Source organism: Streptomyces sp. NPDC026500 (genome assembly GCF_055567635.1).
In genome coordinates, this window is the sequence record NZ_JBVHQB010000019.1 from 111,956 (window position 1) to 169,626 (window position 57,671).

The following is a 57,671-nucleotide window of genomic DNA, read 5'->3' on the forward strand; positions in this document are numbered from 1 at the left end:
CGAGGGGTTGGCCGGTGATGGTTTCCAGGAGGCGGAAGACGTCGGTGTTCTCCAGGTCGGCGCCGAGCAGGGCGGTGCCGACGTCGAGGGGATGTAGGTCAGGTCGAGAGAGAGGGGCAGGCCGTTCAGGCGGCGCAGGCGTTCGACGTAGAGGACGTCCGTGCCGGGCGGGACGTGGAGGCGTTCGGCGACCGGGGCGGGCGCGGGGGCGGGGCCCACCGTGCGGACCTCGTTGGTGACCCGGCCGTGTTCATGGAGGGTCTCGGCGAGACCCATCAGGCGGTCGAGGCCGTGGGGATACTTCTGGGCGACGACCACGGTGCCGACGCCGGGCTGGCGTTCGACGAGGCCTTCGGCGCGCAGGAGGTCGAGGGCCTGGCGGACGGTGTTGCGGGAGGCCCGGTAGTCGCCGGCGAGGATCGACTCGTGAGGCAACGTGCCCGTGGGGAAGCCGCCGGTGAGGAGTTGGTGGCGGAGGAGATCGGCGAGCTGCCGGGCCCGGTCGGTGCGCAGCCGGCGCCGCGCGCGGTGGGCGGCGACGGTGGTCGCGCCCTGGCCGGCGTGGTCTCGGATGCGGTCGGTGGGAGGCATGGGTCGAACCCTATCGATCCGATAGGGATAGTCGTGTTACTGGAATATTGCGCCACCTGATGCCTGACCGAATGCGTCGCTGACCTGGGGTTTCCGGCCGCCGACGGGGAGTTGTGCCAGCCGCTGCCGGTTCGGTGGAGGGGTGCCGGACGCTGCGGAGCGCGATCTGCTGCGCAGTCGGTCCCGACGTCGCCACGCCGGATCGGGGGTCCGGCCGCCGTGTGGCACCGTCCGTGGCTCCGCTCTCCAGGGAGGGGCGGATTCGATGTTTCCGCAATGTGAGACCTGCCCGGAACTTGTTGACCGACGGCGTGGACGTCTGCTCAACTCACGTTCCATGACACCGCGCGTGGAATTGACCCGGAGGCGCCACATCGACCTGGCGCACGTCTCCAGCGCGTTCTGTTGTCGTTGATCCCCAACGTGTGTCGCTGATCCGCGAAGCGGTCCTCGGCAGCGTCCGGTGTGCGCCGAAGGCGTAACTCCGGCAGGTGCGGTGCGTAGCCGCCTCGGCGGTGTCTCCCGAAGGAATGCGGTTCCGCCCGCATGACTGCCTTCTTCTCTCGGTCCTCTCCGCGCTCCTGTTCTCCCTCTGGGGGGAAGCGGGTGCGGCACAACGCGAGGGCGGCGAGGGGATGCGCCCTCGGCTGTGGGCCAAGGGCACGCCCTGCAAGTGACGTGGGCCCGGGGGGACTTCAGCACGCCACCCCGGACGGTGTGCGCCGGGCGGCGTGGCGGCACGACCTCCACCACACAGCCTGACCTTCGTGCGGTACCTCCTGCCCAGTCGTCGAGGCCCTCGCACCGCGAGCGGGGACCACATACGGGTTTCGTAGCCGTTCGTCGCCGCCATCACCCACTCCGACTCTCAGCGCCCGACAGTGCGCCAATCCTCGAGAGGGACCCCCTCATGCCTCCATCCATCCGCAAACTCACGGGCCGCATCGGCGCGGTCGTCGAGGGCGTCGACCTCACGGCGCCCCCCGATCGCTCGACGATCACGACGCTCCGACACGCCCTCGACGAGCACAAGGCGATCGTGTTCGACCAGGTGCACCTCGACAACGCCGGCCAGGAGCGCGTTGCCGGGTGGTTCGGCGAGCTCACCACCGCGCACCCGAACGTGCCGGCCGCCGACGGCACCACGAACGTGCTCGCCGTCGACAGCGAGACGTCCAAGGCCAACGAATGGCACACGGACGTCACCTTCGTGGTCAACCCGCCGCAGCTCACCACGCTCCGGTCGATCGTGACCACGCCGTACGGCGGTGAGACGCTCATCGCGAACGCGGCCGCCGCCTATCGCGACCTGCCCGAACCACTCCGCGCCCTCGCGGACTCGCTGCGCGTCGTACACACCAACCAGTACGACTACGCGCGCCCTTCGGCCGCGTCGGAGCTGCGCGAGGAGTACGACCGGGTCTTCGTCGCGACGCCGTACGAGACCGAGCACCCTGTCGTGCGGGTGCATCCGCTGACGGGCGAACGCGGCCTGTTCATCGGCGGGTTCGCCAAGCGGATCGTCGGCCTGTCGGGAGCCGAGTCGGCCGATCTGCTGCGCATCCTCCAGTCGTACGTGACCCGCCCTGAGAACATCCTGCGCTGGACCTGGGCCCCCGACCAACTGCTGATCTTCGACAACAGGATCACCCAGCACTACGGGGTGGACAACTACGACGACCACCCGCGTCGCCTCAACCGTGTGACGGTCGCGGGGGACGTGCCGGTCGGTGTCGACGGGCGGCGCAGCGAGCAACTCCTCGGTGACGCCTCGCACTACAGCAAAGTGCTGGAGGTGGCTGTCCGATGACCGAGCTCAGCCTCGAGAGGCCGGCCGTCGTCCCGGCGGCTGCCGAGCCGACGAGCGCCCGGGGACGCGAGGTCTTCCTGCCGCGTGACGCCCGCCGCCAGACCCCGCTCCGCACACTCCGCGAGCGGCTGCGCTGGCCACTGGGGATCTACACGACCCCGGTCGTGATCATCATCGCCTGGGAAATCCTGGCCAGGGCCGGAGTGCTGAAGAAGACCTATGCTCCGGCACCGACCTCTATCGTCAATTCGGCCGTCGACCTGTGGCAACAGGGCCTCCTCGGACCGGACTTGGCCATCTCGCTGCAACGGGCCGGCATCGGACTCACGATCGGTCTGACGGTGGGCATCGTCAGCGGGGTGCTCGGCGGGCTGCTGCGCAGCGGCGAGTATCTGTTCAACGGTGTCGTGCAGGTGCTGAACACTATCCCGCTGCTGGCGGTGCTGCCGCTGATGATCGTGTGGTTCGGCATCGACGAGCTCACGAAGGTGCTGTTGATCTCGTTCGGTGCGGGCGTCCCGATGTATCTCAACCTGTTCGCCGCGATCCGGGGTGTCGACCAGCGGCTGATCGAGATGGCGCGGACGACGGGCGCGGGCACCTGGCGCCTGGTGACGCGGGTCCTGGTGCCGGGTGCCCTGCCGGGGTTCCTGGTCGGCCTCCGCTTCTCCCTCGCGTACAGCGTTCTGGGACTCGTCGCCGCCGAGACGGTCAACGCAGACAAAGGGCTCGGCTTCCTCATCACTCAAGGGCAGACCTACCTGCAGACCGGCCAGGTCTTCGTGGGGCTGGTCATCTACTCGCTCCTCGGTCTGCTCGCCGACCAGTTCGTCCGGGTTCTCGAGCGGGTGCTGCTGCGGTGGCGCCCCAGTTATGAGGCGGCATGAGCACCACGGTTTCTCCCCACGGCACACGGCCCCGTCGGCAGACCGGCGCCGTCGTCGAGAATGTCGTCCGCCGGTTCGGGGACCGGGTCGTCCTCGACCGACTGGACCTCACCATCGCCGATGAGGAGCTGGTGGTCCTGCTGGGCCCCTCCGGCTGCGGCAAGAGCACCCTCCTCAGGTTGCTGGCCGGTCTCGACCGGCCCGACGGCGGGCGGGTGGAGGTCCCGGCGAAGCGCGCGGTCGTGTTCCAGGCCGACCGTCTGCTGCCGTGGCAGCGGGTGCTGCGCAATGTCACCCTCGGTCTGCACGGACCGGACGCCGATCAGCGGGCCCTCGACGTGCTCGACGAGGTCGGACTCTCGGGCCGCGAGAGGGCATGGCCCAAGGAGCTCTCCGGCGGCGAGGCCCAACGGGTGTCACTGGCGCGGGCACTGGTCTCGGAGCCCGAACTCGTGCTGCTCGACGAACCGTTCGCCGCGCTCGACGCGATCACGCGGCTGCGCATGCACGACCTCGTCCGGGCTCTGCGCAGCAAGCACTACGCGGCCATGCTGCTCGTCACCCACGACGTCGACGAGGCGATCGCGCTGGCCGACCGCGTCGTCGTCATGAGCGACGGACGCATCGGCACCTCGCACCGTGTCGAGCTCTCGGCCGCGGACCGCGAGGCGAGCATCGCTCGCGAGGAGCTGCGTTCCGCGCTCCTGGAAGACCTCGGCCTGGCCAACCAGCACTGAACTCTTCCGACACCTACTGACTTCCCTCTCCACCCCCCGACTTCTTCCAGCACACCCACCGACTTCTCCCGCCCCAGCACAGAAAGCACGTGAGAGACCATGTCCAGAAGAAGCTCCCGAATCGTCGCAGCCGTCGGCCTGCTCGCCCTGGGGGGCACCCTCGTCGCCTGCGCATCGACGTCGGAGGCCGCCGCGCCCCTGAGCAGTTCCAGCGGATCGGGCGCCGGCAGCCACCCCGAGTGGGCGAAGTACACCTTCACCATCGGTGACAACGGCGGTGACGGCAGCCAGGAACTGGCGAAGATCACCGGCGTGTTCGACAACGCGTCGTACAAGGTGAAGTTCGCCCGCTTCACCTACGGCCCGCCGCTCGTGCAGGCGGCCGCGTCGGGTGACATCGACCTGGGCAGCGTCGGTGACGTGCCTCCGATCACCGGCGCCGCGAAGGAGTACGGCTTCAAGGTCGTCGCCGTCAACCGTTCCCTCAGGCCCACCCAGGCGAACGAGAACATCATCGTGCCGAAGGGCTCGACGCTGAAGACGCTCGCGGACCTCAAGGGCAAGAAGATAGCTGTGCCGCAGGGCAGTTCGGCTCACGGTCTGGCCCTGAACGCGCTGAACAGCGTGGGCCTCACCCCCAAGGACGTGAACCTGGCCTTCCTCGACCCGGCGGCCGGCGCCACGGCGTTCAACACCGGCAAGGTGGACGCCTGGTCGATCTGGAACCCGCAGTCGGCGATCGCCGTCAAGAACGGTGCGCGGATCCTGGCGAAGGGTCTCCCGCCGATCGACCAGACGAGCAGCTACTACGTCGCGAGCGAGAGTTCGCTGAGCGACAGGACCAAGCGAGCGGCTCTCACCGATGTCCTGCAGCGCCTCGCCCACGAGTTCGCGTGGGCGATCAAGCACGAGGACAAGTACGCGGAGGCGATCTCCAAGGAGGAGGGCATCCCCCTGGAGGACGCCAAGGTGTCCCTGAAGGCCTTCGAGACGCGGGTGACCCCGGTCGCGAAGCCGGACATCGCGGCGGAGCAGAAGCTCGCCGACGCCTTCCTGCAGGCGGGCCAGATCACCAAGAAGGTCGACGTCTCGTCGATCACCGACAACCTCCTGCCGGCCGGATACGACAGCTCGAAGCTGTCGGTCGGCTGATTCAGCGCACCACGAACGGACTGGAGAGCAGTTGTGAGCGACCAGAAAAGACGCCGGATCCACCTCAACGCCTTCCTCATGGAGGCGGGACACCACGAGGCGGCATGGCGACTCCCGCACAGCAACCCGCGAGCGGACTTCGACCTGCGGCACTGGATCGAACTGGCTCAACTGGCGGAGAGCGCCAAGTTCGACTCGCTGTTCCTCGCGGACGGCCCGGCGATCACCGGCACGGGCGAGTTCCGGCCGCCGGGCCAGCTCGAGCCGCTCACCCTGCTGACCGCGCTGTCGCAGGCGACCAGCAGGATCGGACTCATCGCGACCGTGTCGTCGACGTACAACGAGCCCTACAACCTCGCCCGTCGCCTCGCGTCGGTCGACCACGTCAGCGGCGGCCGGGCCGGCTGGAACATCGTCACCTCGGCAGGCGCCGACGAGGCGGCCAACTTCGGCCTCGTCGACCGTCCGGACCACGCCGAGCGGTACGCCAGGGCCGACGAGTTCCTGCACATCGCCAAGGCACTGTGGGACAGCTGGGAGTCCGAGGCCGTCGTCGCCGACAAGACCACCGGGCGCTACGCCGACCCCGCCCGGTTCCACAGGCTCGACCACCGGGGCAAGCACTTCTCGGTGGCCGGCCCGCTCAACGTCGAGCGACCGCCGCAGGGTCACCCCCTGCTCGTGCAGGCCGGCTCCTCCGAGGACGGCAAGGACTTCGCGGCACATCACGCCGAGGCGATCTTCACCGCCCACCAGACGTACGAGCGCGCGGCCGACTTCTACGCAGACATCAAGGCCAGGACCAGGGCCGCGGGGCGTGACCCGGACGGCGTGATCGTGCTGCCGGGAATCGTCCCCTACATCGGGTCGACCGAGGCGGAGGCCCGGGCGCTGGCGAAGGAGTTCGACGACCTGCGCGTCCCGGACTACGGGCTGCGTCAGCTGGCCGCCGTCTTCGAGACCGAGCCGTCGGTGTTCGAACTCGACGAGCCGCTGCCGGACTTCATTCTCGCGCGACCGAAGCTGGAGGGCTCGCAGAGCCGCTCCGACCTGATCATCGAGCTCGCCGTGCGTGAGAAGCTGACGGTCCGCCAGGTCATCTCGCGGCTCGGCGGCGGCCGTGGCCACTTCGAGTTCGTCGGCACGCCCGAACAGGTGGCGGACGCGATCATCACGTGGTTCGAGGGCGGTGCCGCGGACGGGTTCAACATCATGGCGCCGGCCCTGCCGTCCGGCCTGGAAAGCTTCATCGACCACGTCCTGCCGATCCTTCGCGGCAAGGGCCTGTTCCGTGAGGAGTACGAAGGCACCACGCTTCGTGAGCACTACGGGCTGGCGGTGCCGGCCAACCGGTTCCATCCGGAAGAGCTCGCTCTGTGAGGTCGGCTGTGGGCGCGCAGTGTCAGGGGTTGGCCCAGGCGTCCGGGGTGGTGGTCAACGCGGAGACCTCGGGAGGCAGTTGGGCCGATGCGACGTCGGCGAGCGAGACGCCCTCGAGGATCTCGCGCACGTTGGACCGCAGCGCGATCCACAGGGGGAGCAGGGACTGGGCCGGGCCGGTGTAGGAAAGGTCCGGGGGACGGACCCCGCGGACCGAGACGAGTGGTCCGTCCACGGTGCGTATGACGTCGGCGATGCTGATGGACTCGGCGGGCTTGGCCAGGCGGTAGCCGCCGTTGCCGCCGCGCTGGCTGAGCACGAGTCCGCCACGGCGCATGTCGTTCAGGATGCCTTCGAGGAATTTGTGCGGGATGTCCTGGGCGTCGGCGATGGCCTCGGCCTTCAATGGCACGTCATCCCGTGACGCGGCGAGCTGCAGCGCGGCGCGTACCGCATAGTCCGCCCTGGCTGAGATCCGCATGGGTGCATTATCCCGTACGGCTTCGGTCGGTTTCCATCGCGGGCGGTCCGTCGGGCAGGAGGGCACGGGTCCCTGTCTCGGGCCCGACGGCCCAGGTGCCGAGGTGCCCGGGCGGCCGCAGGCGTGCAGCGGTCGGGGTCGCCGCCATCGATGACGGGGGTGCGTGAAGGGTCGGTACCGCCGGGGCGATGGGTCGCCGACCGCGACCGTCTCTGCGGCTCCACCTCGGTGCCGGCGCATGGGCGACGGCACGGCTCGCGCGGCCGCGAGTTGCCGTCCTCGCCCGCGCGGTCCCCTGTGGAGCATGCGCGCGCCCTTTCTCTGATCCGGCGCTCCACGGCCTCCCGGTCAGACAGGCAGGACGAACGGAGGATGCGCACCATTGAGGAAGTAGTCCCCGACGTCCCGGAGCCGGTGGGCGACGGGGTCGTACAGGGCGAGGGTTCGCGCATTGCGCCAGAAGCGGTCGAAGCCCAGCCGCGAGGACGCGGAGCGGACACCGAGGATGTCGAGGGCACGTGTGGTGGACTCCTGCGCAGCCCTGGAAGCGGCGGCTTCGGCCATGGCCACGAGGACGGAGATCTCCGCGTACTCGTCGTAGGTCAGGTCTTCGCCGCGTGCCAGCCCGCCGTGCACGGCTTGCACCGCCTGCTCACTGAGTGCGGAGGCGGAGCGGGCGAGGACGGTGAGTTCTCCGTAGAGGGTCAGCATCCGCGGGTCCTGGGGAGAGCCGACCGGCCAGGCGGGATGCCAGAGCGAGTGGCCCGACCTGCTGCATTCGCGGACTTCGGCGAGCACTCCCTCGGCGATGCCGAGAAGGAGCTGCACGGAGAGGAGGCGCCCGACCGGCGAGGCGAAGGCAGTCAGGGGTGACAGGACATCCTCGTCCGCTGACAGGGAGCCGAGAACGTTGTCGGCGGAGACCGGTACGGCGTCGAACTCCACGCTGCCGCCGGCCGCGAGCCGCTGGCCGAAGGTGTCGGCGTCGCCGTCGATCCTCACGCGGGGATGGGCGGGATCGACGACGACGGCGAATGGTTCGCCGGTGTCGGCCCGCTCGGCCCGCACGGCGATGCGGTCGGCGACCAGGACCCCGGTGGCGTAGCTCTGCCGCCCGTCCAGCACGAAGCCGCCGCCTTTCCTGGCCAGCCTCAGGGGCGGTTCCTGGCGTGCGAAACCACCACCCCAGGCCAACTGCTCGGCCGCGGACCGCCGTTCGACCCGAACGGCGCGGGCGGGCTCGGTGAAGAACTGGGCGCTCCACGACAGGAAGTAGTGACAGCCCAGCAGTTGACCGATCGCACCGTCCGCGGCGGCGATCTCCCGGACGACGGCGTAGGCCGTGGGCCAGTCCGCGCCGCCTCCCCCGGCCCCGGCCGGTACGAGGAGCGTCAGCAGTCCGGCCTCACGCAGTCGGGACACCTCGTCGAAGGGGGTCTTGCCCGCCTGTTCCCTGGCTACCGCGTCCGTGGCCAGGTCGTCCGCCGTTTCGCGGGCCGCGCGCAGCCAGTGTGCACGGTCGGGTCGGGTCCGGTCCGACTCCGAGGTCGTTCCGGACGGAGCGGTGGCAACGCCCATGGTGGTGGTCTCCTCAAGGTGGTGGCAAGGCGCGGTGTTGGAGCCCGCCGGCTGGTCGGGCATGTACTCGGAGCCCACGCGCCCGCGGTGACGACCCGGTGCGGACGGCACCGTCTCGCGTGTGCCGCACGGGAGGTGAGTCCGTGCAGGCGACCGGTCGGATCTCCGGCCGTGTCGACGTCCTTGGCGAAGAGCCGGGTGGGATCGGCGCCTTCGGGGACGAGCACGAGGTAGCCGGCGAGAGGTGCGGAGCTCTGTTCAGCGGTGCCACCACGAGCGGAGGTGGCGGGTGCCGGGGAGTGCGACGTGGGTGCCGCGTGCCCTACACGCGACAGCAGGCGGCGCTGGCGACGTGACCAAAGTCGACATGCCGACGACGAACGAGTCGTTGCTGCGTATGGGCCATGTACATCATCCTGCGCATCGGCTGGACGGGCGGTCAATACTTTCCTAGTAAATCGATAGGAAATATAGGGAGCGCAGCATCACGGGCGGGCTCACCGGCCGCCTCGCTCCTGGCCGAACTCCGCGCCGCCGCGGACGAAGTGGGGTTCTTCCACGTCACCGGACATGGCGCTCCCGCGTTTCATGGGCGAGACGCCTTTCCGGTAATTCCCAGGGCCGATCCGCCTTGATGACGTAGCCTGGGTACACCGACGCGGGGTGGAGCAGCTCGGTAGCTCGCTGGGCTCATAACCCAGAGGTCGCGTGGTTCAAATCCCGCCCCCGCTACGAACATCCGGCCTCTTGCGATACATGTCGCAAGAGGCCGGAGTGCGTGGCCGTCCGCTCGTGCGTATGCGTTCGACCACGGGCTCCGAGACCAACTGGTGTGGGGCGAGAGCTTGTTGTGAGGGCGGCCTGGCGGCGTGGCGATTCGCGGGCGATGGGATGGTCTGGCCGGTCCACGGCGGTGCCGGAACTGGGTCCGAACCGGCATGCCGGTTCACCTGACGAATGGTCAGGGGCGTCGGGCGGGAGCGCAGTTGAACCTCGCCGGTGCCGGGTGCGCCGGGCCGCCTACACCGCCTCGGCGCCGGCCGGCCACCCCCGCGTCCTGATGCGGCTCGACCTGGGCGCACGGTCGGGCCTCGGACCGGTGGCGGCAAACTCGGCCACGAATCAGTCGGCGCGCGATGAGATGCCGGACGATGCCAGACCGCTCCACGGGGCGATTCGTCGAAGTAGCCCTGGTATGAGGTGGTCCTCTCTAGCATGGGACGCCGGGTGGGAACCCGGGCGGGGGAGGGGCGGATGGGGACTGGGGCGTACCGCTGTCACGGGGCTGTCGCGTCTGTGCCGGGCGAGGGCGGCGGAGTCGCGGGTGGAGGCGCTGGTTCAACACGCGCGGACAGCTCCGCCGCGTGCGTCGCCTGCGTCAGTTCGACCAGCTGCCGCGCGGTCAACTGCCCCGAGACGTGGCCGTGTTTGAGCAGCCAGCGCTGCTGGCGCTGTGCGGGTGCGAGCGTCCAGCGGGACACGGCTACAACGACCTGGCGGCCGAGGCCTGCCACGATCGTCACCAGGGCGGCGAGCACGAGTCCACGCCAACCCTGCCTGACACCCAGAATCGCGAGCGGCGTTCCCGCGGATACCGCCAGCGCACGGGAGAAGGTACTCATCGGGACCACCCACCGGCGACGACGGGACGACCGGGCGTGGAACGCCCTCCTGTACGGAACATGGGTGCCTCCTCGGGCTCGGGGCCGTACGGAGGGTCAGGCCGGGTCCGGCGGATTTTTCCCGCGTCCCGAGCAAGTTTTTTCAACAGGCTTTCTCCGACTGCCGTTTCCGCAGCTCACGGGGGCGCCGGATGAATGAGCGGGCTTCGGACCACACGCTGGCCGGCGAGACGGATGAGGAACTGCTGCGCCTTTTGGCGCGGTACCCGGACCCTGCCGCCCGGGCCGACGTCTACGCCGTGATCGCGGAGCGCCACCGCCCCGTCGTCCTGCGATTCGTCGCCGGCCGCGTGGACGCCGACGACGCGCCGGACATCGCGCAGGACACGTTCGTCGATGCCTTCCGCTACTTCGACCAGTACACATCGCTGGGACCGCCGTACCAACTCGAGGCCTGGCTGGTCGAGGTCGCCCGGCGCCGGGTGCTGAAGTACTGGTCGCGAGGCCGCAAGGAGCGCCCAGGTACGGCCGACGGCGCGGTCGAAGAGCTGAAGGAACGCGAACACGTCGTCGAGGCGGGCCACGACCTGATCCGCCTCGAACGGGTCCATCGGCTCCTGGGAACGGTGTTCGAGAGCCTCGACGACGACCAGCGGGACCTCTATCGACTGCGGAACCTCGGAGGCCTGACGGGCCGGGAGATCGCGGCCCGCAAGGGCGGGGACCCCAACGCCGTCAGCAAGGCGTGCACCAAGCTCGACAAACTGGTGGCCAAGCGGTTCCACGTCCTGCTGCTGGTCCGGGACGGCGGGACCCGGTGTGCGGCGCTCGGCGAGCTGCTCGCGGACCATGAGCGGCAGAACGGCCCCGGCTACACAGCGGCCCTGGCCGAGCGCGTGGTCGAGCACTACAGCACCTGCCGGACCTGCGGCAACTGTTCCGTGTGCCGCACCACTCAGCAACGGCTCATCTGGCAGGCCGCCCCGGTCGCCATTCCGGTCATCCTGGCCGCCGCCTTCCGCGAGCGCGTCGAGCTGGCCATCCAAGAAGTCTCCAACTCCAGCGGCATACCCACCCGTTCGCCTCAGGAGCCGCCCGCGCCTCCCGGACCTCCGGACGGCCGACCGCCGGCGCCGGGCACGGGCAGGACGATCCGGAGGCGGGCCGTCCGGACCGGAGCGGCCGTCGCTGTGACGGCCGTCCTCGCCCTGCTCGCCCTCCGCGCCCTGAACGCGGGCGCGGCGCCGGACACCGCTCCGGACCAGCGGACCGCGGCGGCATCCGCTGTCACATCCGCGATGCTCAAGCAGGGGCTGGTCGCCTTCGACATCAACGCCAGGCCGCCGGGCGACCCGAACTTCTTCGTCGGACAGGGCCGGCTCGACATGACCCGAAAGCCGGTCAGAGCCGCGACACATGTGCTGTACGACTACGGCGAGGGCCACAACTGGACTCCGCCGGACATCGTGCTGGTCGGCCGGAGCGCGTATGTCACCCCGGACAACACACCGGCTACCAAGGGCGCCGGAGCCTACGGGGCCACCAAGGTCGTCCCCGTGCCCGTCACCGGCACGGTCACCGACCTCTCCGTCCGCAACGCGATGGAAGCCCAGTGGCTCGCGCAACCCGCCGACCTGTCGGCCCTCATCGCGAAGGCCTCGGGGTTCACGGAGAAGAAGCAGCGGGACGGCGGACCAACTCTCCACGGCACCGCCACGCTGAGCGACCTGGCCGCCGATCCGACGGTGGGAGCCTTCTACCGCCCGTACCTCAAGACCTCCCCGTCCGGAACGGCAACCTTCACCCTGGCAACCGACTCCCGCCACCTGCCGACGTCGTTGACACTGAACATTCCAGTCACCCGGACGGACGGCTACGCGGCTGAAAAGCCCGTCGACACCTTCAGCATCACCTACAGCAACTGGGCCGACGGGAAACCCATCACCGCCACGGACCCGGGCAGGCCGACCCCGCAGTGGGGCGGTACGGCCTAGCAGGGCAGAGGCCTGTCCGTTTCGCCGTCAACCACCGTCAGTCGCCGTCCGTGCCGAGTTCCTCCAGCGTGTCCGCCACGTGGCTGAGGAGGGTCTCGATGTTCGGCCAGGACGGTTGCGGGTCGTGGGACGTGGTGCCGTGGCGGACGACGCACCCGTACTGGTCGCCGGCGCGCAGGTCGACGAAGAGGCCGCCACCCATGCCGTCCCCGCCGACCGGCAGCCACTGCGGAAGCCAGAGCGGCGTCGCGTCATGCGAGTAGTACGTACCGGCCCGGTCCTGGCCGCAGCGGGTCAGCCAGACTTCCAGAGAGTCGGCCAGCGGCGGCGGCACGGCGTCGCCTCCGCTCAGGCCGCCGCCCTCGGCCTCCCGCCGACCAACCTCGGTGACGAGCCGCCGGCCCAGGACACCAACCAGTGCCTCGACCGCGCCGGGGCTTCCTCCGCCCAGGGGGAGACCCTCAACCGCTGGCTGTGGTGCCGGAAGATGCGCATCGGCGTCCAGTACTTCAAGATCATCGACGGTGAGCCGGTGTATCAGGGCACCAACAGCGTGGAGTACCACGCGGTAGCCGTCGGCAACGGTCAGCAGCGCGTCCTGCGCACCTACCTCCAAGCCCAGTACGACTCGGTGGAATACGACGACTGGAGCCTCTGGGACCGGTTCTTCACCGCCCCGGACCTGAAGATGTTCATCCTCTCGGACTGCTCCGAGGGCTACGAGTTCTGCTTCGCCTCCGGCAGCGGTATCGAGCACACCTTCGACGAGTGGGACTACCACCGCGAGTGGCTGCACTGGGACATCTACTCCGAGGAGGAGGCGTCCACCTCCACGGACAAAGTTCTCTTCCACCACTGGCACTTCCGATTCGGCGGCTCCGGCGGCGGCTATGTGGTCACCGATGCCACCACCGCCGACCGCACGTTCCGCTGCGACTCCGCCGGCTACTTCTCGCAGTTCGGCGTCGACTATCCGAAGGCGTGTGTCAACTACGAGGTGATCCCGCACCTCCAGTACGACATCAGCGACACCCGTGTCACCTCGGTCGCCCGGCACATCCGGGTCGCGCAGGACATCCCGGAGAAGACCTATCCGATCGAGCTGGAGCCCAAGCACATCCCCGGCAAGTACAGCGGTGCCCGCGACGACCAGGGTCTGCACCGCGTCGCCGACGGCAGCCCCTCCGCTCAGGCCAACGAGGCGATGAAGGACGCCGCCTGCAACCGCAAGCCCCCCTACGAGGACTGGCGCGGCCTGCCGCCGTACGACACGGCCACCCAGGACTGTGACGAGTACCCGTTCCAGTCCACCGAGGAGGGTGCGGGCAGCTTCACCTGGGACTTCTCGGTCCGCGCGGTTCCGAACGGCGAGAACCGATCCGCGGGCGGCCTGCTGCGCTGGTACTACTTCAGCGACCGCATCCTGTACGGGACGGACGCCTTCTGGGTCGAGGTCCGCGACTAGGGCGTGGCCGACATCATTCCGGAGACGCGGGGCCTGATCAGGCGCCGCAGGTTTCCTCCGGCTTGATCCGCCCGCCGGACAGGCGCCAGGCCGCACCCTTCGGACCGCCGGAGTGGCCTCGGCCACCCCGGCGGTCGAGGCCGTTCCCTGCGTGGCAGAGTGTGCGTGTGCCGACCACTGATGCCGCCCGTGCCACCGATGCCGCCGATGTCTCCCGTTCCGTGAACGTGACCGACGCCGCCCACGAGGAGCCCGGCCACCTCATCGATCTGCGCAGCGACACCGTCACCCGGCCCGGCGAGGCGATGCGCCGGGCGATGGCCGAGGCCGAGGTGGGCGACGACGTTTTCGGTGACGATCCCACCGTCAACGCGCTGCAGGAGCGGATCGCCGGGCTGCTCGGATTCGAGTCCGCGCTGTTCGTCTCCTCGGGGACGCAGAGCAACCTGTGCGCTCTGCTGACCCACTGTGGCCGCGGGGACGAGTACATCGCCGGCCAGATGGCCCACATGTACCGGTGGGAGGGCGGTGGCGCCGCCGTACTCGGAGGCATTCAGCCCCAGCCGCTGTCGCATCGGGCGGACGGGACGCTGGACCCACTGGACATCGCGGCGGCCGTGAAACCGGACGACTCGCACTTCGCGCGCACGCGGTTGCTCTGCCTGGAAAACACCATCGGTGGCCGGGTCGTGTCGATGGACTACCTGAAGACCGCCACACAGGTCGCCCGCGACCACGGACTCGCCACGCACCTCGACGGGGCGCGGCTGTTCAACGCGGCGGTAGCCGGCGGGGGCGACCCGTACGAGCAGGCACGGCTGATCGCCGGCCACTTCGACAGTGTCTCTGTCTGCTTCAGCAAAGGCCTGGGCGCCCCGGTCGGCTCGGCGCTCGTGGGATCAGGTGCCTTCGTGGCCGAAGCACGGCGCTGGCGCAAGGTCCTGGGCGGCGGAATGCGGCAGGCCGGCGTGCTGGCAGCCGCGGCACTCCACGCGCTCGACCACCACGTGACGCGGCTCGCGGACGACCATGCGCACGCCGCCCTCTTCGCCGAGGGACTGAAGGACGTGGAGGGCCTGACCGTCGAGCCCAGCGGGACCAACATGGTCTTCGCAAGGTCCGCTCCCGGCCTGGAGACCGACGAGGTGAGCGACCGACTGGCGCGCCGTGGCCTGCTGTGCGGGGGATACCCGGGCCAGCTGCGCTTCGTGTTCCACCTGGACGTGACGCGCGCCGACACGGAACGCGCGGTCCGGATCGTGCGCGAGACCATGTCAGAGACGGTGATCGGCTCAGCCCGGTGAACGGGGCTGTCCAGGACGGGTCCGACGCCGTGATCGCACCAGCCATCGTCGGGTGATCCCAGTTGTAGGCCCTCTGTGGCAAGGCTGTTGTGCTCGGTGAGCTGACCGGTCGGGCGTGGTGGTCGGGCGAGCCGGTCGGGCGTCGTGGTCGGGCGGGCCGGGCGGGCGTGGTGGTGGAGGGCAGGCGCGTGGCGGCCTGTCGTCAGTCCACCGGCCACGTGTGGACCGGCGCGTTGAGGTGCATGTAGTCGATGTACTGCCGTGTCATGCGCCGCAGGGCCTCGTGACGGCCGCAGTGGTTCGACGCTTCGAGGTGGTGCAGCATCTCCTTCTGCCAGACCGCGCCGTTGCGCGCGGTGACGCACCGCTGCTCGATGATGCCGAGCAGCGGTTCCCGCCAGGCCGCGTCCATGCCCGAGCGCTCCAGGCCCTCGTGAGCCAGCGGCAGCAGCCGGCGCAGGACGAGTTCGGGCGCCGGCACCTCACCCGCTCCGGGCCAGTACAGCCGGGCGTCGATGCCATGGCGTGCCGCGGCGTGCAGGTTGTCCTCGGCGGCCGAGAAGGACATCCGTGACCACACCGGCCGGTCCTCGTGCACCAGAGCGCGGGTGAGGCCGTAGTAGAAGGCGCCGTTGGCGAGGGTGTCCGCGACCGTGGGACCCGCGGGCAGCACGCGGTTCTCCACTCTCAGGTGCGGTCTGCCCTGGGCGACGGCGTAGACCGGACGGTTCCACCGGTAGATCGTGCCGTTGTGCAGGGTGAGTTCGGACAGGTCCGGTGTGTCTCCGCGGTCCAGCGTCTGCGTGGGGTCCTGGTCCTCGCACAGGGGCAGCAGCGCCGGGAAGTAGCGGAGGTTCTCCTCGAAGAGATCGAAGACGCTGGTGATCCACCGCTCCCCGAACCAGACCCGGGGCCGTACTCCCTGCGCCTTGATCTCCTGCGGGCGGGTGTCCGTCGCCTGTTCGAAGAGCGGGATGCGGGTCTCGTGCGCCAGCTCCTTGCCGAACAGGAAGGGCGAGTTGGCCGCCAGTGCGACCTGGACTCCGGCGATCGCCTGCGCCGCGTTCCAGTAGTCGGCGAACTCCTCCGGTGACACCTGGAGATGGAACTGCGTGCTCGTGCACGCGGCCTCCGGCGTGATGGTGTCCGCGTAGGTCCGCAGCCGGTCGACTCCGGACACCTCGATGAGCAGATCCTCGCCGCGTGCCGCGAAGACCTGCTCGTTGATCAGCTGGTAGCGGGCGTTCTCCGACAGGGCGTTCGGGCCGACGTCCGACTCCCGCAGGGTGGGCAGGATGCCGATCATGATCAGATGGACGCCGACCGTCCTGGCGCGCTCGTCCGCGTGGTTCAGCGCCGCGCGGATCTCCTCCTCCCAGGCGTCGGGGCCACCCGCGGTGAGCCGCCGGGGCGGAATGTTGATCTCCAGGTTGAACCGGCCCAGCTCGGTGTCCCAGGCGGGATCCGCGATGGCGTCGAGCACGTCGGCGTTCCGCATCGTCGGCTCGGCATCGGCATCGGTCAGGTTCAGCTCGATCTCCAGGCCCACCTGAGGCCGCTCCGTGTCGAACCGTGACTCGCGCAGCATCTGTGCGAAGGCATCGAGACATTCCTGCATCTTGATCCGGTACCGGCGCCGGTCCTCGCGGGTGAAGACCAGTGCCGGAACGTCGCGTCCCATCGGCCCTCCCGGGTTGCCCCACGGATACCTCTGCCCTCCAGCGTCGCACCACCGGGCGGGTCTGACCATGCGGGACGGGGCTCCACGCCGTGACCGGGGCCGTCGGCCTGAGATCCGCCTCAGCTACCTCCAGGCCGAACGGCGGCGCCCTGCGGTCCCTGCGCGGCCCGGACGCCCCAGAACTCGACGAAGAGGAGGATCGGGCGGCGTCGGCGCGGTGAAGATCGTCCGGGAGCGCGAGCGGCTCAGGTGTGGGGGGTGCGGCGGCGGTCGGGGGAGAGGAGGTAGGCGATCGCCATGTCGCTGAGCTGGTCCGCGTACTGGCGCCCGGCCGTTTCGCCGATGCCGGAGTCCGGACGTAGAGAGTTGTGGAAGCAGGCGCCGAGGACGGCGCCGAGGGTCTGACCCCCGCGGCGCAGGCCTCCCACACGGGCAGCGCTGTCCAGCGCCATCTGCGGGTTCGAGCGCCGGATCCGGTCGGCGTAGCGGGCTGCCGTTTCGAGCAGGAGGCGGTGGATTTCGGTGATGGTGCGGGCCCCGCGGTCCAGTGCCTTGGTTCCCCGCGCGCGCAGCGGTTCGGGGAAGAGGGTGTCGCTGTCGGCGACGGACTGCAGCAGAGCGTGTGCGTAGGCGTCCATGACACCGGAGAGTGACGGCTCGGCCGCGTGCGGTCGCTCGGCCACTCCTGAGCGGCCCGCGCTGAGCGGACGGCCGGTTAGGCTCGCTTCGATATCGATCTTGCTGGGGTCTGAAAGGGTGGTGTCGATGACGACGTTCGACAAGTTCGAGCGGCTGCTGTGGGCGGGCCGGGGTGCCGCTTATGCCGGAAGCTTTGCCAAGCTGTGCGCCTATCCGGTGCCGCAGTTGCTCGATGCCGCCGGGGTAGGGCCGGGCGCCCGGGTGCTGGATGTGGGGACCGGCCCGGGGACGGTCGCTGCCGCCGCGTGCGCGCGCGGAGCGACGGTGACGGCCGTGGACGCGGAGCCGACCATGGTCGAACTGGCGATGCAGGCCGCCCCCGAGGCGGATGTGCGCGTGGCCGCTCTTCCTGAACTCCCCTTTGCTGACGGGGAGTTCGACGCCGTCGTGGCCAACTTCGTGCTGAACCACGTGGGCCGGCCCAAGGTGGTCCTGGCCGAGTTGCGCCGTGTTGTGAAGCCGAACGGCAGGGTCGCGCTGACCATATGGGCGATGCCGCCGGCCCAGGGACAGGCCTTGATCGCCCGAGCGATCGAAGCCGCGGGTGCGGTGCGTCCACCAGATCTGCCTGCGGGACTGGCCCCTGACGATGACTTTCCCCGTGACGAGGTCGGCCTGACTGGGCTGATGAACGCGGCAGGGCTGAGCGAGACGGAGTGCGAGACCTTGCGCTGGGGCCACCGTGCGACCGCCGACGAGTGGTGGCGCGGTCCTGCGAATGGCGTCGCGGCCGGCGGGCGGCTGGTGCAGAGCCAAACCCCTCAGCTCCGTGCCGAGATCAAGCGCCACTTCGATCTGTTCAGCTCCGAGTTTTCTGGTGAGGACGGTGTGCTGACCTTGCCGCATGCGGCGTTGCTCGCCCGCGCTCGTCGATAAGGCAATCTGCCGCTCCCGTGCAGCGCCCACGGAGGTCTGCTGCACAGGGAGCTCCCTTTGGCGCAAAAGGGGACGCCGGAGGACGCCCTCCGGCCCGCGGCGCCACGCCACACCTGGCCGTTCTGTCGACGCAGCGCCTTGATGGTGACCTCACCGGCCACAAGTAGCAGGACATTGCTCCGGCCGGCCGCACCGACCAGGTACCCGTCGTCCGCCGGGCCTCCATGAGCTCAAGGGTGTCTTCGGCCGGTGCCAGATGCCGTCTCCCTGTGGATCGCCTTGTATCGAGCATTTGACACAAGGTTCCGACCAGGGCATCTTGTACCCACTGCTTGATACAAGATTCTGGGGGGATCTCCGTATGCTCGACACCGTCCCGCTCCAGTCCCGGCTCCTCGACCACGCCGATCACTACGCCCGCTGGTCGGGTCTGGCCATCGGCATCGTGGTCGCACAGCAGTTGGTCACGATGGACAGCGACGACATCACGATGCCCCTCGTGTTCGCCATCACCGCTTTCGGTTTGTGCGCGGTGGGCGGTGTACTGCTCGGCGACGCCCTGACCCTGCGCCCCCAGGAAGCGGTACGCACCGCGAGTCTCGCCCCGCGCCTGGTCCGAGACCAAGTGCCGCCCCGTATGGCGCCCCTGCTTCTTCTGCAGGCGGCGTCCCTCGTCACCCTGCTGGTGCTCGGTGCGGTCACGGCCTCCTCCGACTTCGAGCGGCCAGGCAGAGCGGGGCGTGTCATCACCGTGACCTGCGAAGGGATGCGCACAGACCTGGGGCCGTGGCCCGGCCTGTACTACAGCGGCCCGATGGTCGCCGCCCTCGCGGTCGGAACCCCCGTCTGCGTCTGGGCCCTGCGCCGGATCGCTCACGGCCCGGGCGACGACCGGCAGCGCCGCGACCGGGCGTGGGCGATCACTGGGGCCTGGGGGCTGCTGGTGTCGAGCCAAGTGCTGCTCGTCGTGTTGATGGTCTTCGTCGCACTCACGGACAAGGCCTGCGCCGGCCCGCTGGGCGCCGCCACCATCGTGGCGATCTGTCCTCTGGGCCTGCTGAGCATGTTCACCTTCGGATGGTCCCTGGTCACCGTGGTGGCACCCCGGGCGGTCGACGACGAGGCGGCCGGCGACGGGACTTTCGACGATGAGTGACCCCGCCGTCCGCGTCGACACCACCAGCCAGGTACCGCCGTACGAGCAGATCCGCGCCCAACTGGCCGCACTGATCCGCACCGGCCGGCTGGCCGAGGGCGAGCGCCTGCCGACGGTGCGCCAGCTCGCCGCTGACCTCGGTCTGGCGCCGGGCACCGTGGCCCGCGCCTACCGCGAGCTGGAGACCACCGAGCTGATCCGCACCCGCCGTGGCGCGGGTACCCGGGTAGCGGCGCTCCCCGCCGAATCGCACGCGCACGATGCCGACCAACTCGCGACCCTGGTACGGGACTTCACGTCCGCCGCCCGAGCGCTCGGCGCCGACACCGAGGACATCCTGACCGCCGTCCGCGAGGCCCTGGCCCCGGGACCCGCCTCCTCCGTGGCCGCCGCCGACAGTGGAGCAGGTGGCCCCAGGACGTCAGGCGTCTTCATCGTCGAGGGTGACCCGAGCGACCACATCGAGGGCGACGCCATCACGACGAACTCACGGCGGCCGTCCCAGAGCTAGGCCGACCGCGTCATCACGGCGGGCGCACGTCGCTGCCGCACGCTGCGGGGCGGGCCGGCCGGCGCAGCGTCAGCGCTCCTCGTGGCCGCCGCGGTTCCGCTGCGAAGGTCACCTTTTCCTGGCGCCACCGTCGCCGGCCCCACCCGAGCGGGCGGGTAGTGAGCCGGGTACGGGGAACAAGGGCGCCGTCGCCACGGCCGGCAAGGGCGCCCCGGTGATCGTGACACCTCCGGCGGGCCGCATACTCGTTGCTCGCCCGTCCGTGCCGTGAACCGGGACGGGTGCACCGAGGGCACGAACTGGAAGGACTGATGGGGGACATGAAGGTCGCGAACGAACCGGTCATACCGGCAGAGGTGGAAAGTCCCGCTCTACGGGCCCATCCGACCGGACGCGTCGCGCTGTGGCTGCTGCGCCACCGGGTACATCCCGTCGGGCCAGCAGCAGGCGAGGGACACACCGAGCAGCACGCCTGGTGGAAGGTAATGTGCCTGACAGGGGTCGACTACTTCTCCAGCCTGGCCTACGTCCCGGCGATCGCCGCCCTCGCGGCCGGAGCGGTCTCGCCCTTGGCCACGCTGTTGATCGTGGCGCTGACCCTGGTGGGGATGCTGCCGATGTACCGCCGGGTGACTCATGAGAGCCCCAACGGAGCGGGGTCTGTGGCGATGCTGGAGGATCTGCTGCCGTTCTGGCGGGGCAAGCTGTTCGTCCTGGTCCTGCTCGGATTTGTCGCCACTTCGTGGATCATCACGATCACGTTGTCGACGGCGGACGCCTCCGTGCATGTGGTGGAAAACCCCTACTTCCCGCATGCGCTGCACGGCCACGAGGTTGCTCTCACCGTGGCGCTGCTGGTGGTACTCGGTGGAGTGTTCCTGCTCGGGTTCAGCGAAGCGGTCAAGGTGGCCATCCCCCTGGTCGTGGCCTTCCTGGCGCTCAATGCTGCGGTCATCGGCGTTGGTCTGGTGGACGTCTTCACCACGCCGGGCGCGTTCTCGGCGTGGACGGACGCCCTCGGTGACGGCGGAGGCGGTCTCGGAGATCTGGCGGGGCCCGCACTCCTCGCGTTTCCCCTGCTGGTGCTGGGTCTCTCCGGTTTCGAGACGGGCGTGAGCATGATGCCTCTCATCTCCGCGAAAGGCAGCGATCCCGAGGAGCAGAAGCAGGCACGGATCCGCAACACCCGGCGGCTGTTGACCACCGCCGCGCTCGTCATGAGCGTCTACCTGCTGGCCGCGAGTTTCGTGACCACCGTCCTCATCCCGCACAAGGAGTTCGAGTCCGGCGGCCAGGCGAACGGCCGGGCGCTGGCCTGGCTGGCGCACGAGAAGGTCGGCGAAGTGTTCGGCACCGCCTACGACATCAGCACCATACTGATCCTGTGGTTCGCGGGGGCGTCCGCGATGGCAGGTCTGATCAACATCGTGCCCAGATATCTGCCCGACTACGGCATGGCCCCGGAATGGGGACGCGCGGTACGTCCCGTCGTGATCGTCTACACCGCTCTCTGCATCATCATCACCATCGCGTTCGGTGCCGATGTCGACGCACAGGCCGGCGCCTACGCCACCGGCATCCTGGCAATGATGGTCTCCGGAGCGTTCGCCGTCACGGTTTCGGCCGTCCGCCGTCGCCGACGCGTGGCCGGTACAGGATTCGCGCTACTCACCGCCGTCTTGTTCTACGCGCTGATGGCCAACATCGTCGACAAGCCCGACGGCATCACCATCTCGGGCATGTTCATCGTCGGCATCATCGCCGTGTCGCTGATCTCCCGCGTCTCACGTACCACTGAACTGCGCGCCGACCGGATCGTGTTCGACGACGAAGCCCGCCGGTTCATCACAGACACCCTCGCGCACGACAACGCCATCAACATCATCGCCAACCGACGAGAGACCGGCGACAGCGCCGAGTACGCCCACAAAGAGCGGGAGCAGCGCGGCACCAACCCCGTGCCGGGCCCTGCCGACGTGCTGTTCCTGGAAATCGACGTGGTCGATCCGTCCGACTTCAGTGACACCCTCAGCGTCCGGGGTGTCGAGGTGGACGGATACCGAATCCTGCGTGCCGAGGCGCCGGCCGCTCCGAACGCCATTGCGGCGATCCTGCTCGCCCTGCGCAACGCGACAGGGGTTCAGCCGCACTGCTACTTCGCGTGGGCCGAAGGAAGTCCCTTGCGGCACATGTTCCGTTACTTCCTCCTGGGCCGCGGCGACACCGCTCCCGTCACCCGCGAAATCATCCGCAGCAACGAACGCGACCCCGACCGCCGCCCCGGGATCCACGTCGGCGGCTGAGCTCTGGGCCGTACTCCGTGATGCGGACCGGCCAGACCGGTTCCGCATTCACGCCGGGGAGCGTCAGCCCGCTGTTGATCGGCCAGGGCGTGCGGGTCAGCCGCCCTGGCCGGCGTTGCCCACCGGGCCGACCTTCACCGGGGAGCCGGTGCCTTCCGTGACGGGCAGCGTGGCGGCGCCCGGCCAGTCGAGGGTGACCGTCTTCGTCTCGTCCGGCGGGGTCACCAGCAGGCCCGTGACGCGGATGCCCGAGCCGCCCGACTTGTTGATCGGGTAGTTGATGCCGAAGGCCGTCGACTGCCCGTTCTTGAGGACGGCCGGGTTGGCCCGCTCACCCGTGCGCTTCGCGGACAACGACCCCGCGCTGGTCTTCAGGTCGACGCCCGCGTAGCCCGAGATCGCGCAGTCCCGCCCTCCACCGTTCTTGAACTGCACCGTGACGGTACCGTCGGGGTCGCCTTCGATGGTGTTGTCCCTCGCCGTGATCTCCAGCTCGTCGGTGCGGCACTTGCCGACCTTGCCGTTCCCGTTGGAGCCGGTCCCGGCGGTCGTGCCCTGACCGCCGGAGCCCTTCCCGGCTGAGCCCGTTCCTGTGGCGTCTTTCCCGCCGCCCTGATCCGAACTGCCCGAGCCCGAACCGTCGCCCGGTGAAGACGCAGTGGGCGCGGACGACGGTGCGCTCTGTCCCGTACCGTCGTCGCCGTTCTGGCAGGCCGTGAGCGAGAGACCCGCGGCAACGGCCAGGGCGGCGAAGGTGAGCTTGTGAACGCGCATCGTTTCTTCCTCAGTTTCGGTTGGGGTGCCGGCTGCTCGGTTCGAGCGAGTCCTTCTGATCACCAAGAGCCGCCTGGCCCGGCGATGCGTTCCGCCCAACCAGCCCGTAGTACATCCCTGTTACACGCACAGTCAGACACACCGCGCAGCACGACCAGGAACGCCCCACCCGAACGTGCCCCCCGAACCCATCGTCCGGCACCCTTCTCCACCGCCGTCCGGCGCGGGAAACGGGGCCGAACACGGCTCGCCACACCGCGCCGCGGCACGCCTCCGACGGGCCAGGACGGCAGTTCCCGCCACCGTTCCCGCACCTGCCGGCGCAGCCACCCGCTGGGACAGACCCGTAACCCGGCGGACCTTGACCCCGACCCGATCTCGGGACGGCCCGCTTGGTGAGCGTGAGGTCCTGGATCCGGCGCAACAGCTCAAGGCGGCAGTACGCGGGCGGATCGGTGCCGACGGATGCCGCCTCGGGCCGCCCGCGGTGCCGCACGACCCGGCCACGCCGGGGACCCGGCCTCCCTCGCGCGCGGAATGCGGGCGGCATCGAACGCCGGGGGAGTGACCGGGTGGCCCGAACGCTGTTCGGAGCGCGTGACGCGGCACACATGTCCCTGCGGGGCAGCCCGCTTACCAGCGACTTCGCCCTGTTCACGTGTGGTGACCGACTGTTAGAACGCTCAATTCCGCATTTAGTACCCGGGGTTACATCTGTGGGGCCGGTCGGACTTGCTAGTGTGTTACTCGTTGGTAGCAATCCGTAGGGGGCCACCGGGAGCCGGCGCGTGTATCGCCGCCGCTTTCCGGGCGGATTGGTCGAGAAGGACGTTCTGGCAAGGGGGCCAGGCGGACCCGGCATCTGCGCGTACCTATGACGCGGCCTCTGAACTCCAGTCTTCTCGCTCACTCATCCGAACAGGTGAGACTCCTCTTATGGCTCGTTCCCTGGTCGATCTGCTGACCACGCACGCCTCCCGACAGCCCGACCGGACTGCCTACCGGTACCTCGTCACGGGTGACTGCGACGGAGAGATCCAGGACATCTCCTACGCGCGGCTCGCCGAGCGGTCGCGCGCCGTCGCCGCCTGGCTGCAGGAGCGCGGCCTGGCCGGTTCCCGCGCCATGCTGCTGTATCCGCCCGGCATCGAGTTCATCTGCGGTTACCTCGGCTGCCTTTCGGCCGGGGTCGTCGCCGTGCCCGGCCTGCCCCCGCAGGGGCGGTCGCAGAACCACCGCGCCCTGCTCCGGATGAAGCGCCTGATCGCCGACGCGGACGCCAAGGTGATCCTGGGCGGCCGCGAGGTGATCGCGGCCCTCGCCACCATGTCGGAACACCTGCCCGAACTGGCCGAGATCACCTGCGTCGCCACCGAGGACATCCCCGACGAGGCGGCCGGTTCCTGGCGCGAACCCGACCTGACCGCCGACTCGGTCGCCTTCCTCCAGTACACGTCCGGGTCCACCTCCGCCCCGCGCGGAGTGATGGTGACCCACGGGAATCTGCTGGACAACGAGCGGGTCATCACGGAGCGCATGGGTCACACTCCCGACGTGATCGAGGAGTACGGCCATGAACTCTTCGTCAGCTGGCTGCCCGTCTACCACGACATGGGCCTCATCGGCCCGGTCCTGAACGCGACCTACCTCGGCGTGACCGCCACTCTCTTCTCCCCGCTGCACTTCCTGCAGAGGCCCGAGCGCTGGCTGACCGCCATCAGCCGGTACCAACCACACACCAGCGGCGGCCCCAACTTCGCCTACGAGCTGTGCCTGAAGAACGCCACGCCGGACCTTCTCGACGGCCTCGACCTGAGCCGGTGGAAGGTCGCCTTCAACGGCGCCGAACCGGTGCGGGCCGCGACCCTGCGCCGGTTCACCGAGACCTTCGGCGCGGCCGGCTTCCGCCGTGAGGCCCTGTATCCGTGCTACGGCCTGGCCGAGGCCACGCTGATCGTCACCGGCGGCTCGGTGGAGGCCCCGCCCACCCTGGCCACCGCCACAGTCACCGCCGCTGCCACCGACGGGGCCGGGGCCGAGACCGGGCCGCACGCCGGCGCGGCGGACGCCAGGTCGGCGGACTCCAGGTCGACGGACGCGGCAGCGGTCGGCTCCGGACGGCCCGGCCCCGGCATCACCGTGGTGATCGCCGACCCCGAACGGCAGGAGGAGCTCCCCGAGGGCGAGGTCGGCGAGATCTGGGTCTCCGGCGGGAGTGTCGCCAAGGGCTACTGGCGCAACGCGCTCGCCACCCGGCAGACCTTCCGGGCCACCCTCAAGGGTCGCGAGGGCCGTTTCCTGCGCACAGGCGACCTAGGGTTCCTGCGGGACGGCGAACTCTTCGTCACCGGCCGCCTCAAGGACCTGATGGTCATCGACGGACGCAACCACTACCCGCAGGACCTGGAACTGTCCGCCGAGATGTCCCACTGGGCGCTGCGGCCCGGCTGTACTGCCGCCTTCTCCGTGGACGGCGGAAGGGAGGGTGAGCAGCCCGTCGTCGTCGCCGAGACGGCTCCGGAGGCGGCGGGCGAGTCCGAGAAGATCATCGATCTGATCCGCGGCGCGATCGGCGAGGCACACGGCCTGCCGGTGCGCGACGTCGTGCTCGTCCACCCCGGCACCATCCCCAAGACGTCCAGCGGGAAGATCCAGCGCCGTGCCTCCCGGGCGGCGTATCTCGACGGCACTCTCTCCCTGGTCGGCGGGCCCGCGACGAGATGACCTCCCCCGCCGGCGGCGTGCCCGCGCGCCGTCGGCGGCTCAACGGCGGCCTCGGGTAGGTCTGTTGCTCGGGCGCAGGTCGCCGGTACGTCGGCCGCGCGTCGGCGCCATGGAGGTCGTACCGCGCTCGTCCAGCCACCGGAATCCGTCGTACGCCCCCCAATTCACCGTCTGCCGTCTGCCGTCTGCCGTGCGTCGGCGGCATCAGTCGTACGCCGTGCGCACCCGTCGCGTCGGCCGTCCGGAATCCACCTGAGCCCAAGTTCACGAGGACACCAGCCCAGATGCCTGCGAACGAGTCCCCGAAGCAGTTCCCCGAGACGTCCCCGACGACCTCCGAGGGGGTGCGGGCCTGGTTGACGTCGGCCGTCGCCGAAGTGGCCGGGCTCGCCCCGTCAGCCGTCGCGCCGGAGCGCCCGATCGCCGAATTCGGTCTGGGATCACGGCAGTTGGTGACGTTGGCCGTGGGCCTGTCCGAGTGGACCGGCCGGCCCGTTGAGCCGTCCCTCGTCTTCAACCACCCCACGATCGCGGGGATCGCCGAGGCCGTCTTCGACGAACAGCCCCTGGGTACCGCCGATCCGGCGCCGGCCTCCGCGCCCGCCGGACCGTCCGTACGGAGGGACGACGACATCGCGATCATCTCCATGGCCTGCCGGTTCCCCGGAGGCGTCGACGCCCCCGAGGCCCTCTGGCGGCTGCTGGCCGCGGGCGAGGACGCCGTCGGCGAGGTGCCCGCGGGCCGCTGGGACACCCAGGGGCTCTACGACCCCGACCCGGAGGCCACCGGCAAGGCGTACACCCTGCGCGGCGGCTTCCTGACCGGCATCGACCGTTTCGACGCGGCCTTCTTCGGGATCTCGCCGCGCGAGGCCGCGGCCATGGACCCGCAGCAGCGGCTGCTGCTGCAGACCGGCTGGGAGGCGATCGAGCGCGCCGGGATCGTCCCGGAGACGCTGAACGGCAGCTCGACGGGCGTCTACGTCGGCCTGTACGACAGCGGATACCTCGCCTCGGCCCCGCTGGACCGGCTCGACGGGCACGTCGGCACGGGCTCGGCGTCCAGCGTGGCGTCCGGGCGCATCGCCTACACCCTCGGACTCCAGGGGCCGGCCGTCACGGTCGACACCGCCTGCTCCTCCTCACTCGTGGCCCTGCACCTGGCCGCGCGGGCACTGGCAGGCGGCGAGTGCGACCTCGCGCTGGCCGGTGGCGCGACGCTCCTCGTGACACCGCGCGGGCACGTCGAGTTCAGCAGGCTGCGCGGGCTGTCGCCGTCCGGGCGCTGCAGCCCGTTCTCCACCGAGGCGGACGGGGTGGTGTGGGCCGAGGGATGCGGACTGGTGCTGCTCAAGCGGCTCGCGGACGCGCGCCGGGACGGCGACCGGGTCCTCGCGGTCGTCAAGGGGTCGGCGATCAACCAGGACGGCCGCAGTCAGGGCCTGAGCGCGCCGAACGGTCCGGCACAGGAACGGGTGCTGCGCGCCGCCCTCGACGACGCCGGGCTCCGGCCGGACGACCTGGACTACGTCGAGGCACACGGCACGGGCACCCCGCTCGGCGACCCCATCGAGGGCCGGGCGCTCGCGTCGGTCTTCGGACCGGGACGCCCGGCGGCCCGGCCCCTGGGCGTCGGCTCCCTGAAGTCCAACATCGGTCACACACAGGCCGCGGCGGGCATCGGCGGCGTCATCAAGACGATCCTGTCCCTCGGCCACGAACGGCTCCCGGCGTCCCTGCACGCCGAGACCCCGACCGAGCACGTCGACTGGGCGGACGGCGGCCTGCGCGTGCACAGCGGCGCCGAGGCGTGGCCACGGCGCGGCGACCGGGTGCGGCGGGCCGGGGTGAGCGCGTTCGGGATCAGCGGCACCAACGCGCATGTGGTGCTGGAGGAGTCACCGGAGGACCTGACACGACCGGCCGCGACACCGACACCGACATCGGCCCCGACACCGGTCGCCACACCGACACCGACGTCGACGTCGGCCCCCGCTCCCGCTCCGGCGCCCGCCCGGCGCCCCCGTACCGGGGAGCCCGCCCTCTACCCGCTGTCCGCCCGCACCCTCCCGGCCCTCCGGGGACAGGCGGCCCGGCTGCTCGACATGCTCGCCGCGCAACCGGCACCGGCACTGCCCGACGTGGCGGCAACGCTGACCCACCACCGCACCCACTTCGAGCACCGCGCCGTCGTCCGGGCGGGCGACCACGACGAACTGCTCACCGCGCTCCGCGGCCTCGCCGAGGGGAATCCGGACCCCGATCTGGTCGTGGGCCCGCAACAGACCCTCCCCCCGGGAAAGTTGGCGTTCGTCTTCCCCGGCCAGGGTGCCCAGTGGTCCGGCATGGCCCGCGAACTCCTCGACCGGTCACCGGTGTTCGCCGACGAACTCGACCGCTGCGACGCCGCGCTGCGCCCGTTCACCGTCTGGTCGGTGGCGGCCGTCCTGCGCGGCGACGAGGACGCCCCCTCCCTGGACCGGGTGGACGTCGTCCAGCCCGTCCTGTTCGCCGTGATGGTCTCCCTGGCCGCGCTGTGGCGGGCCCGCGGCGTACGGCCGGACGCGGTGATCGGACACAGTCAGGGCGAGGTCGCCGCGGCCTGCGTCGCCGGGGCGCTGAGCCTCAACGACGCCGCGGCGGTGGTCGCCCTGCGCAGCCAGGCCCTGACGGAGGTGTCAGGCACCGGGACCATGGCCGTCGTCGCCCTGCCGCACACCGAGGTCGAGGCGCGCCTCGCCGACCTCGGGGGCCGGGTGTCCGTCGCCGCCGTCAACAGCGGCCGCTCGACCGTGATCGCGGGTGACGTGGAGCCGCTCGACGCGCTGCTCGCCGACCTCGACCGGGAGCAGGTGTTCGTCCGCCGCCTCGACGTCGACTACGCCTCCCACAGCGCCCGGGTCGAGCCACTGCGCGCGACGATCCTCGACGAACTCGACGGCGTCACCACCTCCCCGACCACCGTCGCCTGGTACTCCACGGTCACCGGCGAGCCGGTCACGCAGGAGCTGGAGGCCGACTACTGGTACACGAACCTGCGTGAACCCGTGCGCTTCGCGCCCACCGTGGAACGCATGGCGGCCGACGGCTACCGCCACTTCGTCGAACTCAGCCCGCACCCCTCCCTCGTCACCGCCGTGCGCACGGTCGCCGAGGACGGCGGTCACGAGGACCTGGTCGCCGTCGGATCGCTGCGCCGCGACGAGGACGGGCCCGCCTGTCTGGACCGGGCGGCCGCCGAACTCCACGTCCACGGACGGCGGATCGAATGGCGCCGCGTCGTTCCCGACGCGCAGACGGCCGACCTGCCCACGTACGCCTGGGATCCGCAGTCCTACTGGATCGAGCCCGAACCCGGGTCCGGGGCCGTGGTCTCCGGTCTCTTCGACCGCGCCGCGCACCCGTTGCTGGGCGTTCAGCTGCAGTCGGCGGACGAGACCCGCTGGACCTTCCGCAACGAATGGTCCCCGGCCACCGCCGACTGGCTGCCCGACCACGCCGTGTTCGGGCGGACCGTGGTGTCGGGCACGACCGTGATGGAGCTGTGCCGTGCCGCGCTCGCCGTGGCCCGCCCGGACGTTCCCGGCGACGTGACCGATCTGCTCCTGCTCGCGCCCCTCGTGCTGCCGGAGACCGGCACGGTCGAGGTGTCGGTCGAAGTGGTCACCACCGGATCCGCGCCCGAGGTCACCGTGCACAGCCGCCCGCGCGGCCAAGAGGCCCGGGACTGGACCCTGCACGCCACCGCGTCGGCGGCCGCCCCCGCCCCGGTGACGGCTGCGCGGCCGCCGGTGTGGCCGGAGCCCGCAGAGTCCGTCTGGAGCGCGGACGCCTACGAACGGCTGGCCGCGCTCGGTCTCGGCTACGGTCCCTCATTCCAGGGCGTCCGGTCGGCGGTCACGACCACCGCCGACGGCGAGCTGCTGGCCCGGCTGTCGCTGCCGGCCGTGGCCCGGGATGCCACCGATCCCTACCCCGTCCACCCGGCGCTGCTGGACGCCGCGCTGCACGTGGCCGCCGCGCTGGACGCGTCCGAGGGCCGGGTGCTGCTGCCGGTCGCGGTGGGCCGCTGCGTCCTGCCGCCCGGCGGCGCGAGCGACCTCACGGCGCTGGTGCGGCGGTCCGGCGGCTCGGGGACGGACCTCGCCCTCGACGTGACGCTGTGGGACACCGACGGCCTCCCGGCCGGCCGGCTGGAGGACGTACGGCTGCGGGCCGCCGACCCGACGGACCTGAACGGCGCCTCGGAGAACGGCCGCCACCTGTACGAAGTGGCGTGGACGGCCGTGACCGAACAGCCCGCAGCGGTACCCGGCGCCGCGTGGGCCGTCCACGGCGACCGCTCGGACGCGGAGGTCGCGGTCGCCCTGCGCGGCCTGGCGGAGGCAGGCGTCCAGGTGCGCGAGACGGGCGCCGACAGCGTCGTACGATTCTGGCCGCGTCCGGCGGCCGATGCCGAACCGGCCGCTGCGGCTCAGGAGTTGGCCGCCGTGGCGCTGGCCGAACTGCGCGCCCTGATCGCGCTTGCGGACGACCGGCCGCCCGCCCGGACCGTCTGGGTGACCCGCGGCGCGGTCGCGACGGGTGCCGGGGACACCGTGCCCGGCCTGGCCCAATCGGTCCTGTGGGGCCTCGCCCGCAGCGCCCGGGCCGAACACCCGCACCTCGGGCTGACCCTGCTCGACCTCGGGGGCTCCGATCCCGCCGACGTCCTGCCGACGGCCGTCGCCCATGCCGACGAGCCCGAACTCGCCTTCCGGGACGGCTCCTTGCTCGTTCCGCGGCTGGTGCGTGCCCGCGCGGCCGACGCGCTGCGCATCCCGGCCGGTGACTGCTACGAACTGGCCGGTCCCGAGACCGACCCGACCCTGCGCGCGGCGGCGTCCCCGGCCCTGCCCCCGGGCCGGGTGAGGATTCAGGTGCACGCCGTGGCGGTTCCCGGGACCGGCGGGGAGCGGCCGCGTACCGCCTGCGCCGGTGTGGTCACCGAGACCGCCGCCGACGTGACGGACCTGAGCCCCGGCCTGCGGGTCGTCGCCCTCGCCGACACCCCGCCCGGCTCCATGGCGATCGCCGACGCACGGCTGGTCGCGGTGCTCCCGGACGACGTGCCGTTCACCACCGCGGCCGCCCTGCCCCTCGCGCCCGACGGCGCCACAGGCATCGAAGAGGCGGCCCGGACGCTGCACGAGACCGTCGCCGGCCAGGCGCGTCCGGCCCGCCCGCAGGTCCTGCCCGTCACCGCCGCACGTGAGGCGATACGGCGGGGCAGGGCGTCGAGCGCCCCTGTCGTCCTCGACCTCGTCGGCCGCGCCGCCCTGGCGCCCACCGATGGCACGGTGCTGATCACCGGTGGGCTCGGCGCCGTCGGCCGGCACATCGCCCGGCTTCTCGCCGAACACGGCGTCCCCCGGCTTCTTCTGACCTCACGTCAAGGTGCGGCGGATCCACGGGCCGCCCAGGTCACCGACGAACTGACCGCGCTCGGAACCGAGGTCGAGATCGCGGCGTGCGACATCGCGGACGCGACCGCCCTGGCCGGCGTACTCGCCGGTGTCGGCGACGAGTTGCCGCTGCGCGGTGTCGTGCACTGCGCCGGAATCCTGGACGACGGGGTGATCGCCGACCTGACGCCCGAACGCCTCGCGCGGGTGCTGCGCCCCAAGGTGGACGGCGCCACCCATCTGCACCGCCTCACCGCCGACACACCGCTCGACCTGTTCCTGCTGATCTCCTCGGCGGCCGGAGTGCTCGGCAACCCGGGCCAGGGCAACTACGCGGCGGCCAACGTCTTCCTCGACCAACTGGCCCACCACCGGCGTGCATTGGGCCTGCCCGCAGTCTCCGTCTCCTTCGGCGCCTGGGCGGGCGAAGGTCTCGCCGCCGAACACGCCGACCTGGACCGGATGGCCCGGCTCGGCCACCGCGCCCTCAACCCCGACCAGGGCCGCGAACTCGTCGAACTCGCCCTGCGCCGGGGCACACCGCACCTGATCGCCTGGTCCCTGGACCTGCCTCGCCTGCGCGAGACCACGGCTGCCACGGACGACGGTACGGCGGCCCTGTGGCGCTCGCTGCTGCCCGCGTCCCGCACCGGCCAGGACGGCGGTTCCGCGCTGGCGGACCGGCTGGCCCGGCTCCCGGAGGCCGACCGCGCCGCACGTGTCCTGGCCCTGGTCCGTGAGGAGGCGTCCCGCGCACTCGGCCTGCGCTCGGCGGAGTCCGTCCGTCCCGATCAGCCGCTGCGTGAGCTGGGCATGGACTCGGTGACGGCGGTGGAGCTCCGCAACCGCATCGGCACCCGGATCGGCACCCGGCTCCCCGCCACCCTGCTCTTCGACCACCCCACCGCGGCCCGGCTCTCCGCCCACCTGCTGGCCACCGCACTCGACACGGACGGCCGCACCACCCGGCGCGGCGCCCCCGATCCGCGGTCCCCCCGCAGCCCGGCGCCGGCGTCGGACGAGCCGCTGGCCCTGGTGGCCATGGCCTGCCGTCTGCCCGGCGGCGTGAGCGACCCCGAGGGCCTCTGGCATCTCGTCGCCGAGGGCCGCGACGCGGTGGGCCCGTTCCCGGCGGACCGCTGGGACGTGGAGTCGCTGCACGACCCCGACCCGGAGGCCCTGGGCACGTCGTACGCCAAGGAAGGCGGCTTCCTCGACGACCTGGAGTCCTTCGACGCGGGCTTCTTCGGCATCACCGCGAAGGAAGCGGCGGCCATGGACCCGCAGCAGCGGATGCTGCTGGAGACCGCGTGGGAGGCACTGGAACGCGCCGGGATCGTGCCGGCCGAGCTGGCGGGCAGCAGCACCGGTGTGTACGTCGGCATGTTCGGCAGCGACTACCTCGCCGGCTCCCGGCTCGACGAGCTGGACGGGTACGTCGGCACGGGATCGGCGCCGAGCGTGGCCTCGGGCCGCCTCGCGTACACGCTGGGCCTGACCGGACCGGCGCTGACGGTGGACACCGCGTGCTCGTCGTCCCTGGTGGCGCTGCACCTGGCCGCGCAGGCGCTGCGGTCGGGCGAGTGCGACCTGGCGCTCGCCGGCGGGGTGACGCTCATGGTGACGCCGGGAACCTTCGTCGAGTTCAGCCGTCTGCGGGGGCTGTCCCCGACCGGCCGCTGCCGCTCCTTCTCCGACGACGCCGACGGTGCCATCTGGGCCGAGGGCGCGGGCATGGTCGTACTGAAGCGGCTCGGCGACGCGCGGCGCGACGGCGACGAGGTGCTGGCCGTGTTGCGCGGTACGGCCGTCAACCAGGACGGCCGCAGCCAGGGCCTCTCCGCGCCGAACGGTCCGGCCCAGGAACAGGTGATCCGGCGGGCGTTGGAGCTGTCCGGGCTCGAACCCGCCGACATCGACTACGTCGAGGCGCACGGCACCGGCACCACCCTCGGCGACCCGATCGAGGCGAACGCCCTCGGCGGGGTCTTCGGCACCTCGCGGCCTCCGGGCCGCCCCCTGTATCTCGGCTCCCTCAAATCCAACATCGGTCACGCGCAGGCAGCTTCGGGCGTAGCCGGTCTGATCAAGGTCGTGCAGTCCCTGCGGCACCGGTCCCTGCCGCGCACCCTGCACGCGGGAACGCCCAGTCGCCATGTCGACTGGGACGACAGCGGGTTGCACCTGCTGCGGGAGACGGTCGCCTGGCCGTCGTCGGGTGAACGCGTACGGCGGGCCGGTGTGAGCGCCTTCGGGATCAGCGGAACCAACGCGCACCTGATCGTGGAGGAGGCCGAGCCGGCCGAGATCCTGCCGCGGGACGAAACCGCCCCGGGCACAAGGCTGTTCGCGCTGTCCGGGCGCGGTGAGGCAGCCGTGCGGGGGCAGGCCGCACGGCTGGCCCGGTACCTGGACGAGGATGTCGCCCTGCCCGACGTCGCCCACACCCTGGCGCGCCACCGCAGCCACTTCGAACGGCGAGCGGGGATCGTGGCCGGAGACCGGGACGAACTGCGCTCACGGCTCGACGCGTTGGCGACCGGACGGACGCCGCTGGCACCGCCCCGTGCGGAGCAGACGGGCAAGGTGGCCTTCGTCTTCGCCGGGCACGGCGGCCAGTGGCCGGGCATGGGCGCGGAGTTGGCGGCCGAGTCGGAGGCCTTCCGCGAGGAGCTGGCCCGTATCGACGAGGCGGTGCACCGACAGGTGGACTGGTCGGTGCTCAACGTCCTATCGGCACCCGAGGAGTTCGCCCCGTTCGACCGCACCGAGTACCTGCAGCCGGTGCTGTTCGCGGTCAACGCGGCCCTGGCCGCCGCCTGGCGTGCGCTCGGCGTCCGCCCGGACGCCGTGATCGGGCACAGCCTGGGCGAGATCGCCGCCGCGTACAGTGCGGGCGCCCTCACCCTGGACGACGCCGTCTCCGTGGTCACCGGGCGCGCCCGAGCGGTCGCCCCACTGGTCGGACAGGGCGGCATGCTGGCCCTGGAACTGCCGCGCACGGAGGCCGAGAAGCTGCTCGCGCCCCACCCGGACCGACTGTTCGTCGCGGCGGTCAACAGCCCGCACTCCACGGCCGTCTCCGGCGACACCGGAGCGCTGGCCGAACTGCGCGGGCACCTCGAAGCGCGGGGAATCCCGGTACGGCGGCTGTCGACGCCGTTCGCCTCCCACACCCCCTTGATGGACCCGGTCCGCGCGGATCTGCTGGACCGGCTCTCGGGCATCCGGGGCACGCGTACGACGACCCCGCTGTACTCGACGGTGCTGGCCGAACCGGTGCCCGGAGACCGGCTGGACGCCGACCACTGGTACGCGAACCTCGGGCGCCCCGTCCGTTTCGCGGACACGATCCGGCGGATGCTGGACGACGGCTACCGCTACTTCGTCGAGCTGAGCCCGCACCCCTCGCTCACCGCGTCGGTCGAGGCGGTGGCGGCCGAGGCGGGGATCGACGCGGTCGCGGTCGGCTCGCTGAGCCGTGGGCGGGACGGACGGGGTGTTCTGCTGGGCCGGCTGGGGGAGTTGTACGAGGCCGGGCACACGCCCGACTGGCCGGTGCTGCTCCCGCAGGGGCGCCGGATCGACCTGCCCACGTACGCCTTCGCCCGCGAACGCCACTGGCGCGCACCCGCCCCGGCCACCGGGACGGCCGGGGGTTCACCGCTCCTCGGCACGCATGTCGAGGCCAGCGACACACCCGGCCGGCACATCTTCCAGAGCGACATCGACCTGCGCGACAGCCGCTTCGCCTACCTCGCCGACCACCGGGTCACCGGCGAGGTCTGGCTGCCCGGCGCCGCCTTCCTCGACCTGGCACTGGAGGCCGCGTCAGCACTGCGGGACGGCGGCCAGGTACGACTGGCCGACGTGAGGTTCGTGCGGCCCCTGGCTCTCGACGCGGACAGGCCCGTACGGCTGCAACTGGTTCTGCAGCCCGCCGGGGAGGACGGTTCACGGGACTTCACCATCGCCTCGGCGACCACTGGAGAGCGGCGCGCACCGTGGGAGCGGCACGTCAGCGGACGGGTCGTCGACAGCGCCGCCGAACCCGAGCCCGCCGCGCCCGACGCGGGCGAGGAGCCCGCCGCGCTCCGCGAGCGGTGCGACGAAGAGGCCGACCTGCCCGCCGTCTACGCGGGGCTCACGGCCCTCGGCATCGACTACGGCCCCGCCTTCCGGGTCCTGGACCAGGGCCACCGCACGGACACCGCGGCGGTCGGCCGACTCACCCGGCAGCCCGCCGCCGGTCATCTGCTGCACCCCGCGGTCCTCGACGCCGCCTTCCACACGGCGGCCCTGCCCGCCGACGCGCCCGCGGGCCGGGCCTTCGTGCCCGCCGGTGTCGGACGGCTGCGCTTCACCGGCCTGCGCTCCGCGCCCGCGTGGGCGACCTGCCGACTGCGCTCCGTGGACGGCGACACCGCACTCCTGGATCTGCGGCTCTGGGACGAGAAGGAGCAACTGCTCCTGGAGGCGACGGAGTTCGAACTCGCCGCGCTCTCGCCGCTGGACGGCGCGCTCTTCGAGACGCGCTGGCAGCCGCGCCCGGCGGCACAGAAGCAGCCCGTCGACGGCAGCTGGCTCGTGCTGGCCGACGAGACCGGGATGGCCGACGCGCTCGGAGAGCGGTTGGCCTCCGCCGCCGTGCCGCATGTGATCGTGCGCAGGGGCCCGGCGTTCGGCGCCGAGGGCCCCGGCCGCTACGTCCTCGATCCGGCCGATCCACGGCAGTTGACGCGTCTTCTCGACGAGGCCTTCGCCGACGGGCCGCCGGAGCGGGTGGTGCAGCTGTCCGCACTCGACGCGCCGGCCGTCGAGGACGCCGCCACGGCCGAAGAGGCCGCGCGGTACTGCTGCTTGAGCACCCTGCACCTGGTACGGGCGCTCGCCGACCGTCCCCGCGGCCGCGCCCCGCGCCTGTTCGTGGTCGTACGGGGCAGCCAGGCCGCAAGTGACAGCACCCAGGTGACGAACCCTCAGCAGGCCCTCGCCTGGGGCTTCGGACTCTCCGTGGCCCAGGAATACCCGGAACTGCTCACCACGCTGATCGACCTGCCGGCCACGAACGGCGGCGACGACCTGTGGATGCAACTGCGGCACGCGGACGACGAACGGCTCGTCGCGCTACGGGAATCGGGGCGGCTGGTGCCACGGCTGGCCCGCACCCGCCCGGACGACGGCGGGCACGGCGGGATCACCGCGGACGGCGTGCACCTGGTCACGGGCGGTCTGGGCGGCCTCGGCCGAGTGGCCGCCGAGCGGCTGGTCCGCCGGGGTGCCCGCCGACTGGCCCTGCTGAGCCGGGGCGGGCCCGACGCGGCCGCCCAGAGCTGGATCAAGGGGATCGAAGCACGCGGTGTCACGGTGCACCTCGCCCGCGCGGACGTCGCCGACCGCGCCGAGCTGACGGCCGCCCTGGACTCCGTACGACGTGAGGTGGGACCGATCGCCGCAGTCGTCCACGCGGCAGGTGTCCTCGACGACGCCACCGTGGCGAACCTGACCGACGAACGCGTGCTGCGCGTGCTCGCGCCCAAGGTCCTGGGCACCACGCTGCTCACCGAACTGGCCCCGGAGGCAGAGAGGTTCGTCCTCTTCGCCTCGGCAGCCGGCCTCCTCGGCTCGGCCGGCCAGAGCCCGTACGCGGCGGCGAACGCCTTCCTCGACGCCTGGGCACACCACCTCTCCCGCACCGACCGCCGGGCACTGAGCCTGGACTGGGGCGCCTGGACGGAGGTCGGCATGGTCGCCGGTTCCGGTACCCGGGCCGCAGAGACCAGTCGTTCGGGCCTGGTCGCCTTCACCCCGGCGGAAGGCGGTGACCTGTTCGAGCGGGTGCTCGCCACCTCCCGCCGCCAGCTCGCCCCCCTCGCCTTGGACCGGGAGGCCCTGGACCTCGACCCGGACGCGGCGCGCACCCGCCCGATCCTGGGCGACCTGATCACCGCCGCCGCGGACCCCTCGGGTACGGACGACCTCGTCGCCCGGGTGTTCGCGGCGACGACGGACCAGGACAGGTCCGCACGGCTCGAAGCGTACGTACGGGCCAAGGTCGGCCAGGTCTCCGGCGGTGCCGTGGAGCTGTCCCCGACCACGGCCCTCAAGGAACTGGGCCTGGACTCGCTCATGCTGGTCCGGCTCCGCAACGCCTTCACCCGCGAACTGGGCGCCGAACTCCCGGCCGCCGCCGTCTTCTCGGCGTCGGACATCCGGAGCCTCGCACGGGCCCTCGGCGAGGTGCTGCCCGAACGCGCCGCCGGGGCACGCAGCGAGGAGCCACAGCCCGAAGCCACCTCCGAGGTGCCCGAGAGCGAGCTGCTGCCCGCGACCCGCGACGTCGTACGGCTGCTGCGCAGCGCCCAGCCGGACATGCCGGACGCGGCGCACGCCGTCGGTCTGGCCGTCCGGCTCACCGCGCCGACCACCCGCGAGGCGCTCACCGACATCGTCATCCGGCTCGCCGGACGGCACGCGGCCCTGCGCACGGCGATGGCCGGCGGCGGCGGACGGGGCCGACAGCTGTGTGTGCAGCGCGAGTTGACCGAGCCGTTGCTGCGCTGGACGGACGTGCCCGCCGATGCCGAACTCGACGCCGACGACCGGTTGTCCCGGCTCCTTGAGCCGCCGTTCGACCTGGCGAGGGCACCGCTGTGGCGGTTCGAGCTGCTCGACGCCGGTGCGCGTGGCCAGCTCCTCGCCTTCGGTGCGCACCACGCGGTGAGCGATCTGCAGTCGTTGCTGCTCGTCGCGGGCGAGATCGACGCCGAACTGTCCGGCACCTCACTCGGTGACGACGTCACCAACCGTGACATCGACCTGCTGATCGAGGCCCAGCGCACCGGCGATGCCTCCGGCGCCGCCACCACCGAGTGGCGCGAGGCCTTCCACGGCAGCGAGCGTCTCGACCTCACGCTCGCCCGGCCGCGCCCGGAGACGCGTTCGTACCGGGCCGGAAGCGTGACCGTGGCGATACCCGACGGGCTGATGGAGCGGGTGTCGGCGGCCGCGAGCAGGCTCGCCGTCACGCCGGCCGCCTTCTGCCTCGGCACCCTGACTGTACTGCTGGCCAGGATGCGGGAGCGGGAGCGCTTCGTGCTCGCCGTGCCCGTCGACACGCGCATCCACGCCGACGCGTACGACGCGGTGGGCTTCTTCGGCGTACCCGTGCCGTTCCCCGCACAAGCGGCGGCGGAGGAGCGGATCGAGGAGGTACTGCGCCGGACGGACGCGCGCCTGGACCGGGTTCTCGCGAAGGGCGCCATGTTCTCGGACGTGCTGTCGACCCTGGCCGGTCAGGGGCTGCACCGGGCGAACGCCCCGCTGGTGGAGGTGTACTTCAACTATGTACGCTCCTCGGCGGCCCGCCTCGGCCGGCTGGAGGTGCTCCCGGCCGGAACGGGATATTCCGACCTCGACCTCATGGTCACCATGACCCCGGACGCGGGCCGCGTACGGCTCGACCACAACCTCGACATCCTGGACGCGGTGACCTCCACCGAGCTGGCGGAGGCGTTCCTGCGGTTGCTCGCCGAGACGGCCGAGGATCCCACCGCGGCGGTCCGTACGACGGGCCCGACGGCAATCACCGCGACGGTTACGACGGCAATGCCGGTCGCGACGGGGACAACGGCAAAGCGCGTCGCGACGGGCACGACGGCAACTCCAGTCGCGACGGGTACGACGCCAGCTCCGGTCGCGAGGGACCCCGCCGCGCACCCGCGCCGCACGCTCGCCCTCGCCGCCACCTTCGCGCTCGGCAATCTGCCGCTGCTGTGCGAGGCGGCGGTCGGGGAGGGCACGCCGGAAGGAGCGCCGGAACGGGAGCGGGACCGGGCACGGGACGAGGGTCCGACGGTCGCGGAAGCGCCGTACCACCAGGTGCTCGCCGCCTTGCGCGACCCCTCGGGCGTCTTCACCGATCCCACGACAGCGGTGGGCGTGGTGCTGCTGCGGGCGGCGGACCTGGAACGCTTCGGCCCGGTGACCGACCCGGTGCTGACCGAACTGCGCACCGCCTACCCGGCCGCGCTGCGGGCCCTGTCCCAGCGGACCCGCAGACCCCTGATCGTCGGCATCCTGCCCTCGGTGCGCCAGGACGACCGTTTCGCGCGATGGGAGAGCGACCTCGTCGCCGAGCTGACCGATTCTCCCGGCATCGCGGTGCTGGGCCCTGACGACTGGACTCGGCACCACGCCGTCGCGGAACGCTTCGACGAACGGACCGAACGGCTGGCCCATCTCCCCTTCACCCCGAACTTCCAGGCGGCGGTGGCCCTGCGGCTGGCCCAGGTCGTACGAGCGGTACTGCGGCCCGCGCCCAAGGTGATCGCGGTGGACGGCGACGAGACCCTGTGGGGCGGGGTCGCCGGGGAGATCGGCCCCGAGTCGGTGGATCTGACCGGACCGCGCGCCCTGCTGGCACGGAGGCTCTTGCGGTGGCGTGCCGCGGGCGCGCTGCTCGCGCTGGTCAGCAACAACGACGAGGACACCGTACGGGCCGTCCTGGACCGTCCGGACAGCCCGCTGAAGGCGGAGCACTTCAGCGTGCTCTCCGCCGGCTGGGGCCCGAAGCCGGGCCGTCTCACGGAGGCGGCGCGCACCCTCAACCTGGGGCTGGACAGCTTCCTGTTCCTCGACGACAACCCGGTCGAGATCGCGGGAGTGCGGTCGGCGCTGCCGGAGGTGCTGTCGGTGACCTGCCCTCCGGCGGCCGAACTGGAGCAATTCCTCGGCCGGTTGTGGCCGCTCGTTCCGGCGGCGGCGACGGCCGAGGACGGGCTGCGGGCAGGGTTCTACGCGCAGGAGCGGGAGCGGGACGCGGTCCGCGAGCAGGCCGGATTCGAGGAGTTCCTCGCCCAGTTGGAACTTGAGGTCGACATCCGGGCGCTGTCCGGGGCCGACGTCGAGCGGGCCGAGCAACTCGTCCGCCGCACCAATCAGTTCACCCTCCATCCCCGGTCCGCCGACGGCGGCGATCTGGCGCGGTGGCGGGAACACGGCGAGGTGTGGACGGCCGCGGCACGGGACCGCTTCGGCGACTACGGCCAGATCGGCCTGCTCGCCCTGCGCGCGGACGGCGATCGACTCGACGTCCTCGCCTGGATGCTGAGCTGCCGCGCGCTCGGCCGAGGCGTCGAGGAACGGCTGTTGGGGTGGCTGGCGGACCACGCCGACCGACTGGGCTGCGTGAAGATCCGGCTGACGGCGGAGCGCACCGACCGCAACGTACCGGCCCGGCGCCTGCTGGCCGCGCTCGGTGGCGGCGACCAGGCCGACGAGCACCTGGAGAGCGTGGTCACGCCGGAACAGCTGCGGGCCTTCCGCTCCTGGCGGCGGCAGTGAACGGGGCAGCGGGCTCGGCCCGCGGCGGCAGTGCGGAAAAGGACAGTGCACAGGGGGAAGGGCTCTCATGCGTGAAGTGAACGAGGACGCGGCGCCGTACGCCGGACAGCGGGCGACCGGTGAGGCGATCGAGCGGGGTGACGGCGGGCCGAGCGTGGAGGCCCTGCTGGCCAGGATCAGACAGGCCCCCACACCAACACCGACACCAACACCGACACCGACACCCACACCCACAACGACCGGAACCGGCACGGAGTCGGGTGCGAGTACGGGTACGAGTACGGGTGCGGGGGCGGGGGCGGACACCTCCGCACCTCGTGCCGGTGAGGACGCGGATGCGGACGCGGACGCGGACGCTGGTAAGAGTGCCGTGGCGTCCGGTGCGGGTGAGGACGTGAGTGTGCCTGCCGTTTCGACCGGCACCGGCGCGGCTGACGCGCTGTCCGGTGCCGGTACGGATCCGTACGCGAATGCGCCCACCGTGCCGTTTGGTGCGGGTGCCGGTGGCGACACCGGCACCCGCACCGGGACCGGGACGGACCGCGGTGCCGGCGCCCCGCCCGTCCCCGTCGCACCCGACGCGGACGCCCTGGCCGCCGTCGTCGCCGCGGCCGCCGCTCCCTTCGTACCCGGAGGGCAGCTGTCGCCCGACACCGACTTCTTCGACGCCGGGGGCACCTCCGTGGGCGCCGTGGAACTCGTCGCGGCGCTGGAGGACGAGCTGGGCATGGAGATCGACCTCGACGAGGTGTTCGCCGACGCCCGGCCGCGCAGCCTCGCCCTGCGCTGGTTGGCGACCGCGGGTGCCACGGCGACCCTGTCGGCCCCCGGGGTGCCGGCAATCCCGACGGCCGCACGGACCCCGGCCCCGGCCACTGACACGATCGGCACCACACGGGCCCCGGACACCTTCCCCTTCCCCGGCCCGGCAGACGCCCCGGCTCCCGCCCAGGGATTCAGCCCTGCCGCCCCGGGTTCCAGCCCGGCCCCCGCCACGGACACCCCATCCCCATCCATCCCGGCCCCCCGCATCCCGCCCGGGGCGACGGTCACCGCCAGGACAACCGGCGGCGGCACCGCGTACGCCACGGCCCGTCCCGAAGACCTCGACCAGATCCTGGCCGACCTCTCCCTGGCCGACCGGCTGCCCTGGACCGGCTCGCCCGAGCCCCTGCCGCCCCGCCGGATCCTGCTCACCGGCGCCACCGGCTTCCTCGGCAGCCATCTGCTCCTCGACCTGCTCAGGCACAGCGACGCGCATGTCCACTGCCTCGTTCGCGCGGCCGACGAGGAGGCGGCCACGGCCCGCCTCGGCGAGGCGCTGAAAAGCCACCGGCTGCCCTGGTCGTCGGAGATCCGCCGCCGGGTGACGGTGCTCCCCGGCGACATCAGGCGTCCGCACCTCGGCCTGTCCGACGACGTCTGGAACAAGCTCGCCCACGAACTGGACAGCGTCGTGGGCGTGGCGGCGGCCGTGGACTTCCTGCGCGGCTACCAGTCGCTGCGGCAGAGCAACGTCATCGGCGCGCTGACCCTGGCCGAACTCGCGGCGACCGGCCCGCCGAAGCCGCTGCACCACATCTCCTCGATCGCGGTCTTCAACGAGGTCGGCATCGCCTCCATGGGCGAGGACGACCCGCTCGCCCACGTCGACCGCCTCGTCGCCGGCTACGACCAGACGAAATGGGCCGCCGAGGTCGCCCTGCGGCGGGCCCGCGACCACGGCCTGATCGTCACCGCGATGCGCCCGGGAGGCATCGGTGGCCACACCCGGACGGGCGCCCACAACCCGCAGGACCTCAGCAGCGGCCTCATCGCGGCCTTCGGCCGCTTCCGCACCGTTCCCGCCTTCCACTACCTGAACGCGGCCCCGGTGGACTGGGTGAGCCGGGTCGCGGCCGCCGTCATCTGTGAACCCGACGCCTGGGGATTCGACTACAACCTCACCGGCGTACCCAACACCCTCGACGACGTCGTACGGGACATGGCGTTCGGCGGGATGCACGTGCGCGTACAGGACTGGGACGAGTGGCGCACCGACGCCCTGGCCCGTCTGGAGGCCGACCCTGTTCCCGAACTCACCTTCCTCACGAGGGTGTTGCGAAGTCCCACCGCCCTCAAGCTGTGCGAGGCGACCCTGAAGGGGCCGGCGGCCACCGACGAACGCACCGCCGCGCTCGTCGAGGCGCTCGGACTCCGCCCCGCGGCCCGCTACGACGCCCAGGCCCAGATGAGGACGTTCGAGCGGCTCGCCCAGGACGGCCTGGCCCGGCTGCCGCACAAGGACGACCAGCCGTACCTGTGGTTCTCCGAGACGACCGAGGGCGCCGTGGGCCCGTTCGGCGCCGGCGCCGACACCCCCTGCTCGATGGCGCTCACCCTCTCCATCGCGAGCATGTACCAACTGGTGAAGGAGCGCCGGGTCGACGTCGGCGGCGAGCTGGTGTGCGCCGCGGCCCATCCCGCGCCGCTGCTCGTGGAACGCGGCGACGTCTGGATCCGCCCCGAGGAGGGCATCCCGCAGCGGCACGGGATGCGTCACCAACTCCTCCGCTACCGGCTGACGTTGCGCGACGCCGACGGAGGCCGCTGGTGGTTGGAGGGCCACAAGTACGCCCGCGCCCGCCGGGACGTATGGCGCCAGACCCGCGCGCTGAGCGTCGAGATCGGCCGCGAGGGCGAACCGGCGAGCCTCGCAGGCGAGTTGGTCGTGCCCGCGGACAGCTACGTACGCGACCAGATCGACGGCATCAAGGTCGATCCGCGTCTGACCGGCCAGGAGAAGCGCGTCGCCAAGCTGACCTGGCTCGCCTGGTTCGGCGCGGAGATGGGCCGCGGACTGCTCGGCCCCTTCGCCCGCGCCGCCGCGGACCTCCTCGACCTGCGCCGCACCCGGACCCCCTCGGAGCGCCACCGATGATCCTGAGAACCACCAACTCCCGCACCAGGCCGACGATCCGCAAGGTCAGGACGGGCACGGCCCTACGGCCGCTGCGCCACCGCCTCGACCCGGCACGGGTCGAGGAGATCCCCTTCAGGGCCGGGGACGGCCTACGCCTCGGTCTCACCCGCATCGACAGCGGCGAGCAGGACCGGCCCGCCGTGCTGCTCCTGCACGGGCACACCGCGTCCGCCGACATGTTCCTGCTCCCCGAGACCCGCAACCTGGTCGACGTCCTGCTCGACGACGGCTACGAGCCCTGGCTGCTCGACTGGCGGGGCAGTTGCCGGCTCCCCTACAACGAGACCGGCCAGAGGTACACCTACGACGACGTCGCTCTCCACGACATCCCCGAAGCCGTCTCCCGCATCCGCGAACGCATAGGCGACCGGCCGCTGTTCGTGGTCGCCCACTGCATCGGCTCCCTCACCCTGTCGCTGAGCATGACGGCGGGGCTGGTGCCCGGGCTCGCGGGCGTCGTCTCCCAGGGCGTGTTCCTGACGCCGAAGCTCGCGGGACGCACCTCGCTGCGGATGACGGTGGCGGGGGAACTGCTGAAGAACCGGATCGACCACATCCCGGTCGACTTCCGCAAGGTGGGTCTCCGGTCGAAGTACACGCCCCTGTTCGCGCTGGCCTCCCGCGGGGCGGGCTGCCCGGACCCGACCTGCCAGATCCTCCACAACTCGGCCTGGGGTTCGGGCGCCTCGCTGTTCCTGCACGAGAACCTGTCCGACGCCACCCACGACCGGCTCGCCGAGCTCCTCGGGCCGGCGCCCCTGTGGATCCTGCCGCACCTGCGCCGTATCGAACTGGCCCGCAGCGTCGTCCGCTGGCACGACACCGACCACCGCTACCGAGCGCTGCCGCCCAACGCGCTGGACGCGGCCGCCCGCATCGACACCCCGGTGCTGCTGCTCGCGGGCAGCGAGAACGGACTGTGGCTGGACTCGCAGAAGCTCTGCCACGAGGTGCTGGCACACCGCCAGCCCCAGCTGGACGTGTCGTACACCGAGATCCCCGCCTACGGCCACCTGGACACGTTCCTGGGCCGGGGCGCCGCCCTCGACGTGTTCGGGCACATCCTCGAATTCCTGGGCGAACGACTGTGACGGCGCCGCCCGCGTCCGGTTACCGTACCGACCAGTAACCACACCACCGCACCACCACACACCAACCGCACTCCAGGAGGCCCCATGCCGCAGCTCGAAGTCGACGGCGCCGCGCTGACGTACGACGACGAGGGCCCCCGCGACGGTGACGGCGTGCCCCTGGTGTTCATCCACGGCTGGACGGCCAACCGGCACCGCTGGGACCACCAGATGGACCACTTCGCCCAGAAGCGGCGGGTCGTACGACTGGATCTGCGCGGGCACGGGGAGAGCGACGGGTCGGGGCGGCGGACCGTGGCGGAACTGGCCGGTGACGTACTCGCCGTCCTCGACCACCTGGAGCTCGACCGGTTCGTCCTCGTCGGCCATTCGATGGGCGGGATGATCGCGCAGACCCTGACGCTCGACCACCCCGAGCGGGTCGAGCGGCTGGTGCTGGTGAACTCGATCAGCAGGATGACGTACAGCCGGGGGAGAGGCCTGCTGATGGCGGTCTCGACCAGGGTGCCGTTCAAGCTGTTCGTGGCCGCCAACATCCAGCGGGCCTTCGCCCCCGGCTACCCGCGCGAGAAGATCCGCGAGTACAGCAACGCCTCAGCGGACACTCCCCGCGAGGTGGTGATGACGTGCTACGGCGCCATGAGGTCCTTCGACGTCCTCGACCGGCTCGGGGAGATCCGCACCCCCACCCTCCTGGTCCACGGCTACCACGACATCCAACTACCCGTGTCGCAGATGCTGCGGATGGCGAAGGCCTACCCGGACGCCGTGGTACGGATCGTGGACGCCGGCCACGAGTTGCCCGTGGAGAAGCCGGCGGAACTCACCGCCGTCCTCGACCGGTTCGTGACCGACCAGCCGTAGCCGAGCCTTCGCCACGGGCCGAGCGGACACCCGCGGCCGATCGGCCCGCGAGATGGTCTGAAGCCGACTCCGCGCCGCCGTCATCGTGAGGGCCGAAGACCCCCAGAGTGGTAACCAACGGCTGCCGTGGTCACCCGCCGCGGACACCTGGCTCCTTGCCTACGGGTACGCGCTCGGCCGCGCCCTGCACGCCCCGATCGGTTGGACCCGTCGTGTCGGCGACGCTTGAATTCCCCAAGCGTCGCCGACAGTTCGGACCACCTCCACCTGCGTGGGGGCCGAGGAGCCAGCCGGACAAGACACCTCCACCCGCGCGGAGCCGACGACCGGCCCTTCGTCTGGAGCGTCCGGTGCCACGGGCCACCTCCGCCGGTTCGGCGCGGGCAGGGGCACGCCGCGTGTGGCGTGAGGAAGACGATGGTTCGGGCGCGGTGGCGGCGCGACGTGCGCCCGGCGTTCCGGTGAGGCGCGGCGCTTGGGTGAGCGTGCGACCGGGGCGGTCGGGGCAGGTCAGAGGCCGCCGGTGTTGAGCAGCCGGTTGGGAGTGTCCGAGCGGACGCCGTGTACGACACCACGGGTGGCCGTGTGGTCGAGCCAGACGTGGACCTGGTTGGCCGTGGCGTGGGGGTGTGCCGACAGGTACAGCGCGATCACGCCGGTCGCGTGCGGCGCGGCCCAGGACGTCGCGCCGTCGTTCTCCGTGGTCGTACCGCCGCCGGCGAGGGCGGCGGTCACCTTCTGGCCGGGGGCGTACAGGTCCACGCACCGTCCGTAGCCCGATCCGTAGGAGCCGCCGTCGCTCCACGGGCGGTCGTTCGAGGTGGAGGCCGCCACGACGATCGTGCCGGGGACGCCGGCCGGGGAGTGCTTGCAGGCGTCGTCATGGAAGTTGCCGGCCGACACCACTGTCGGGATCCCCGCGTCGACCATCTTCTTCACGGCGGACTCCACGGCCGCCGACCGGTGGTCGAAGTTGAGCGACATGTTCACCACCGCGGGCTTTTGCGCGTGCGCGGTGACCCACTTGACCGACTTCACCACGGCCGCCTCGGCCGCCGCCGGGGAACCGCCGCCCTCGCTCTCGCACAGGACGCCCTGGACCCGTACGAGCTCCGCCTTGGGCGCCACCCCGTACCTCGTCCCGCCGATGATGCCCGCGACGAACGTGCCGTGGCCGATGCCTCCTTCGCTGAAGCAGTCACCGGAGTCCTTCGCGCCCACGAAGTCGGCGCCGAGATGGGCGCGTCCGCCGAACTCCTTGTGAGCGATGTCCATCCCGGTGTCGATCACATAGACGTGAACGCCCTTGCCCGTGGCGGTGGTGGTGAACTTCCCGTTCAGCGGCCGCGACCGCTGGTCCAGAATGTCCAGGTTCCACGGCACGTGCCGGGTGATGGGCGACGCCGCGGTCTGCGCGATCCCGGACGACTTCCCCACGATGCCGGGAGACGTCGGCGCAGAGCCGGAGGACGCCTTGTACCCGAAGGGCGCCACGGACTCCCCCTTCGCGTGCGCGGGGAGCGTCCCGCCGGTGCCCCTGGGCGCAGCTCCGGCTTCCCCGCCGCAGGCCGAGGCCCCGAGCACCGTCGCCATGGCCACCATCAGAAGACCGGCCTTCGTCACGTTCCGCGTCACAGCGTCCCCCATATTCCCGCTTCGTACACAGTCAGCGCACAAGACGACCACAGGGGGCGGACGGTTCCGGCGGGGCGTGGGAGTGGGTCGGTTCATACGCTCGACGGAATCCTGTCCGGCCGGGCATCAGTGATTCCAAATGTTGCTTGTCAGGCTGCGAGAACGCTGGGCGGCACGGCTTCGCAAGTCGGTACATCGCACGCGAGGGCCGCGAGGACGCTGACCTGGCGGCGGGTCAGGGCGAGGACGGCCTGGATGTGGTGCTTGCCTTCGGCTCGCTTGCGTTCGTAAAACCGGCGCGGGAGTCCTCGCAGTGACGGATGCTGAACAACGCGGAGACGTAGAAGACTCGTTGGAGCAGGCGGTTGTAGCGGCGCGGGCGGCGGAGGCGACGGCTGATCTTGCCGGAGTCTCGGGGCACGGGAGCAACGCCGCCGAAGCCGGCGAGGCGGTCAGGAGTGCAGAAGAGTGCTTTCGTCGATCGCCACGCAGTGGTGGTGGGGCCTGCCTGCGTCGCAGCCGACCCAGATCACTGCCATGGGGTGCCTCCGTACGGTGTGCTGCTGGTGCCTCGCGACGGACGGCCTCGCTGTCCATTCGCTACAGAGCGATCGTTCGCAATTCCTAGTTGGCAGCCGAAGGGAACATGCGGGTCCTGATATAGCCATTTTGTTGAAACCGTGCTGGCCGGAGTCCGACACCCAGGTTCGGGGTGCTCGGGTTGCAGCCCGTTGCACCGCGCGTGAGCATTGTAGGTGCAGAGCCTCTATTTGGAGATTCCACCCTGCAGGTCTCCGTAGGGCGGCGCCCTCTCTTCGTGTCAGTCTCGTGATAGAGCATTGCGAGTACCCGGAATGCTGAACCGTTTGGGGCTTGGTGATCTGAAACCGGCTTCCTGCTCCACGCGGACCGAGTAGCACCGATCGGTTTCTGCGAGTGCGTCATCTTCGGGACCAAGGACCGGATGGGCTTGTCGCTGAGGATGACAGGTGGGTTATGGAAACTAGGGTGACGTAGGCCATTTGGGGTTCGCGTACAGGAGTGGGCGCATGGAGAGTGAATGGATATGGTGCGAGAACTGCGGTAGTCGACAAGAGAAATCTTCTGACGTGCACGCGTGCGCTCGCTGTGGTTTCCGGTTCGACCCCTCGGATTCGTATGAGGAACCCGTGCCCGAACCGGTGCAGCCACCCCGGATCTTTCCTCCCCCTCCTCCACCTCCTCCTCCTCCTCCTCCGAAGGAAAGCGGCATTGTGGAGGGGACGGTGCGCGATGTTCAGACCCGAACGGAGGGCGGTGGTAAAGATACGGCAAGCGTGTTCGTTATGAATTTCCGGGTAGAGGAATATGACGATGCCACGGCTCGGGTGACGCTCGTGCCGATCGAGATGAGAGGGATCATATTCGAAGGCTCCGTGGCCAACGGTGACCGGGTTCGCGCCAGTGGCCGGATGCGGTCCGGGACGCTACGCGTGAAGAAACTGCATAACCTGACGACCGGCGCGGACGTCTCTGCCAAGCAGTTTTCGAAAATCGGGTGCGTCATCTTCCTGGTCTTCGTTGTGTGCATGGCCGTGTTCGTGATTGTGGCGTCGAGCCGACCATAGTGAGTGTCGTCGAAGGCCCGACCGAGAGGCCACCGCCCCACCGCCGGTGCACATAGCCGTTGGGCGGCATCTTCCGCGGTCACTGCCGTCGATGAGGGAACGGCACTCGCAGATCCACCATGTGGTAGTCGGTGGAGTCCTGGGGCAGTACGACCGCCAAGGGCGCGTAGTGATAGTCGATGCCATGTGGTCGCTTCGGTTGAGGTCGGCCGTTGAGCCCGGTGGGCCACTCGACGTCACCGGTGACGACCCGGACCGGGATCGTCCAATAGTCGCCCCGGCGGTACTGCGGGGCCCGCTCGACGTCTCCCTCGAACCGCACTTCGATACCGTCCTCGAGCGGGAGCCAGGTGCCCTCCCTGATCTGCTGGGTACCCTCGCTGTTCACGCCCGTGAAGGTGCCGTTGTCGCGCTGCTCCCTTTCCGCCGTCCCGTGGTCCCATCGGCGTAGAAGCGGGTGACGTCCGGGGATCGTTCCGGCGTCCGGCTGGTACGGATCCTGGGCCGGCTCGTCGTCGAGGACGACCTTGCGCCTGGCTTGGTCGATCTCCTTGATGGTGTAGAGACGGGGGCACTCCTGCTCCCACGAGTCGGCAGCGGCCCGGCAAACGGAGGCGTCGTCGACGATCTCGACCACGTCGTCGATTTCGAGCCCTAGTTTGTCGTCCCGGCCGAGCGTCTCCAACTCGATCGACGCACCGCTGACCGCCCTGATCGGCAGAACCACCGAGCCGTTCTCCCGGGACCACTTGAACGTCGCGGTCTCGGCGGTACCGCCTTGGTGGACCTCGACCCGGTACAGCTGATTCTCCGGCCCGCGATAGCCGGACTGGGGTGGCAGATCGCAGGGCGTGCTGTTGCCTTCGGGGTTGCGGACACGGGCGGAGAGCAGGGGGCGAGGCCTGAACCTTCGACTGATCTGGTCGCGCAGGAACTGCGGTCCGCTCGTCATGTCGGGAATGAAGGATTCAGAGTTCAGAGACATCCAGCACAGCTGCCAGACCACCCGGGTGCGGACCGTCGTGTCCGGGCCGTGGAGCCCCAGAGCGACCTCGCGAATGCGGGGCGCCTCGACGGCCGTGACCAGACGCTCCCAGACCCGCAGGTAGACCATGAACGGGCTTGTCGGTAGCTGGTCGCGCTCCCGCCCTGGGTCGAGGTAGCCGTCCGGCTGGCTCCAGTAGTCGGTGCCGTCGCATTCGCAGAGGATTCCGTCGACGTAGATCCGGCCCGGCGTCACGGTGAAGTTGTTTCCGTCGAACGTGTCGAGGCAGAACCCACCCGTGCTGTGACCGCCTGGGCCGGAGGGAAACGCGGCCGGTCCGAGCAAGTCGGCGGCCAGGGTGCGCATGTAGTGCAGGAGGATCGCTGTCTGCTCGTTGATCTCGGAGTCGAGCTGCACCCGTCCCTGCTGGGAAAGGACGGCCGAGAACCGTTGGGCCGGGTCGAAGGTGACCCGCGAGAAGTCTCCCTGCATGCTGTTGTGCTCCCTGACTGAACGACGCGGGCAATAGTGGACAATGACGGAGGGTCGGCTCGCCGCCGGGGCGACGCTCTCAAGTGGCGAAAAAGACTCCCGCGTTGCACCCCGCCGGGGTGTATTCGGCGAGGCGGGCGTACAGGTTGTCCTGACGCTGCGGACGGAACAGGTCGTGGAATGCCCCCGGCTCCGACCCGTCTTCCGCTGCGCGCCGGATCTCCTCGGCGCAGGTGTCGGCGAGTTGGACGTAGTCGGGTGTGCCGTACCGGGTGCCGGCGAACTTCAGGACGACGTGGTCCGGGTCGCCCGAATGCTCGGGCTGGCAGTACAAACGGCGCGGAGTACGGGAGTCGGGCGGCAGCCAGCAGAAGCGCACACGGCCTTGTGTCTGCCGGGCGATCCGGACGTCCCCGTCCAGCAGACAGTTCTCCAGCGTCCCGACGGCACGTGTGTGGACCGAGCCGATGACGGTGGTACGCCGTGCCGTGAGGACGGCGTGTGCGCATCGCCCCTGCGGACCGGCCAGCGCTGCGAGCTCCCGGTGGGTGGCGTCGAGCACGGTGTCGGAGAGGAAGAGCCGACTGGGTTCGGTGACTTCCTCGTCCTGGATGATGACGATGCTACCGAGAATGCTGTGCTCGACCTCGACGCAGACCGGCGTGTTGATCAGCTCCAAGGCTGCCTCTTCGGGCGCCCGTGGCAGGCCATGCGGGTCGAGGTCCCAGCCGGGCACGAACGTGCAGTGTCGGATCACGAGTTGTCCCACCTTGCCCCGGAGCTGGATGCTGCCCCCGGTGACCATGAGTCCGTCGATGACGATGCGGGGCAGCGGCCCCTCGCCCGGCCTGGTGCCGGTGATCCGCAGGGCGGCGTCGCGGTTCTCTGACGGGTCGAGCAGTGCGAGCACCGGTCGCGCACCGTCGGCGGCGCGCAGGGTGAGCCGGTCTCCTGGTTCGAGAACGACGTCCGTGAGGTCGTGATGGACATCGTTCCCGGTGATTTCGACGATCGCTTCGGCAGGTGAGGGCCGGTCCCGTTTCTCGGCGCGCCACCGTTCGATCGCGTCGGTGATTCGCTGGTACGGCTTACCCGGACCGACCTGGTAGCGAGCGACGGTTGGGCCGACGGCGTTCTGCGGACGGGGGTACTCGCCGCCGCCGAAGTCGCCAGCGAACGCGTGATGGTAGGTCACCCGGACGCCTCGCTCCAGGTCCGTTTGCTCGGGAAACATGATGCGTCCGAGAACCGGGTCGAGGGCCACCTGTCCGGGGCGTGGGGAGTAGCTCCACTCGGACAGGTCTGTGGACACGATGCGGTCGAGGGGTACTACGTCACGGTCGGGGTCCGGTCCGGTCCATACGCACAGGCTCTTGAGCGGGCCGTAGTAGTCGTAGAGCCGTTCGGTCAGGGCCCTGCGCCGGATGGGCGCCGGGACGTTCATCTCGTCCGCGACATGGCAGGCAGATGGTTCGGGAACCGGCTTGGTGAACAGCTGGGTGTCGTTGCCCAGGATGCTGAAGGTGTAGCACGATCCGGCCTGGTTCACGCAGGACGCCGGGGCCCGGGTCACCGCATGGGCCCGCAGGCGCCATACGTGGAGGCCGACCCCCGGGATGCCGTAGCGGCCCTCGCGGCGGGTGGAGTCGGTGCGGGGGACTTCGACGGTGTGGGCCAGTTCGTCGAACGGCCCGTCGATTCGCTCCAGGGCGTCGATACGGCGCAGGTCGACCAGGCCGCCGCGGCGCAGCCGCCGCCGTGCGTCGTGGCCCTCGGTGGCGTAGCGGCGGATCGGCTGGGTGACGGCGAGCAGACGGCGGTATTCGACCGCCCGGCTGGGCCAGTCCGCCACGTCGGCGGCGAGGTCCTCGAGCAGGGCGAGGGTGCCTTTGCGGCGGCGGTTGGCGACGGTGTTCGCGACCTCTCTGCGGGGCACGGCTGCGGCGAGCAGCCCGTGCGCCGGTGAGGAGCCGTCGGAGAGGGCGGCGGTCGTCCCCGGCAGCGTGCGGTAGCCGACGAGGTCGCCGAGGTAGGGCACCACCCAGTCCTCGCAGGTCTCGATGAACCAGTTGTCGTGGAGCTGCTCGATGTCGTCCTGGACGATGCGAGCCTGTTCGGCGATGACCGAGAGGAGTTCGTACAGCCTCCTGCCGTGGTTCGCGTCGAGCCTGCGGTGGAGGGCCGGCAACAGCGCGTACAACTGGTCGGGATTCATGGGATCCTCCGCAGGACGAGGGTCTCGGGCAGCGACGGATCGAGGAGTACGAGCTGGGCGGGGCGCAGTGCGCGCCGCACCACCATCGCGGAGCCGGGGTCTGGGGAGATGCCGTCGGGATTCAGCAGGGCGAGTTGCTGTTCGGTGAGTCCGTTCACCGCGGCCACCGATGCTGTCGTTTCCCCGGGGGCCGGTGTGTAGAGGGAGTCGCGGTATCCCGCGGGGTGGCCGGGCACGCAGGGGGCGGCCGTGAGTTTTTGCGCGAATCGGATGACGCCGGCCGCGTCGACGTCGTCCCCGACACCGCCGAAGGCGTCGACATCCACAAAGTCGACCCCGGGGACAGTCTGCGCTGCGGCGATGGCGCCGCTGAGGAAGACCGGCTGGGCGAGCTCTGCCGCGGCGAATCCCAGGCGGGCCGTCAGGGCGTCCCGGACCGCCTGTTCGACCATGTCCCGCGAGTGGTCGGGCAATGTCCGGACGCCCAGTGACAGGACGAGCCGTACCCGTTCGCAGGCTTCCACGCGCACCGGCAGCGCCGGATCACCGTACTGGCTCAGGGCCGACTGGAGGGCGTCCAGGAGGAGTGAGCCGCCGTCGAGGGGGGCGTCGCCGGCGGCGGCGATCGTGACGTGCACGAGCTGGCGGGTGCCGTCGGGGCAGCGGCGCGCGGCTGCTTTGCCGACGCCGGCGAACGCCAGAGCGAAGTCCTCGTAGTCACGGACCGACACCAGTCGGTCGAGGGCGCTGAGCCGCAAGGGGACACTGCGGCGGGCCTCTTCGCGGCCGTCGGCGTCCGTGCCTCCGGTGGCGGGCAGTGGGTTGGTGACGCCGCTGACCCCAAGGGGCCTGCTGACCACGTGGTTGACCTGTCCCGCTGCGACATTGGCGGAGCTGCCTCCACCGATGCGGTAGTGGGCAGTCACGTTCTCCGCACCGGTCGGAAGTCGGGAGCCGTGGCGGCCGTCGCCGAATTCGACGGCCGCTGTGCCGTCGACACCCAGGCGCAGACGGTAGGCGGGAGTGGCCGGGTCGGCCTCGGTCAGATCGGCGATCCGGGGCCAGGCCACACCGGCGACCCGGACGGTCAGGGTTTCCTTTGCGCCGTCGGTCGTGCGGGCGGGGAGCCAGGTGAGTGGCCGTTGACGCAGCGGGAAGACCTGGCCCGCCTGCGTGGCGTCACCGCTGCCGAGGATCTCGTTTCGGGTCTCGCCCGCGGTCGCGAACACGACGTTGCCATGAATGAGCACGGTGTCCCGGCGATAGCGGTAGGAGAGTTTTGAGGTCAGAGCGAGCGTGCTGTGGCCGAAAGGGGTTGCGTCGAGTCCTTGACGCACTCCGCCGAGCATGACGAGTTCGATGCCCGGGACTCCGGAGACCTTCGGGATGTCGGTGCGTTCCCCGGAGACGATCAGCCAGCGACCGGGAGTCAGTCCTTCGTAGGTGCCGGCGAGTTGGATCTCGTCACCGGCGAGCTCGGAGGTGTCCGGGGGATCTGCGAGGTGAAGCGTCTCGCCGGCGGCCCAAACGGTCGTGGCGCGTCGTGCGGAGAGGTCGTCGGGATCTTCGGTCCACGGTCCGGCGAGTTGCAGACGGGTCACCTTTGCGGCGTAGTGCTCGTCAGCGACGGCGAGTTGCGCGACGGCGGTCACCTGAATGATCCGGGTCTTCGTCTGATCGTCCATCTGCTGCACGGCGATCCAGCTGCCTGGCAGGATCGTGTCGTACACCGCGTCCAGCAGGAGAACCTTCCCGTCCTCGGCGGAGCGCTCTTGTTCGGGCCGGTCGGAGGAATCTGCCGTCCTGAGCAGCCGTCTGACCCGTGCTGCATCAGGGATCGTCGCACCGAGGGGAGCTGCCTTCACGCGGAAGCACTGGACGCCCGGCGGATCGGCGGCGATGGCCGAGACGGTGCTCAGGGCACGGTAGAACGTCTCGGTGAGCCGGGGGTTGCTCGCGGTGAGCAGACGCGACATGGAGTCGGACTGCGGGCTGAAGAGCTCGGTGACGGGTGTGGCCATCTCACTGGGATTGCGAGGAGGCCGTGACGGGGACCTTTCGAGCGCGTGCAGGACCTGACGGCCCAGGTTGACGGCATCGACGAAGGGTTCCCCGTCCGAGCCGGTCGGGGAGTGCTTGCCAGCGGCGTCCGAGGGTGAGCCTGTCACCGCCTCGGCGGCAGTCCGGACGGCCGCGACCCGGGCACTGACCTTGTTCAGCAGATCGGCCGCGTGCGCCGTGTCGGCCTGGGCCCCGGAGAGCCGCTCCCGGAACTCCTGCAGTTTGTCGTCGAGTGTTGCCGCCAGTGCGTCCGGATCGCGCAGGATGTCACCCGCGTGCAGGACTTCGCGCAACCCTCTCAGGAAGTCCTCGAACGGTTTGGCCGGTAGCGGTTTCCGTGTCGCTCTGTCCACGTCCTCGCGAAAGGCCTGTACCTCGCGGTTCAACTGCTGGACGGGGCCCGGCGCCCTGAGGAGTACGGTGGTGCGCGCGCGGGACGGGTCCAGTCGAGTGCTCTCCACGAGACGGGTGATGTTCCGACTGGGGTCGCCGAACGTGAAGAGCAGACGGTCGCCCGCGCCGAGGTTGGGCTGCAGGCCCTCGAGTTCGAGCGACGGCATGGCCGCGGCGGCATCGGGATCGATCGACGCAGAGGCGGTCGCACGGACCGGAAGCTGGTTCCATTCGGCGCGGGCGTTGAGATCCTCCGCGGTCTCGAAGATCTGGGGCAGTCCACCGGGCGGCGGAGCGCTCTTGACCTGGGATCCGGCCGGGATGGTGCAGCGGGTGCCGGCATCGAGGGTGTAGGCGAGGAACGTGCCTGCGGCGAGTGGGGGACGAGGGCGGTGGCCGACCAGCCGTCCGAGCCTGACCAGGGACTCCTGCTCGGTCGCGGTGCGCAGGTATCCCTCGTTGGCGATCCGTTCCTGATAGAAGGTCAGGACGTCGGCGATCAGGGCCCAGCCCTCCACCAGGGCGATGGAGGGATCGTCGGGCTCACGGGTGGTCAGCTGGGCGAGTGACGCGTGAGCGGTGCTGGACAACCCGGCGAGCATCGACCTCAGGAAATGGTCGTAGGTACCCACGCGGTATTGCAGCTGGGGCAGGGCGGGCCGGTTCCAGACCTGTGCCGGAGTGGTGGTCGGCCGGGGGCCGGGGCAGCTGCCGCAGAGGCAGGCGGGGGGGCTCATCGCCCTCCTCGCAGGTCGAGGGTCACCCAGCCGTTCTCCGGTCGGGTGGGGTCGCCGTCGAGCCGGGCGATCTCCAGAGGACGCAGCCTGAGCACGCCGGAGGGCGGGACATCCGGGCCCGGACTCGCCCCGCCGTTCGTGAGACGGTGCAGACGGCGCAGCCGGGTCACCTCGGCATGGCGGACGCCGGGAATCGCGGCCGCTGCGGCGACCAGCGCACTCGTCCGTACCGGCGTGCCGAAGGTGAGGGCGTCGGGATCGAAGAAGCCCAGTCCACCGTCGGGTTGCGGGCCGGGGCGCAGGGCCCGCAGCAGGGCTTGGCGGACATGACCGGCGATGTGATCGGGGTCGACGAAGACGGTGAGGGCGACGTCGAGGGGCACTTGAAGGGCAGGTCCGGTGACCACGTCATGGCCGATGCGGCGAAACCTGTGCAGGGACAGCCGCACCTCCTCCGACAGTCTGTGCGGCAGATCGGACGTGCCCTCGGCGTCGAGTGCGACGTCGGCCTCGTACCAGCTTCCCGTCCAGCGCAGGGTGGCGGCGGCCCGTTGTACTCCGGGGTGACGGGTGGCGAGGGTCTGGTAGTCCTCGGCCGTGACGGCCCGCAGCAGTTTGCGCAACGGCTCGCGTGGTGCTGCCAGCCGCACGTGCGCGACGGGTTCGGGGTCGGTGCCACCGGTCGCGGGCAACGGATTGCGAACCCGGACGACGGCGTCCAGCAAGGTGGAGCGGGACGCGATCCTGTTGATGGCTTCGCTGCCGACGTTGCCGGCCCGGCCGTGGCCGGTGCGGTAGGAGGCCAGAAGGTTCTGTCCCGGAGGTGGTGCGGTTCCGTTCCGGCCGTCTCCGAACCTGAGGTTGAGCTGTCCCTGGTCATCGGTCTCGCCCACCACATGGCGGTCCCGAGGGCCGCTGGCCAGCAGGTCGCGACGTGGCGTCCAGGCATCGGTACCGCTATCGGTGCCCGCGGCCCAGATCCGTACGGCGGGCAGGGCCTCGCGCGGGTCGGGACGCAGCGCGGCGCACGCCGGGCCGTGCAGTGCGGGGTTGTCCGGGTCGATCAACCAGGCGGCGTCCTCGCCCCAGGTCCGGGTGAGTTCCCAGCCGGTGTCGGCAGGCTCGAGCACATAGCCGGACCGGGCTTGTCGGGCCAGTGCTTCGAGGCGGCGGAGTTTGGGATCCAGGTATTCGTCGAAGCGCGAGAGCAGCCAGGCGAGGTCGAATCGGGGATCCTCCTCGTCGCGCACCCTGGCGAGGAGGCCCGCCTCGAACAGCGTTTCCAGGAAGTCGCGGTCGGCTGGGGACAGGGCGGCACCCGAGCGGTGCATGTTGCTCAGCCGTTCTTGGGCGCGGGTGGCCAGGTGGGACAGCTGTCGGTGTTGCCCGGCGCAGACGTCTGCGGGGCGTGGGTAGGGTGCGCACCAGGTGACCTGCGCACCGGGCAGCGGCGGCGCGAAGTGACGGATGCTGCGCGCGGGGTCCCAACCCGGGCACCTTTGCTCGGGGCCGCGCTCGGCGGGTCCTTCGATCGTTTGGGGCCGGCTGTCGGGGCCCCAGGTGTTCTCGATGCCGTGCTCCACCAGAACCGCGTTCCCGCGGGCCACGGCGACGTTCTTCGGCGCACGGTCCGGTCCGCAGCGGGTGGTGAGGCACAACGGGAACGCGAGGGCGTCCTGGCGAGCCCATTCGACATCAAGGACCTTGGTCTTGTAGAGCACGTCGATGCCCTGGGTGACCCGGGTGAGGCGGACGGCCTGGCGGTGAGTGGGGTCGCGGTCCGCCTCACTGCCGGTCCAGGGGTCCAGGTTCTCCTCGAACACAATCACATCGCCGGGGGCGAGCAGCAGCGGGCGGTCCTCGCCTGTCTCGACCGGTCGCTGGTCCAGCAGTGTGGCCCGGGTGGTGCCGGCGGGCAGCCAGCACTCCTGATCACCCCAGGTCCACAGGCCGATGCTGTTGTGTTCGGGGCGCAGCACGATGTCCCGGCGGTCCAGTGGCCGGTACACCGGGTTGTGGCCGGCCGCAAGCAGCTCGGCCGGGATCAACGCGCCCGTCTGCGGGATGCGGCCCGGCGGGAAGGCAGTGAAGGCGAGATCGTCGGGCTGCAGGGTC

The 57,671-nt window shown here is 70.9% G+C and carries 30 protein-coding genes, 1 tRNA gene and 2 pseudogenes (2 of these 33 running past the window's edge); 19 read left to right on the plus strand and 14 right to left on the minus strand.

Annotation, left to right across the window (positions count from 1 at the left end; all coding sequences use genetic code 11):
* Positions 1 to 591, minus strand: a pseudogene (locus ACZ4N5_RS30415) (GntR family transcriptional regulator); its annotated part reaches 104 nt to the left of the window's first position; the annotation flags it as partial.
* A gap of 910 nt (positions 592 to 1,501) precedes the next feature.
* Here ACZ4N5_RS30415 and ACZ4N5_RS30420 point away from each other — a divergent pair.
* The 5 genes from ACZ4N5_RS30420 to ACZ4N5_RS30440 all read left to right on the plus strand — a co-directional run bounded on the left by ACZ4N5_RS30420 (position 1,502) and on the right by ACZ4N5_RS30440 (position 6,557).
* Entirely contained in the window at positions 1,502 to 2,401 is a 900-nt protein-coding gene (locus ACZ4N5_RS30420) for a TauD/TfdA dioxygenase family protein (protein WP_467760247.1), read from the plus strand.
* Entirely contained in the window at positions 2,398 to 3,288 is an 891-nt protein-coding gene (locus tag ACZ4N5_RS30425) for an ABC transporter permease (protein ID WP_467760248.1), read from the plus strand. Before ACZ4N5_RS30420 ends, ACZ4N5_RS30425 begins: the two co-directional genes overlap by 4 nt.
* On the plus strand, positions 3,285 to 4,025 hold the full coding sequence (locus tag ACZ4N5_RS30430) for an ABC transporter ATP-binding protein (protein WP_467760249.1): 741 nt from the start codon (positions 3,285 to 3,287) through the stop codon (positions 4,023 to 4,025). The genes ACZ4N5_RS30425 and ACZ4N5_RS30430 overlap by 4 nt, the downstream gene beginning before the upstream one ends.
* Before the next feature lie 99 nt (positions 4,026 to 4,124).
* Complete coding sequence (locus tag ACZ4N5_RS30435; protein ID WP_467760250.1) at positions 4,125 to 5,177, plus strand: aliphatic sulfonate ABC transporter substrate-binding protein; 1,053 nt, start codon at positions 4,125 to 4,127, stop codon at positions 5,175 to 5,177.
* A 33-nt stretch (positions 5,178 to 5,210) separates the two neighbouring features.
* Positions 5,211 to 6,557: an LLM class flavin-dependent oxidoreductase gene (locus ACZ4N5_RS30440; protein ID WP_467760251.1), complete on the plus strand. Its 1,347-nt coding sequence runs from the start codon at positions 5,211 to 5,213 to the stop codon at positions 6,555 to 6,557.
* Between the two features lie 22 nt (positions 6,558 to 6,579).
* Here the strand turns inward: ACZ4N5_RS30440 and ACZ4N5_RS30445 are convergent, their stop codons facing one another.
* Complete coding sequence (locus ACZ4N5_RS30445) at positions 6,580 to 7,038, minus strand: RrF2 family transcriptional regulator (RefSeq protein ID WP_355858772.1); 459 nt, start codon at positions 7,036 to 7,038, stop codon at positions 6,580 to 6,582.
* 348 nt (positions 7,039 to 7,386) lie between these two features.
* Complete coding sequence (locus ACZ4N5_RS30450) at positions 7,387 to 8,616, minus strand: acyl-CoA dehydrogenase family protein (RefSeq protein ID WP_467760303.1); 1,230 nt, start codon at positions 8,614 to 8,616, stop codon at positions 7,387 to 7,389.
* Positions 8,617 to 9,273: 657 nt separating this feature from the next.
* Between ACZ4N5_RS30450 and ACZ4N5_RS30455 the strand changes: the two genes are divergently transcribed.
* Positions 9,274 to 9,348: transfer RNA gene (locus ACZ4N5_RS30455), tRNA-Met, on the plus strand.
* A gap of 545 nt (positions 9,349 to 9,893) precedes the next feature.
* Here the strand turns inward: ACZ4N5_RS30455 and ACZ4N5_RS30460 are convergent.
* Positions 9,894 to 10,238 (minus strand): hypothetical protein, encoded by a 345-nt coding sequence (locus ACZ4N5_RS30460; RefSeq protein WP_467760252.1) that lies wholly within the window; start codon positions 10,236 to 10,238, stop codon positions 9,894 to 9,896.
* Positions 10,239 to 10,429: 191 nt separating this feature from the next.
* Between ACZ4N5_RS30460 and ACZ4N5_RS30465 the strand changes: the two genes are divergently transcribed.
* On the plus strand, positions 10,430 to 12,232 hold the full coding sequence (locus ACZ4N5_RS30465; RefSeq protein WP_467760253.1) for an RNA polymerase sigma factor: 1,803 nt from the start codon (positions 10,430 to 10,432) through the stop codon (positions 12,230 to 12,232).
* A gap of 37 nt (positions 12,233 to 12,269) precedes the next feature.
* Here the strand turns inward: ACZ4N5_RS30465 and ACZ4N5_RS30470 are convergent, their stop codons facing one another.
* Positions 12,270 to 12,434, minus strand: a complete 165-nt coding sequence (locus tag ACZ4N5_RS30470; protein ID WP_467760254.1) for a hypothetical protein — start codon at positions 12,432 to 12,434, stop codon at positions 12,270 to 12,272.
* 51 nt (positions 12,435 to 12,485) lie between these two features.
* Between ACZ4N5_RS30470 and ACZ4N5_RS30475 the strand changes: the two genes are divergently transcribed.
* Together ACZ4N5_RS30475 and ltaE are read left to right on the plus strand one after the other, a co-directional pair.
* Positions 12,486 to 13,697 carry a NucA/NucB deoxyribonuclease domain-containing protein gene (locus tag ACZ4N5_RS30475; protein WP_467760255.1) on the plus strand — a complete coding sequence of 404 codons (1,212 nt, stop codon included), beginning with the start codon at positions 12,486 to 12,488 and terminating at the stop codon, positions 13,695 to 13,697.
* Positions 13,698 to 13,864: 167 nt separating this feature from the next.
* Positions 13,865 to 15,001, plus strand: coding sequence for a low-specificity L-threonine aldolase (gene ltaE / locus ACZ4N5_RS30480; protein ID WP_467760256.1), 1,137 nt, complete (start codon positions 13,865 to 13,867; stop codon positions 14,999 to 15,001).
* A 202-nt stretch (positions 15,002 to 15,203) separates the two neighbouring features.
* Here ltaE and ACZ4N5_RS30485 read toward each other — a convergent pair whose 3' ends face one another.
* Together ACZ4N5_RS30485 and ACZ4N5_RS30490 are read right to left on the minus strand one after the other, a co-directional pair.
* The gene (locus ACZ4N5_RS30485; RefSeq protein WP_467760257.1) at positions 15,204 to 16,682 is read right to left on the minus strand and encodes a glutamate-cysteine ligase family protein; all 1,479 of its coding nucleotides are present in this window, start codon (positions 16,680 to 16,682) and stop codon (positions 15,204 to 15,206) included.
* A gap of 245 nt (positions 16,683 to 16,927) precedes the next feature.
* On the minus strand, positions 16,928 to 17,320 hold the full coding sequence (locus ACZ4N5_RS30490; protein ID WP_467760258.1) for a hypothetical protein: 393 nt from the start codon (positions 17,318 to 17,320) through the stop codon (positions 16,928 to 16,930).
* A gap of 127 nt (positions 17,321 to 17,447) precedes the next feature.
* Here ACZ4N5_RS30490 and ACZ4N5_RS30495 point away from each other — a divergent pair, with 127 nt between their 5' ends.
* From ACZ4N5_RS30495 to ACZ4N5_RS30510, 4 genes are all read left to right on the plus strand, one after another.
* Positions 17,448 to 18,257, plus strand: coding sequence for a class I SAM-dependent methyltransferase (locus ACZ4N5_RS30495; RefSeq protein ID WP_467760259.1), 810 nt, complete (start codon positions 17,448 to 17,450; stop codon positions 18,255 to 18,257).
* Between the two features lie 361 nt (positions 18,258 to 18,618).
* Entirely contained in the window at positions 18,619 to 19,413 is a 795-nt protein-coding gene (locus tag ACZ4N5_RS30500; RefSeq protein WP_467760260.1) for a hypothetical protein, read from the plus strand.
* A complete protein-coding gene (locus tag ACZ4N5_RS30505) occupies positions 19,406 to 19,924 on the plus strand; it encodes a GntR family transcriptional regulator (protein WP_467760261.1) in 519 nt (172 codons plus the stop codon). Before ACZ4N5_RS30500 ends, ACZ4N5_RS30505 begins: the two co-directional genes overlap by 8 nt.
* A 320-nt stretch (positions 19,925 to 20,244) precedes the next feature.
* On the plus strand, positions 20,245 to 22,227 hold the full coding sequence (locus ACZ4N5_RS30510) for an APC family permease (protein WP_467760262.1): 1,983 nt from the start codon (positions 20,245 to 20,247) through the stop codon (positions 22,225 to 22,227).
* Positions 22,228 to 22,323: 96 nt separating this feature from the next.
* On the opposite strand, the gene ACZ4N5_RS30515 is transcribed toward ACZ4N5_RS30510, so the two are convergent.
* Positions 22,324 to 23,001, minus strand: a complete 678-nt coding sequence (locus ACZ4N5_RS30515; protein WP_467760263.1) for a DUF4232 domain-containing protein — start codon at positions 22,999 to 23,001, stop codon at positions 22,324 to 22,326.
* Between the two features lie 936 nt (positions 23,002 to 23,937).
* On the opposite strand from ACZ4N5_RS30515, the gene ACZ4N5_RS30520 reads away from it, so the two are divergent.
* From ACZ4N5_RS30520 to ACZ4N5_RS30540, 5 genes are all read left to right on the plus strand, one after another.
* Complete coding sequence (locus tag ACZ4N5_RS30520; protein WP_467760264.1) at positions 23,938 to 25,725, plus strand: fatty acyl-AMP ligase; 1,788 nt, start codon at positions 23,938 to 23,940, stop codon at positions 25,723 to 25,725.
* Positions 25,726 to 26,009: 284 nt separating this feature from the next.
* Entirely contained in the window at positions 26,010 to 40,514 is a 14,505-nt protein-coding gene (locus ACZ4N5_RS30525; RefSeq protein ID WP_467760265.1) for an SDR family NAD(P)-dependent oxidoreductase, read from the plus strand.
* A gap of 67 nt (positions 40,515 to 40,581) precedes the next feature.
* Positions 40,582 to 43,434, plus strand: coding sequence for a thioester reductase domain-containing protein (locus ACZ4N5_RS30530; RefSeq protein ID WP_467760266.1), 2,853 nt, complete (start codon positions 40,582 to 40,584; stop codon positions 43,432 to 43,434).
* Positions 43,431 to 44,567, plus strand: a complete 1,137-nt coding sequence (locus tag ACZ4N5_RS30535) for an alpha/beta hydrolase (RefSeq protein WP_467760267.1) — start codon at positions 43,431 to 43,433, stop codon at positions 44,565 to 44,567. Before ACZ4N5_RS30530 ends, ACZ4N5_RS30535 begins: the two co-directional genes overlap by 4 nt.
* An 84-nt stretch (positions 44,568 to 44,651) precedes the next feature.
* The gene (locus tag ACZ4N5_RS30540) at positions 44,652 to 45,431 is read left to right on the plus strand and encodes an alpha/beta fold hydrolase (RefSeq protein ID WP_467760268.1); all 780 of its coding nucleotides are present in this window, start codon (positions 44,652 to 44,654) and stop codon (positions 45,429 to 45,431) included.
* 510 nt (positions 45,432 to 45,941) lie between these two features.
* On the opposite strand, the gene ACZ4N5_RS30545 is transcribed toward ACZ4N5_RS30540, so the two are convergent.
* Both ACZ4N5_RS30545 and ACZ4N5_RS30550 read right to left on the minus strand, forming a co-directional pair.
* A complete protein-coding gene (locus tag ACZ4N5_RS30545) occupies positions 45,942 to 47,078 on the minus strand; it encodes a S8 family peptidase (RefSeq protein WP_467760269.1) in 1,137 nt (378 codons plus the stop codon).
* Positions 47,079 to 47,215: 137 nt separating this feature from the next.
* Positions 47,216 to 47,532: pseudogene (locus ACZ4N5_RS30550) on the minus strand (transposase); the annotation flags it as partial.
* A gap of 799 nt (positions 47,533 to 48,331) precedes the next feature.
* On the opposite strand from ACZ4N5_RS30550, the gene ACZ4N5_RS30555 reads away from it, so the two are divergent.
* Complete coding sequence (locus ACZ4N5_RS30555) at positions 48,332 to 48,673, plus strand: hypothetical protein (RefSeq protein ID WP_467760270.1); 342 nt, start codon at positions 48,332 to 48,334, stop codon at positions 48,671 to 48,673.
* 79 nt (positions 48,674 to 48,752) lie between these two features.
* On the opposite strand, the gene ACZ4N5_RS30560 is transcribed toward ACZ4N5_RS30555, so the two are convergent.
* From ACZ4N5_RS30560 to ACZ4N5_RS30575, 4 genes are all read right to left on the minus strand, one after another.
* Entirely contained in the window at positions 48,753 to 50,150 is a 1,398-nt protein-coding gene (locus ACZ4N5_RS30560; RefSeq protein WP_467760271.1) for a DUF6519 domain-containing protein, read from the minus strand.
* Positions 50,151 to 50,229: 79 nt separating this feature from the next.
* Entirely contained in the window at positions 50,230 to 52,365 is a 2,136-nt protein-coding gene (locus ACZ4N5_RS30565; protein ID WP_467760272.1) for a hypothetical protein, read from the minus strand.
* Positions 52,362 to 55,556 carry a putative baseplate assembly protein gene (locus tag ACZ4N5_RS30570; RefSeq protein ID WP_467760273.1) on the minus strand — a complete coding sequence of 1,065 codons (3,195 nt, stop codon included), beginning with the start codon at positions 55,554 to 55,556 and terminating at the stop codon, positions 52,362 to 52,364. Before ACZ4N5_RS30570 ends, ACZ4N5_RS30565 begins: the two co-directional genes overlap by 4 nt.
* Positions 55,553 to 57,671: the 3' portion of a putative baseplate assembly protein gene (locus tag ACZ4N5_RS30575; protein WP_467760274.1), read on the minus strand. It continues 731 nt past the right edge of the window; the window shows 2,119 of its 2,850 coding nt (coding positions 732–2,850); its start codon lies beyond the right edge, outside the window — the gene reads right to left on this strand; it ends in the stop codon at positions 55,553 to 55,555. Before ACZ4N5_RS30575 ends, ACZ4N5_RS30570 begins: the two co-directional genes overlap by 4 nt.

What these genes read in the sequence shown, in the direction of transcription:
- ACZ4N5_RS30420 (WP_467760247.1), top strand. Translation starts at nt 1,502, where the DNA reads ATGCCTCCATCCATCCGCAAACTCACGGGCCGCATCGGCGCGGTCGTC.
- ACZ4N5_RS30425 (WP_467760248.1), top strand. Translation starts at nt 2,398, where the DNA reads ATGACCGAGCTCAGCCTCGAGAGGCCGGCCGTCGTCCCGGCGGCTGCC.
- ACZ4N5_RS30430 (WP_467760249.1), top strand. Translation starts at nt 3,285, where the DNA reads ATGAGCACCACGGTTTCTCCCCACGGCACACGGCCCCGTCGGCAGACC.
- ACZ4N5_RS30435 (WP_467760250.1), top strand. Translation starts at nt 4,125, where the DNA reads ATGTCCAGAAGAAGCTCCCGAATCGTCGCAGCCGTCGGCCTGCTCGCC.
- ACZ4N5_RS30445 (WP_355858772.1), bottom strand. Translation starts at nt 7,038, where the DNA reads ATGCGGATCTCAGCCAGGGCGGACTATGCGGTACGCGCCGCGCTGCAG.
- ACZ4N5_RS30450 (WP_467760303.1), bottom strand. Translation starts at nt 8,616, where the DNA reads ATGGGCGTTGCCACCGCTCCGTCCGGAACGACCTCGGAGTCGGACCGG.
- ACZ4N5_RS30460 (WP_467760252.1), bottom strand. Translation starts at nt 10,238, where the DNA reads ATGAGTACCTTCTCCCGTGCGCTGGCGGTATCCGCGGGAACGCCGCTC.
- ACZ4N5_RS30465 (WP_467760253.1), top strand. Translation starts at nt 10,430, where the DNA reads ATGAATGAGCGGGCTTCGGACCACACGCTGGCCGGCGAGACGGATGAG.
- ACZ4N5_RS30470 (WP_467760254.1), bottom strand. Translation starts at nt 12,434, where the DNA reads ATGGGTGGCGGCCTCTTCGTCGACCTGCGCGCCGGCGACCAGTACGGG.
- ACZ4N5_RS30475 (WP_467760255.1), top strand. Translation starts at nt 12,486, where the DNA reads ATGCGAGTAGTACGTACCGGCCCGGTCCTGGCCGCAGCGGGTCAGCCA.
- ACZ4N5_RS30485 (WP_467760257.1), bottom strand. Translation starts at nt 16,682, where the DNA reads ATGGGACGCGACGTTCCGGCACTGGTCTTCACCCGCGAGGACCGGCGC.
- ACZ4N5_RS30490 (WP_467760258.1), bottom strand. Translation starts at nt 17,320, where the DNA reads ATGGACGCCTACGCACACGCTCTGCTGCAGTCCGTCGCCGACAGCGAC.
- ACZ4N5_RS30495 (WP_467760259.1), top strand. Translation starts at nt 17,448, where the DNA reads ATGACGACGTTCGACAAGTTCGAGCGGCTGCTGTGGGCGGGCCGGGGT.
- ACZ4N5_RS30500 (WP_467760260.1), top strand. Translation starts at nt 18,619, where the DNA reads ATGCTCGACACCGTCCCGCTCCAGTCCCGGCTCCTCGACCACGCCGAT.
- ACZ4N5_RS30505 (WP_467760261.1), top strand. Translation starts at nt 19,406, where the DNA reads ATGAGTGACCCCGCCGTCCGCGTCGACACCACCAGCCAGGTACCGCCG.
- ACZ4N5_RS30510 (WP_467760262.1), top strand. Translation starts at nt 20,245, where the DNA reads ATGAAGGTCGCGAACGAACCGGTCATACCGGCAGAGGTGGAAAGTCCC.
- ACZ4N5_RS30515 (WP_467760263.1), bottom strand. Translation starts at nt 23,001, where the DNA reads ATGCGCGTTCACAAGCTCACCTTCGCCGCCCTGGCCGTTGCCGCGGGT.
- ACZ4N5_RS30520 (WP_467760264.1), top strand. Translation starts at nt 23,938, where the DNA reads ATGGCTCGTTCCCTGGTCGATCTGCTGACCACGCACGCCTCCCGACAG.
- ACZ4N5_RS30525 (WP_467760265.1), top strand. Translation starts at nt 26,010, where the DNA reads ATGCCTGCGAACGAGTCCCCGAAGCAGTTCCCCGAGACGTCCCCGACG.
- ACZ4N5_RS30530 (WP_467760266.1), top strand. Translation starts at nt 40,582, where the DNA reads ATGCGTGAAGTGAACGAGGACGCGGCGCCGTACGCCGGACAGCGGGCG.
- ACZ4N5_RS30535 (WP_467760267.1), top strand. Translation starts at nt 43,431, where the DNA reads ATGATCCTGAGAACCACCAACTCCCGCACCAGGCCGACGATCCGCAAG.
- ACZ4N5_RS30540 (WP_467760268.1), top strand. Translation starts at nt 44,652, where the DNA reads ATGCCGCAGCTCGAAGTCGACGGCGCCGCGCTGACGTACGACGACGAG.
- ACZ4N5_RS30545 (WP_467760269.1), bottom strand. Translation starts at nt 47,078, where the DNA reads ATGGGGGACGCTGTGACGCGGAACGTGACGAAGGCCGGTCTTCTGATG.
- ACZ4N5_RS30560 (WP_467760271.1), bottom strand. Translation starts at nt 50,150, where the DNA reads ATGCAGGGAGACTTCTCGCGGGTCACCTTCGACCCGGCCCAACGGTTC.
- ACZ4N5_RS30565 (WP_467760272.1), bottom strand. Translation starts at nt 52,365, where the DNA reads ATGAATCCCGACCAGTTGTACGCGCTGTTGCCGGCCCTCCACCGCAGG.
- ACZ4N5_RS30570 (WP_467760273.1), bottom strand. Translation starts at nt 55,556, where the DNA reads ATGAGCCCCCCCGCCTGCCTCTGCGGCAGCTGCCCCGGCCCCCGGCCG.